The sequence below is a fragment of the Xanthobacter pollutisoli genome (assembly GCF_040044995.1).
Lineage (GTDB): Bacteria > Pseudomonadota > Alphaproteobacteria > Rhizobiales > Xanthobacteraceae > Xanthobacter.
This window is the reverse complement of record NZ_JBDZDP010000002.1, coordinates 278,562-333,327: the sequence shown is the minus strand read 5'-3', so window position 1 is coordinate 333,327 and position 54,766 is coordinate 278,562. Positions and strand designations below refer to the sequence as shown.

The 54,766-nt window shown below is 67.4% G+C and carries 55 protein-coding genes, 3 tRNA genes and 1 pseudogene (2 of these 59 only partly in view); 24 read left to right on the top strand and 35 right to left on the bottom strand.

All coding sequences use genetic code 11. From position 1 onward, the window contains the following. Both ABLE93_RS06955 and ABLE93_RS06950 read right to left on the bottom strand, forming a co-directional pair. Positions 1–1,665, bottom strand: the 5' portion of a protein-coding gene (locus tag ABLE93_RS06955; RefSeq protein WP_348838920.1) for a sodium-translocating pyrophosphatase. 477 nt of this gene lie to the left of the window's left edge; 1,665 of the gene's 2,142 nt are visible here — the first part of the coding sequence; it begins with the start codon at positions 1,663–1,665; its stop codon lies beyond the left edge, outside the window. A gap of 271 nt (positions 1,666–1,936) precedes the next feature. Continuing rightward, positions 1,937–5,482 (bottom strand): YhdP family protein, encoded by a 3,546-nt coding sequence (locus tag ABLE93_RS06950; protein WP_348838919.1) that lies wholly within the window; start codon positions 5,480–5,482, stop codon positions 1,937–1,939. A 237-nt stretch (positions 5,483–5,719) separates the two neighbouring features. On the opposite strand from ABLE93_RS06950, the gene ABLE93_RS06945 reads away from it, so the two are divergent. Beyond that, complete coding sequence (locus tag ABLE93_RS06945; RefSeq protein WP_348838918.1) at positions 5,720–6,193, top strand: peroxiredoxin; 474 nt, start codon at positions 5,720–5,722, stop codon at positions 6,191–6,193. Positions 6,194–6,195: 2 nt separating this feature from the next. On the opposite strand, the gene ABLE93_RS06940 is transcribed toward ABLE93_RS06945, so the two are convergent. From ABLE93_RS06940 to ABLE93_RS06930, 3 genes are read right to left on the bottom strand one after another with little or no spacing between them, the layout of a single operon-like run. Further along, positions 6,196–7,011, bottom strand: a complete 816-nt coding sequence (locus ABLE93_RS06940; RefSeq protein WP_348838917.1) for a heme ABC transporter ATP-binding protein — start codon at positions 7,009–7,011, stop codon at positions 6,196–6,198. A gap of 3 nt (positions 7,012–7,014) precedes the next feature. Further along, positions 7,015–8,094, bottom strand: coding sequence for a FecCD family ABC transporter permease (locus ABLE93_RS06935; protein ID WP_510182998.1), 1,080 nt, complete (start codon positions 8,092–8,094; stop codon positions 7,015–7,017). A 2-nt stretch (positions 8,095–8,096) separates the two neighbouring features. Next, on the bottom strand, positions 8,097–9,032 hold the full coding sequence (locus ABLE93_RS06930) for a heme/hemin ABC transporter substrate-binding protein (RefSeq protein WP_348838915.1): 936 nt from the start codon (positions 9,030–9,032) through the stop codon (positions 8,097–8,099). A 287-nt stretch (positions 9,033–9,319) separates the two neighbouring features. Between ABLE93_RS06930 and ABLE93_RS06925 the strand changes: the two genes are divergently transcribed. The 8 genes and pseudogenes from ABLE93_RS06925 (at position 9,320) to ABLE93_RS06890 (ending at position 16,935) form a co-directional block, all read left to right on the top strand. Next, entirely contained in the window at positions 9,320–11,530 is a 2,211-nt protein-coding gene (locus tag ABLE93_RS06925; RefSeq protein WP_348838913.1) for a TonB-dependent hemoglobin/transferrin/lactoferrin family receptor, read from the top strand. A 50-nt stretch (positions 11,531–11,580) separates the two neighbouring features. Further along, positions 11,581–11,916 (top strand): heme-degrading protein HmuQ, encoded by a 336-nt coding sequence (hmuQ, locus tag ABLE93_RS06920; protein ID WP_348838912.1) that lies wholly within the window; start codon positions 11,581–11,583, stop codon positions 11,914–11,916. A 227-nt stretch (positions 11,917–12,143) separates the two neighbouring features. Beyond that, positions 12,144–13,677: pseudogene (locus ABLE93_RS06915) on the top strand (carboxypeptidase M32). A gap of 128 nt (positions 13,678–13,805) precedes the next feature. Next, a complete protein-coding gene (locus ABLE93_RS06910) occupies positions 13,806–14,267 on the top strand; it encodes a MarR family winged helix-turn-helix transcriptional regulator (RefSeq protein WP_510182997.1) in 462 nt (153 codons plus the stop codon). A gap of 16 nt (positions 14,268–14,283) precedes the next feature. Beyond that, positions 14,284–14,685: a DUF1398 domain-containing protein gene (locus tag ABLE93_RS06905; protein ID WP_348838909.1), complete on the top strand. Its 402-nt coding sequence runs from the start codon at positions 14,284–14,286 to the stop codon at positions 14,683–14,685. An 83-nt stretch (positions 14,686–14,768) separates the two neighbouring features. Then, positions 14,769–15,158, top strand: coding sequence for a YciI family protein (locus ABLE93_RS06900; RefSeq protein WP_348838908.1), 390 nt, complete (start codon positions 14,769–14,771; stop codon positions 15,156–15,158). Then, a complete protein-coding gene (locus ABLE93_RS06895) occupies positions 15,155–16,408 on the top strand; it encodes an RNA polymerase sigma factor (RefSeq protein ID WP_348838907.1) in 1,254 nt (417 codons plus the stop codon). The genes ABLE93_RS06900 and ABLE93_RS06895 overlap by 4 nt, the downstream gene beginning before the upstream one ends. Positions 16,409–16,497: 89 nt before the next feature. After that, positions 16,498–16,935, top strand: a complete 438-nt coding sequence (locus tag ABLE93_RS06890; RefSeq protein WP_348838906.1) for a VOC family protein — start codon at positions 16,498–16,500, stop codon at positions 16,933–16,935. Here ABLE93_RS06890 and ABLE93_RS06885 read toward each other — a convergent pair. Both ABLE93_RS06885 and ABLE93_RS06880 read right to left on the bottom strand, forming a co-directional pair. After that, positions 16,919–18,889: an ABCB family ABC transporter ATP-binding protein/permease gene (locus tag ABLE93_RS06885; protein WP_348838904.1), complete on the bottom strand. Its 1,971-nt coding sequence runs from the start codon at positions 18,887–18,889 to the stop codon at positions 16,919–16,921. The genes ABLE93_RS06890 and ABLE93_RS06885 overlap by 17 nt on opposite strands. A gap of 6 nt (positions 18,890–18,895) precedes the next feature. Beyond that, the gene (locus ABLE93_RS06880) at positions 18,896–19,267 is read right to left on the bottom strand and encodes an ArsR/SmtB family transcription factor (RefSeq protein ID WP_348838903.1); all 372 of its coding nucleotides are present in this window, start codon (positions 19,265–19,267) and stop codon (positions 18,896–18,898) included. A 155-nt stretch (positions 19,268–19,422) separates the two neighbouring features. Here ABLE93_RS06880 and ABLE93_RS06875 point away from each other — a divergent pair, with 155 nt between their 5' ends. Next, a complete protein-coding gene (locus ABLE93_RS06875) occupies positions 19,423–20,031 on the top strand; it encodes an LOG family protein (RefSeq protein WP_348838901.1) in 609 nt (202 codons plus the stop codon). Positions 20,032–20,250: 219 nt separating this feature from the next. Here the strand turns inward: ABLE93_RS06875 and ABLE93_RS06870 are convergent. From ABLE93_RS06870 to ABLE93_RS06855, 4 genes are all read right to left on the bottom strand, one after another. Next, a tRNA-Arg gene (locus ABLE93_RS06870) sits at positions 20,251–20,327 on the bottom strand. Positions 20,328–20,396: 69 nt separating this feature from the next. Further along, a complete protein-coding gene (locus ABLE93_RS06865; RefSeq protein WP_348838899.1) occupies positions 20,397–20,702 on the bottom strand; it encodes an ETC complex I subunit in 306 nt (101 codons plus the stop codon). A gap of 116 nt (positions 20,703–20,818) precedes the next feature. Continuing rightward, positions 20,819–21,100 carry a hypothetical protein gene (locus ABLE93_RS06860; RefSeq protein WP_348838897.1) on the bottom strand — a complete coding sequence of 94 codons (282 nt, stop codon included), beginning with the start codon at positions 21,098–21,100 and terminating at the stop codon, positions 20,819–20,821. Between the two features lie 225 nt (positions 21,101–21,325). Continuing rightward, positions 21,326–21,402: transfer RNA gene (locus ABLE93_RS06855), tRNA-Pro, on the bottom strand. 172 nt (positions 21,403–21,574) lie between these two features. Here ABLE93_RS06855 and ABLE93_RS06850 point away from each other — a divergent pair. Beyond that, positions 21,575–21,859 carry a hypothetical protein gene (locus tag ABLE93_RS06850; RefSeq protein ID WP_348838895.1) on the top strand — a complete coding sequence of 95 codons (285 nt, stop codon included), beginning with the start codon at positions 21,575–21,577 and terminating at the stop codon, positions 21,857–21,859. A 59-nt stretch (positions 21,860–21,918) separates the two neighbouring features. On the opposite strand, the gene ABLE93_RS06845 is transcribed toward ABLE93_RS06850, so the two are convergent. After that, positions 21,919–22,767: a transporter gene (locus tag ABLE93_RS06845; protein WP_348838893.1), complete on the bottom strand. Its 849-nt coding sequence runs from the start codon at positions 22,765–22,767 to the stop codon at positions 21,919–21,921. 553 nt (positions 22,768–23,320) lie between these two features. Here ABLE93_RS06845 and ABLE93_RS06840 point away from each other — a divergent pair. The 3 genes from ABLE93_RS06840 (at position 23,321) to ABLE93_RS06830 (ending at position 25,368) form a co-directional block, all read left to right on the top strand. Beyond that, positions 23,321–24,157, top strand: a complete 837-nt coding sequence (locus ABLE93_RS06840) for a hypothetical protein (protein WP_348838891.1) — start codon at positions 23,321–23,323, stop codon at positions 24,155–24,157. A gap of 78 nt (positions 24,158–24,235) precedes the next feature. Further along, positions 24,236–24,838 (top strand): chromate transporter, encoded by a 603-nt coding sequence (locus ABLE93_RS06835; protein WP_348838889.1) that lies wholly within the window; start codon positions 24,236–24,238, stop codon positions 24,836–24,838. Beyond that, positions 24,835–25,368 carry a chromate transporter gene (locus ABLE93_RS06830; RefSeq protein ID WP_348838887.1) on the top strand — a complete coding sequence of 178 codons (534 nt, stop codon included), beginning with the start codon at positions 24,835–24,837 and terminating at the stop codon, positions 25,366–25,368. The genes ABLE93_RS06835 and ABLE93_RS06830 overlap by 4 nt, the downstream gene beginning before the upstream one ends. A 28-nt stretch (positions 25,369–25,396) precedes the next feature. Here ABLE93_RS06830 and ABLE93_RS06825 read toward each other — a convergent pair whose 3' ends face one another. From ABLE93_RS06825 to ABLE93_RS06815, 3 genes are all read right to left on the bottom strand, one after another. Further along, complete coding sequence (locus ABLE93_RS06825; protein WP_348838886.1) at positions 25,397–25,897, bottom strand: DUF192 domain-containing protein; 501 nt, start codon at positions 25,895–25,897, stop codon at positions 25,397–25,399. Between the two features lie 2 nt (positions 25,898–25,899). Then, positions 25,900–26,481 carry a cold-shock protein gene (locus tag ABLE93_RS06820; protein ID WP_348838884.1) on the bottom strand — a complete coding sequence of 194 codons (582 nt, stop codon included), beginning with the start codon at positions 26,479–26,481 and terminating at the stop codon, positions 25,900–25,902. A 99-nt stretch (positions 26,482–26,580) separates the two neighbouring features. Beyond that, on the bottom strand, positions 26,581–27,351 hold the full coding sequence (locus ABLE93_RS06815) for an SIR2 family NAD-dependent protein deacylase (RefSeq protein WP_348838882.1): 771 nt from the start codon (positions 27,349–27,351) through the stop codon (positions 26,581–26,583). 108 nt (positions 27,352–27,459) lie between these two features. Here ABLE93_RS06815 and ABLE93_RS06810 point away from each other — a divergent pair, with 108 nt between their 5' ends. The 3 genes from ABLE93_RS06810 to ABLE93_RS06800 all read left to right on the top strand — a co-directional run bounded on the left by ABLE93_RS06810 (position 27,460) and on the right by ABLE93_RS06800 (position 30,595). Next, positions 27,460–27,882, top strand: coding sequence for a VOC family protein (locus tag ABLE93_RS06810; protein ID WP_348838880.1), 423 nt, complete (start codon positions 27,460–27,462; stop codon positions 27,880–27,882). 243 nt (positions 27,883–28,125) lie between these two features. Continuing rightward, a tRNA-Glu gene (locus tag ABLE93_RS06805) sits at positions 28,126–28,200 on the top strand. Between the two features lie 478 nt (positions 28,201–28,678). After that, positions 28,679–30,595, top strand: coding sequence for an alkyl sulfatase dimerization domain-containing protein (locus ABLE93_RS06800; protein ID WP_348838878.1), 1,917 nt, complete (start codon positions 28,679–28,681; stop codon positions 30,593–30,595). A 117-nt stretch (positions 30,596–30,712) separates the two neighbouring features. Here the strand turns inward: ABLE93_RS06800 and ABLE93_RS06795 are convergent, their stop codons facing one another. Next, positions 30,713–31,636, bottom strand: a complete 924-nt coding sequence (locus ABLE93_RS06795) for an SDR family oxidoreductase (RefSeq protein WP_348838876.1) — start codon at positions 31,634–31,636, stop codon at positions 30,713–30,715. A gap of 75 nt (positions 31,637–31,711) precedes the next feature. Between ABLE93_RS06795 and ABLE93_RS06790 the strand changes: the two genes are divergently transcribed. Next, the gene (locus ABLE93_RS06790; RefSeq protein WP_348838873.1) at positions 31,712–32,314 is read left to right on the top strand and encodes a TetR/AcrR family transcriptional regulator; all 603 of its coding nucleotides are present in this window, start codon (positions 31,712–31,714) and stop codon (positions 32,312–32,314) included. Between the two features lie 27 nt (positions 32,315–32,341). Here ABLE93_RS06790 and ABLE93_RS06785 read toward each other — a convergent pair whose 3' ends face one another. The 5 genes from ABLE93_RS06785 to ABLE93_RS06765 form a co-directional block, all read right to left on the bottom strand. Next, the gene (locus ABLE93_RS06785; RefSeq protein ID WP_348838870.1) at positions 32,342–33,154 is read right to left on the bottom strand and encodes an SAM-dependent methyltransferase; all 813 of its coding nucleotides are present in this window, start codon (positions 33,152–33,154) and stop codon (positions 32,342–32,344) included. 43 nt (positions 33,155–33,197) lie between these two features. Continuing rightward, positions 33,198–33,716 (bottom strand): hypothetical protein, encoded by a 519-nt coding sequence (locus tag ABLE93_RS06780; RefSeq protein ID WP_348838869.1) that lies wholly within the window; start codon positions 33,714–33,716, stop codon positions 33,198–33,200. 79 nt (positions 33,717–33,795) lie between these two features. Continuing rightward, positions 33,796–34,572 (bottom strand): queuosine precursor transporter, encoded by a 777-nt coding sequence (locus ABLE93_RS06775; RefSeq protein ID WP_348838867.1) that lies wholly within the window; start codon positions 34,570–34,572, stop codon positions 33,796–33,798. 56 nt (positions 34,573–34,628) lie between these two features. Further along, positions 34,629–35,849 carry a class I SAM-dependent RNA methyltransferase gene (locus ABLE93_RS06770; RefSeq protein ID WP_348839342.1) on the bottom strand — a complete coding sequence of 407 codons (1,221 nt, stop codon included), beginning with the start codon at positions 35,847–35,849 and terminating at the stop codon, positions 34,629–34,631. A gap of 11 nt (positions 35,850–35,860) precedes the next feature. Next, positions 35,861–36,637, bottom strand: coding sequence for a TlyA family RNA methyltransferase (locus ABLE93_RS06765; RefSeq protein ID WP_348838864.1), 777 nt, complete (start codon positions 36,635–36,637; stop codon positions 35,861–35,863). Between the two features lie 170 nt (positions 36,638–36,807). Between ABLE93_RS06765 and ABLE93_RS06760 the strand changes: the two genes are divergently transcribed. Next, positions 36,808–37,386 (top strand): hypothetical protein, encoded by a 579-nt coding sequence (locus tag ABLE93_RS06760; protein WP_348838861.1) that lies wholly within the window; start codon positions 36,808–36,810, stop codon positions 37,384–37,386. An 85-nt stretch (positions 37,387–37,471) separates the two neighbouring features. Continuing rightward, on the top strand, positions 37,472–37,939 hold the full coding sequence (locus ABLE93_RS06755; RefSeq protein WP_348838858.1) for a hypothetical protein: 468 nt from the start codon (positions 37,472–37,474) through the stop codon (positions 37,937–37,939). Positions 37,940–37,987: 48 nt separating this feature from the next. On the opposite strand, the gene ureG is transcribed toward ABLE93_RS06755, so the two are convergent. From ureG to urtA, 13 genes are all read right to left on the bottom strand, one after another. After that, the gene (gene ureG, locus ABLE93_RS06750; RefSeq protein WP_348838855.1) at positions 37,988–38,611 is read right to left on the bottom strand and encodes an urease accessory protein UreG; all 624 of its coding nucleotides are present in this window, start codon (positions 38,609–38,611) and stop codon (positions 37,988–37,990) included. Beyond that, entirely contained in the window at positions 38,608–39,330 is a 723-nt protein-coding gene (locus tag ABLE93_RS06745; RefSeq protein ID WP_348838853.1) for an urease accessory protein UreF, read from the bottom strand. The genes ureG and ABLE93_RS06745 overlap by 4 nt, the downstream gene beginning before the upstream one ends. Beyond that, positions 39,323–39,922: an urease accessory protein UreE gene (ureE, locus tag ABLE93_RS06740; protein WP_348838850.1), complete on the bottom strand. Its 600-nt coding sequence runs from the start codon at positions 39,920–39,922 to the stop codon at positions 39,323–39,325. The genes ABLE93_RS06745 and ureE overlap by 8 nt, the downstream gene beginning before the upstream one ends. Positions 39,923–39,980: 58 nt before the next feature. Then, a complete protein-coding gene (locus tag ABLE93_RS06735) occupies positions 39,981–40,520 on the bottom strand; it encodes a Dps family protein (RefSeq protein ID WP_348838848.1) in 540 nt (179 codons plus the stop codon). An 87-nt stretch (positions 40,521–40,607) separates the two neighbouring features. Then, positions 40,608–42,320 carry an urease subunit alpha gene (ureC, locus tag ABLE93_RS06730; RefSeq protein ID WP_348838847.1) on the bottom strand — a complete coding sequence of 571 codons (1,713 nt, stop codon included), beginning with the start codon at positions 42,318–42,320 and terminating at the stop codon, positions 40,608–40,610. 39 nt (positions 42,321–42,359) lie between these two features. Then, the gene (locus tag ABLE93_RS06725) at positions 42,360–42,716 is read right to left on the bottom strand and encodes a GFA family protein (protein ID WP_348838844.1); all 357 of its coding nucleotides are present in this window, start codon (positions 42,714–42,716) and stop codon (positions 42,360–42,362) included. A 2-nt stretch (positions 42,717–42,718) separates the two neighbouring features. Then, positions 42,719–43,339, bottom strand: coding sequence for an urease subunit gamma (locus ABLE93_RS06720; protein ID WP_348838843.1), 621 nt, complete (start codon positions 43,337–43,339; stop codon positions 42,719–42,721). Positions 43,340–43,361: 22 nt separating this feature from the next. Next, the gene (locus ABLE93_RS06715; protein ID WP_348838842.1) at positions 43,362–44,252 is read right to left on the bottom strand and encodes an urease accessory protein UreD; all 891 of its coding nucleotides are present in this window, start codon (positions 44,250–44,252) and stop codon (positions 43,362–43,364) included. Continuing rightward, the gene (gene urtE / locus ABLE93_RS06710) at positions 44,218–44,913 is read right to left on the bottom strand and encodes an urea ABC transporter ATP-binding subunit UrtE (RefSeq protein WP_348838840.1); all 696 of its coding nucleotides are present in this window, start codon (positions 44,911–44,913) and stop codon (positions 44,218–44,220) included. The genes ABLE93_RS06715 and urtE overlap by 35 nt, the downstream gene beginning before the upstream one ends. Before the next feature lie 5 nt (positions 44,914–44,918). Then, a complete protein-coding gene (gene urtD, locus ABLE93_RS06705) occupies positions 44,919–45,659 on the bottom strand; it encodes an urea ABC transporter ATP-binding protein UrtD (RefSeq protein ID WP_348839340.1) in 741 nt (246 codons plus the stop codon). A 122-nt stretch (positions 45,660–45,781) separates the two neighbouring features. Beyond that, entirely contained in the window at positions 45,782–46,915 is a 1,134-nt protein-coding gene (gene urtC, locus ABLE93_RS06700) for an urea ABC transporter permease subunit UrtC (protein ID WP_348838839.1), read from the bottom strand. Continuing rightward, positions 46,912–48,549 (bottom strand): urea ABC transporter permease subunit UrtB, encoded by a 1,638-nt coding sequence (gene urtB, locus ABLE93_RS06695; protein ID WP_510182996.1) that lies wholly within the window; start codon positions 48,547–48,549, stop codon positions 46,912–46,914. Before urtB ends, urtC begins: the two co-directional genes overlap by 4 nt. A gap of 242 nt (positions 48,550–48,791) precedes the next feature. Further along, complete coding sequence (gene urtA / locus ABLE93_RS06690) at positions 48,792–50,027, bottom strand: urea ABC transporter substrate-binding protein (RefSeq protein WP_348839339.1); 1,236 nt, start codon at positions 50,025–50,027, stop codon at positions 48,792–48,794. 654 nt (positions 50,028–50,681) lie between these two features. Here urtA and ABLE93_RS06685 point away from each other — a divergent pair. Beyond that, complete coding sequence (locus tag ABLE93_RS06685; protein ID WP_348838835.1) at positions 50,682–51,293, top strand: carbonic anhydrase; 612 nt, start codon at positions 50,682–50,684, stop codon at positions 51,291–51,293. Between the two features lie 166 nt (positions 51,294–51,459). Beyond that, complete coding sequence (gene mgtE, locus ABLE93_RS06680; protein WP_348838834.1) at positions 51,460–52,830, top strand: magnesium transporter; 1,371 nt, start codon at positions 51,460–51,462, stop codon at positions 52,828–52,830. A 42-nt stretch (positions 52,831–52,872) separates the two neighbouring features. Here mgtE and ABLE93_RS06675 read toward each other — a convergent pair whose 3' ends face one another. Further along, positions 52,873–53,118, bottom strand: a complete 246-nt coding sequence (locus tag ABLE93_RS06675; RefSeq protein WP_348838833.1) for a hypothetical protein — start codon at positions 53,116–53,118, stop codon at positions 52,873–52,875. A gap of 198 nt (positions 53,119–53,316) precedes the next feature. Here ABLE93_RS06675 and ABLE93_RS06670 point away from each other — a divergent pair, with 198 nt between their 5' ends. Together ABLE93_RS06670 and ABLE93_RS06665 are read left to right on the top strand one after the other, a co-directional pair. Next, complete coding sequence (locus ABLE93_RS06670) at positions 53,317–54,672, top strand: HdeD family acid-resistance protein (RefSeq protein WP_348838832.1); 1,356 nt, start codon at positions 53,317–53,319, stop codon at positions 54,670–54,672. Continuing rightward, positions 54,669–54,766, top strand: partial view of an MFS transporter gene (locus tag ABLE93_RS06665; RefSeq protein WP_348838831.1) — the 5' portion only. The gene runs 1,072 nt beyond the window's last position; 98 of the gene's 1,170 nt are visible here — the first part of the coding sequence; it begins with the start codon at positions 54,669–54,671; the stop codon falls past the right edge of the window. The genes ABLE93_RS06670 and ABLE93_RS06665 overlap by 4 nt, the downstream gene beginning before the upstream one ends.

Below are 54,766 nucleotides of genomic sequence, written 5' to 3'. Positions count from 1 at the left end.
GAACTGCCGGCGCACCTCCTCCACGATGGCGCCGGCCGCGCGTCCCACCGCCGTCATGCCCATGGCGCCGAAGAGGTAGGGCAAGAGGCCGCCGAACAGCAGGCCCACGACCACGTAAGGATTCTCGAGCGAGAAGTTGGGCGACACGCCCGCGAAGTAGGACCCCGGCGCCGCCTGCGAGATGAAGAACTTCAGATCCTGGTTGTAGGCGGCGAACAACACCAGCGCGCCGAGGCCGGCGGAGCCAATGGCATAGCCCTTGGTGACGGCCTTGGTGGTGTTGCCCACCGCGTCGAGGGCGTCCGTGGACTGGCGCACCTCCTTGGGCAGGCCCGCCATCTCGGCGATGCCGCCGGCATTGTCCGTGACCGGTCCGAAGGCATCGAGCGCCACGATCATCCCGGCGACGCCCAGCATGGTGGTAGCGGCGATGGCGATGCCGAACAGGCCGGCGAGGCCATAGGCGCACAGGATGCCGGCGATGATGACGATGGTCGGCAGCGCGGTGGATTCCAGCGACACCGCAAGGCCCTGGATGATGTTGGTGCCGTGCCCCGTCACCGACGCCTGGGCGATGGACACCACGGGGCGATAGCCCGTGCCGGTGTAATATTCGGTGATGACCACGATGGCGCCGGTCACGGCGAGGCCGACGAGGCCCGCCAGGAACAGGCTGGTGCCCGAATAGTCCACGCCCTGGATGGGGCCGAAGCCGGGCAGCAGCCAGGTGACAAGGGCGAGGGCGATGACGGAGAAGCCTGCCGTCGCCATCAGGCCCTTGTAGAGCGCCCCCATGATGGAGGAGTTGGCCCCGAGCCGCACGAAGAAGGTGCCGGCTATGGAGGTGAGGATGCACGCCCCGCCGATGGCCAGCGGATAGACGATCATGGTGGCAAGGGTCGCCGGCGTCGCGGCGAAGAAGATGGCGGCGAGCACCATGGTGGCGACCACCGTCACCGCATAGGTCTCGAACAGGTCGGCCGCCATGCCGGCGCAGTCGCCGACATTGTCGCCGACGTTGTCCGCGATGGTGGCAGGGTTGCGAGGGTCGTCCTCGGGAATGCCGGCTTCCACCTTGCCCACCAGGTCACCGCCCACGTCGGCGCCCTTGGTGAAGATGCCGCCGCCGAGACGGGCGAAGATGGAGATGAGCGAGGCGCCGAAGCCGAGGGCCACCAGCGAATCCACCACGGTCCGGCTGTTGGGGGCAAATCCCAGCATCTTGTTGAGGATGAGGTAGTAAACGGTGACGCCGAGGAGCGCGAGGCCGGCCACCAGCAGGCCGGTCACGGCACCGGCCTTGAAGGCGAGGTCGAGGCCTCCGGCCAGCGACTTGGTCGCCGCCTGGGCCGTGCGCACGTTGGCGCGGACCGAGACATTCATGCCGATGAAGCCGGCGAGGCCGGAGAGGATAGCACCGAGGGCGAAGCCCACCGCCACCAGCCAGCCGAGGAAGATGCCCACGAGCACGAAGATGACGACGCCCACCAGCGCGATGGTGGTGTACTGGCGCCTGAGATAGGCCTGCGCCCCTTCGGCGATGGCGGATGCGATTTCCTGCATCCGGGCCGTTCCGGGATCCGCCGCCATCAGCGACTGGATCGTCCACACCCCATACGCCACGGCCAGCAGTCCGCAGGCGATGATCAGCACCAGAGCCAGCATCTATCCCACCCTTGTTGTTTCCAGCCTGTATTCTTTTATGGCGCGAGTGTGAGGGGTGCTGTGCGCCGCCGCAAGGGGCGTTTGGTCAATCGGTCGCAGCTTGGGACGGTTCCGGTGACCAGTGCTTTGGCGGCTGGACGGGACATCCGCCAACGTCTGGCCCGCTCCGGCCATGGGCACTCCGGTCAAGCCGGGGGGCGACAAGACGCGCCGCCATTTGCCCAGGCGGATGGTTCGCGCACCAGTTCAAGCCAGAGCGCAGCGATGGAGCTCACCGCGTCGGCGGAGCGCCGGAAGAGTCACGGAACTCGAAGATCTTGCGCAGAAAGCCGGGAGCGACAGCGGACATGGGGTTGATGCGCAGCGTTGGTCCCGAGGACAGCGGCCCGACGATCTCGAAGGTCACGCCCACCAGCCCCTCGTTCGGGCCGCCGCCGAGGAACAGGCCGATGACCGGGAGCTTGGAGAACAGGTTGTTGAGCGCGTAGGCCGGCACGAAGGTGCCGCGGATCGAGATCCTGTCGCCGGCGAAATCCAGCGTACCGTCGAAGGTCGCGCCCACCGACGGCCCCCAGATGGCGCCTTCCTTGAACACGATCTTGCCGGTGGTGCGGGCAAACTGAGCCTGAGCCTTCTCGAAGGCGGCCGTGCCGTTCTCGATCCGGCCGGAACTGTCGCGCGCCGCGCTGGAGAGTCGCTCGAGCCCGGGCTCGCCCTTGATGGAGAAATCGCGCAGGTGCAGCACGCCCTCCTGAGGCGTGTTGTCGCTGCGCGGCGGATCCACCACCAGCCACGCCTCGCCGCCCTGCACCTTGGCGTAGATGTCGAGGAAGCGGAACAGTGCGCCCGCGTCGGAGGTGGTGATCTGGAGGGCGCGCTCCTTGCCCTGCCAATTGCGCATCTCCCCCGCCACGGCGCCGTCGCGGCCAGCCTTGGCGGTGAGGGTGAAGTCCCGCGTCTCCACCCCGCGGCGGGCGACGGAGAGGTCGAACTGGCGCATCACCTCGCCATTGTTGCCGGTGAGCGCGCCGATGCGCGCCTCCACGTCCACGTCCGGCGTCTTCTGGTTGCGGCGGTTGCCGGTGGGCGCGCTGACGAGGCTCTTCATGATGCCGCGCGCGTCCATCACCTCTCCGGCGATGCGGATCTTGAGAACATCCCCCGCCTTCTCCGCCTTCAGCCCGGCCTTGTCGCCGTCGGACAGCTGGAAGGTGGGGAAGTTGGCGCCGAGCAGGTCGCCATTGTCCGAGAGCTCCATCGAGCCCTTCAGCAGGGTGCCCGAGCCGTCGATCACCATCTCGTCGAGGCGGACCGTGTTGCCTTTGTCGTTGACCACGAAGCGCGCCTTGAGCGGCTTTCCGGCCGGCTTGCTCAGGCCGGGGATGAGGTCGGCGATGCGCGCCTGGGTCAGGTCGGTCTCGATGCTGGCCCGCGTGTCCTTGTTGTTGGTGGTGCCGACGATGCGCACGCCCACCGGACCGCTGATGCCGGGGATGTCCACGCCGAGGCGCCCGCGCGCCGTATCGTCCAGCGTGGCGGAAACGCGGATGTCGGCGTCGGCCACGTCCTTGCGCTTCTCGTATTCGAACGCGAGGGGCGCACCAGCGAGCTTGCCGTCGCCGCGCAGCACGATGCCGGCGGGCGAGGCGAAGGCCTTCACCGTCGCCCCTTCCAGGCGCTGGCCCTTGAACACCTTGTCCACGCCGAAATCGGTGAGACTCGCCTCCAGCGAGTAGTCGAGGTCCTCCGGCAGGGGCACCTTGCGGAAGATGATGTTCACCTGCAGCAGGGCCGAGAGCCGTCCGCGCGTGGTGGAGGGATCGAAGGCGGTGCCCGTCGGCCCCTTCAGCGCCTCCATGCCCAGCACCTCAATGCCGGCGTCGGCCGGGCCGTTGAAGTTCACCCGGATCTGCGCCGTGGGTTCGCGCGGGAAATAGTCCGGCATGAACATGACACCATCGCTCACCGCGATCTTGCGGTTCTGCGGGGTCACGACGGTCCCGTCCGGCAGCGTGATGCGCACGGAGCGGCCGGTCACCAGGATGGCGAGGCTCGCGTTGGTGATGGGCGGCAGTCCCTTCACCGGCTTCAGCGTCACGCCCTTGCCGGAGATGGTGAAGCGCACGCCGTCTTCCGGCAGCGGCACCTGCTTCTGGCCGATGAGGTCGAGGGGCAGCTTGACCGCCACCGTGATTCCTTCTGCCGTTCCGCCCGAGACGTTCTCGATGGCGAACTGGCGTGCCGGCGGGGCGATGTTGACCGGCCAGAAGCGCTTGATGGTGGCGACCGGCATGGGCGAGGCGACGCCGTCGAACTTCAGGTAGGGCACCGCCACGCCAAGGTCGATCAGCGCCGTGAAGCTGAAGCTGGCGGTGGAGGCGCCGAGCAGCCCCTGCTCCACGATGATCTGGCGGCTCGGCGGATCGAACCGGCCCGAAATTTCGACCTTGGAGATGGGAAGGGCCGGCTCCGGCATCTCGGGACCCTGAAGAATCACCTCCTTTGGCCCCACCTGGAACGGCCACGGCTGCTGCGCCGTGGCCGGAACCCGGATCTCGCCGGCGAGGGTGATGACGTTCTGGCTCTTAACCGCCTCGATGGGTGCGACCACGATGACCCGGCGCGCCACGTCCAGGGTCAAGGCAATGCGGGCGCGGTCGATGACGAAGCGCTCGTCCGGGTCTTCGCCATTGCCCATGGCACCGGCACCGAGGTCGAGGCTCGCCTGCGCTGCGAGGAGATCACCGTCGAGGGACAGGCGGGCGTTCAGCGAGGCATTGAGCAGGGTGTCAATGTAGAAGCGCCGCTGGTCCTGCACGAAGGCGTGCAGGATGTCCCGCGTCGACACGTTCTTGATGGCGACCTCCACCGCGCGCTCGCCGTCCCGGGCGGGGCCGATGCGGGCGACGGCCGTCGCGACGCCCTGCGGCGACTGGATGGTGAAGGTCAGCTGGGCGCCGCCGGCGGCCGGCCGGGCGAGGCGCACGCTGATGTGCTGGAAGACGATGCGGCGACCGGCGCCCTCGTTCTCGACGATGACGGTTCCGTCCTTCAGCCCCACGTCGGCGAGGGCGCCGCCGTCGAAGCCGGCGGACTCCAGCTCGGCCATCCAGCGGGTGAGGAACACCGGCTTGAGGGGATCAATGTCCGCTGCCGTGCCGGTCGCGCTGCCATGAGCCGCGGGCGTGGCGGCGGGAGCGGGCGTCGTGGGCGCAGTGCCCGATGGGGAAGCCGGTGCAGCGGGCGACGGCTGGGCCGCGCCCGCCGAGGCGGCGGCTTCCGCGCGGCCGGCGGCGGTGGCGGGAATCGGCTTGGCGCCGCGCCCGGTGGTGACGGCCAGATGGCCCGAGGCGGCGATCCGTACCGTCATCTCGGCACCGACGAGGTCGATGCGCCGCGCCTTGGGCATCAGCGACAGGAGCGAACCCTCGAGCTCCACCTCGGCGCTGGGGGCGCTCGCCACCAACTGGCCGTCGGGGCCGGTGACGCGGATGTCGTGCACCACGACGGCTGTGGCGCCGCCGCTGACCGTCTCCACCGTGGTGGAGCCGATGGCGACGCGATGGCCGCCGCCGATGCGGTCCTCAAGGGCCCGCTCGATATAGGGCGTGGCGATGTTGGCGGTGATGGTGCCCGTGGCGATGAGCACGTAGAGGGCGACGGCGGCCACGCCCCCCAGCGCGATCAGGACGAGGCAGACCGCGGTGAACGCCCGGGCCACACGGCTGCGCGGGATGAGCGCGCCCATGATGCCCCGGAAGCGGGAGCGTCGCGGCTCGCGCCGTGCGGTCTCCGGCCTGTCCACCCACTGCTGCATTCCGTTCCGATCCTTCCCGCGCTTCGCCACCCTCTCGGTGGGAACGTCCTGGTGTCCGCGCCGGACGCGGCGATTCGCCCGCCGGCCCCGGATTGACCCTAACCTGCCGTTGCCTCGTAAAGATGAGGTGGATCAACTCCCCGCAGGTTACCATCTGCGCCCTGAAGGCGGCTATCTTGTGGGCTTGCGCCCCCTCCCCGCCCCGTATGGCGCCGAACACGTCGAAAGGAAGGCGGCATGTCCGAGTTTCCCGAGGTTGGTGCGCCCGCACCCGCATTCTCGCTCAGCCGTGACGGCGGGGGCAGCGTTTCCCTCAAGGATTTCAAGGGCCGCAAGCTGGTGGTCTATTTCTACCCCAAGGCCGACACCCCCGGCTGCACCAAGGAGGCCATCGCCTTTAACGGCCTCAAAGCCGCCTTCGCCGCCGCCGACACCGATATTCTTGGCGTGTCGGCAGATGCGGTGAAGGCCCAGGACAAGTTCAAGACCAAGTACGGCCTGGACTTCGCCCTCGGCTCCGACCCCGACAAGGCGATGCTGGAGGCCTATGGGGTGTGGGTGGAGAAGAGCATGTACGGCCGCAAATACATGGGCATCGAGCGGGCGACCGTGCTCATTGGCCGCGACGGTACCTTGGCGCGCACCTGGCCCAACGTAAAGGTGACCGGCCATGCGGAAGAGGTTCTGAAGGCGGCCCAGGAGCTGGGCTGAGCCTATGCCACCGGCCGGCCGGCCGCAGTGAGCCCGCCGAATCCTCCGCCATCGAGGACGCATTGGGGCAGCACGAACGGACCCGGAGGTGCCACGCCCACGGCGACGCGGATGCCGAAGGCGTCCGCCAGCACCTCCTCGGTCAGCACCTGCGCCACCGGCCCCGCGGCCCGGATGCAGCCGGCGGCCAATACCACCAGCTCGTCCGCTGCCATGGCCGCGAGATTGAGGTCGTGCAGCACCGCCAGCACCCCGCCGCCTGCCGCCGCATGTGCGCGGGCAAGCCGCAGCACCGTCAGCTGGTGGGCGAGGTCGAGGCTTGCTGTCGGCTCGTCGAGGAGCAGATAGGAGGGGGCGTCTGACGTCCCGAGCTCCAGCTGGGCCAGCACGCGGGCGAGCTGCACGCGCTGGCGCTCACCGCCGGACAGGCTGTCGTAGCGGCGCCCGGCGAACCCGGCGAGATCCACGCGGGCGAGCAGCCGCGCGATGCGGTCGGTGTCGCGACCCTCGCGTGCCATCAGTCCGGCCGAGATCACCTCGGCGGCGGTGAAGGGAAACGCCACTTCCGCAGCCTGGGGCAGCACCGCCCGGCGCCGGGCGAGGTCGAGGGGCGTGAAGCCGGCGATGGGCGACCCGTCCAGCGTGACGCGACCGCCCGAGAGGCGCTGCTCCCCCGACAGCGCCTTGAGCAATGTGGACTTGCCGGCGCCGTTGGGTCCCACCAGCACCGTGACTTGCCCCGGACGCACGGCGATGCTGGTGCGATCCAACAGGGTCCGGCGTCCGGCGGTGACGCTCACCTCCTCGGCGCAATACATGGCTCACCCCACGAAGGCGCGGCGCTGGAGCAGCAGCCACAGGAAGAAGGGCGCGCCCACCAGCGCGGTGACGACGCCGAGAGGCAATTCGGCTGGCGCGGCGATCATCCGCGCCAGGATGTCCGCCCCGAGCAGCACAGCCGCGCCGAGCAAAGCGGAGGCCGGCAGCAGGCCACGGTGGGATGGCCCGACCACCAGCCGTGCCAGATGGGGCACCATCAGCCCGACGAAGCCCACCACCCCGGCCGCCGCCACCGCGGCACCGACACCGGCGGCCACGGCCACGACGGCGACGCGCTTCAGCCGCTCCACCGCGACCCCGGCGTGGAAGGCCTCCGCCTCCCCCAGCGCCAGCGCGTCCAGGCCGCGGGCGAGGCGCGCCGCGACCATGAGCAGGCCCAGCACGAAGGGCGCCGCCAGCGCCGCCTTCATCCAGGTGGCGCCGCCAAGGCTGCCCAGGGTCCAGAACAGGAAGTCCCGCGTCTGCTGCTCCGAGGCGAGGAAGACCATTACCCCCGTTCCGGCGCTCGCCAGCGCGCCAAGGGCGAGGCCGGCGAACAGCAAGGTCGCCACCGACGTGCGGCCGTCCCGCTCGGCGAGGCGGGCGATGACGAGGGTGGTGACGAGCCCGCCAGCAAACGCGGCAAGGGGCAGGCCTACCGCCTGGAGCTGGGGCGGCAGCAGCGCCGCCACCGGGGCGCCGAAGACCACGAAGGCCACCGCCGCCAGCGCCGCGCCGGGCGCAACGCCGACGAGGCTCGGATCAGCCAAGGGATTGCGGAAGACGCCCTGCATCAGCGCGCCCGCCACCGCCATGCCGGCTCCTGCCAGCACGCCGAGCACGGCCCGGGGGAAGCGCACGTCCAGCACCACGATGCGCTCGCGCAAGGTGGACGCCGGCGCTGGTGCACCGACGACCCAGTCGGCGAGGATGGCGAGCACCCGGCCGGGGGCGATGGCGAAGGGTCCGATGGCCAGGGCGCCGAGAAAGGCCGCGACCGCCAGCACCGCGAACAACGCCAGACCCGCCGCCACCGGACGGCTCGCAATCCGCCCTTCCGCCTCGCGTAGCGTCGCAGGCAGTGTCACTGGTCGCTCTCCCGGCTCCACGACCGATCCGACAGGGCGGGCAGATCGGCGCCGGGGTGGAGCGCTGCGGCGAGATCGCGCGCGGCCCGCGGCGCCCGCGGTCCGAAGGCGAGGAGATAGGAGCCTGGCATGGTGACGAGCCGCCGGTCGCGGGCCGCCGGTGTGCCGACGAAGGCTGGGAGCGCGAAGACCGTCGCGGCGTCCAGCACCTGTCCGCCACCGCGCATCACCACTACCGCCTCCGGTTCCGCCGACATGGCGGCCTCGTCCAGCGCCGGCTTGAAGCCCTTGAGCGAGGCCATGGCGTTGGTGGCGCCGGCGAGGCGCAGGATGGCGTCGGCGCTGGTGTCCGATCCGCCCACCACGGCCGCGCCGCCGCTGGCGGAGAGCACGAAGATGGCGCGCGGCCGCTCGGGCAGACGCTGCACCATGGCATCCAGAGCATCGAAATCCGCCGCCACCTCGGCAGCGAGCGCCCTGCCCTTCGCTTCGGCGCCCACGGCCTCCGCCACCCGCGCGATCTTGCGCAGCACGCCCGCCTTGTCGTGGCCTTCCGGAATCATCACCACGGGAACCGAGGCTTGCTGGAGCACGTCGAGGGTCGATTTCGGCCCCGCGCCTTCAATCGCCAGAATAAGCGTCGGCCCCACCGACAGGACCCCTTCCGGCGAAAGGGCGCGGGAATATCCGACGTCCGGCCGGCTCCGGGCGGCGGCGGGATAGCGGCTCGTCTGATCCACCGCCACCACCTGATCGTCGAGGCCGAGGGCGAAGAGGATTTCCGTGATCGCCCCGCCGATGGAGACGATGCGCGCCGGTGCCGGAGGCGCCGCATGGGCGCGCGGGACGCCCAGCAGCGCGGCGAGCAGGGCAAGCGCCAGCATACCGTAGAGGACGGGGCTGGATGTGAGATGGAGGGTGCGACTCGTCATAGAATTAGAAGAAGTCCATCTTATATGTGAAACCTGATCGACTCTATCACGCGGCATCTGTTTTGAAATCGTACAATACTCGTCTGCCAAAGTGATCGTGTTGACCATGCAACACTGAGTGCCGTTCTTTACGACTGTTGGCAAGCCGGATGTAATGTTCTTGACGCACCTAGGGCTCAACGTTAGCCAGTTTATGTCAGGCAAATCGCCTGCCGCCCGCCACGTCTGCGCGCCGTCCCCGGCCGCGGGACGCAGCCAGCCCGAAAATTCAACGGCGGGAGAGAGCGATGGCGGGAGAACCGCGACGGGTGGCGGCTTCGGGGGCAAGGCGGCACGGGCTTTCAAAGGCTGTCCTGTGCTCGGGCGTGGCGGTGGCGGCGCTCTTGACCCTGGCGGCGCCGGTGCGGGCGCAGAGCGCGTCCACCAATGGTTCCGTGAACACCGACATGGTCTCGCTCGACACCATCACGGTGGCGGCCAGCTTCACCGAGGAGCGGGCCATCGATTCGCTCGCGGCCATCTCCGTTCTGCGCGCCGACGATCTTGAGCAGCTCATGCCGTCGCGCACGCAGGACGTGTTCTTCGGAATGCCGGGCACCAGCGTGATCCAGAACGGCAATTCCACGCAGGCGTCCATCAACATCCGCGGCTTGCAGGATTTCGGTCGGGTCGCGGTCTTTATCGACGGCGCGCGGCAGAACTTCACCCAGCTCGGGCACGGCACGGGCGCCGGTTCCTTCTTCCTGGAGCCGGGGTTGCTCGCAGACGTGGACGTGGTGCGTGGCCCGGTGTCCAACATCTATGGCTCCGGCGCCATCGGCGGCGTGGTGACGTTCCGCACCAAGGATACCGACGACATCATCAAGCCAGGGCAGACCTGGGGCGTCGAATCGTCCGGCGAGTTCGGCTCCAACGGCCCCATGGGCTACGGCTCCCTGTTTGCTGCCGCTAGGGTCGGCCAGAACGTGGACCTGTTCCTGGGCGGCACCTATCGCGCGCAGCAGAATTACGACGACGGCGACGGCAACGAGGTGCCCGGCACCGGCTACGACACCTGGACCGGCATCGCCAAGGCCACCTTCCGCCCGGCTGACAATCACGAAGTGAAGGTCACCGGCCTCAATTACGATGCCGACTACACCACCTACAACGCCGCTTTGGTGAACAACGAGATTCCCTCCGGCTCCACCCAGTACGGCACCACGGTGCTCAACCAGACGGTGACCACCAGCTGGAACTACTCGAACCCCGATGACAATCTCTTCGACTGGCGCAGCAGCATCTACTGGAACCGGGTGAAGCAGGACCAGACGAAGGTGGCCGGGACGCCCAGCACCGTCACCGGCGCCATCGGCGATCCGCGCACGTTCACCATCGACACTTTGGGCTTCGACGCCAACAACACGTCGCGCTTCACCTGGAACGACATTCGCAACGCCATCACCGTCGGCGGCGACTATTTCCACGACGACGTGGACAATGTGGACAATTACGGCTTCGGCGACGGCTACAATCCGTCGGGCGAGCGTGGCGTGGGCGGCGCCTTCATCCAGTGGAAGGCGAATTATTCAAGCTGGCTCGAAGCCGTCGCGGCGGTGCGCTACGACAGCTACACCCTGAATGGCGACGGGGTTTCCAACAGCGGCGATCATGTCTCGCCCAAGTTCACGCTCGGCCTCACGCCGTGGAACTGGGTCACCCTCTACGGCACCTTCGCCGAGGGCTACCGCGCCCCGGCCGTGACCGAGACGCTGGTGAACGGCGCCCATCCGCCAGCCATTCCCCTCGTCTTCTGCCCGGACGGCAGCTTCGGCGTGTTTTGCTTCGTGCCCAATCCCAACCTTCGGCCCGAAATCGGCAAGAACAAGGAAGTCGGCCTCAATCTGCGGTTCGACGACATCCTTACCAAGGGCGACAAGCTCCGCGCCAAGGCCAACATCTATCAAAACGACGTGGACGACTACATCGAGCTCGTCGGCTACAACATGACCGTTTACGGCACCTATGCCGACTACCAGTATCAGAACATCGCGAAGGCCAGGATCCGCGGCTTCGAACTGGAGAGCACCTATGACGCGGGCCTCTGGTTCGCCGGCCTCAACGTCACGCTGAACGAGGGCGAGGATACCGGCAGCGGCGAGCCGCTCGCCAACATCATGCCCAACAACGTGGCGGCAACGCTGGGCGCGCGGCTGCTCGACAACAAGCTTACCATGTCGGTGCGCTGGCAGTGGGTGGCGGCGAAGACGGCGGCAGATCTGCCGTCGGACACGCCCTATGAGCCGACACCGAGCTTCAACCTGGTCAACGTCTATCTCGGCTACCAGCCCGACCCCAATGTGCTGGCGCAGCTGTCGGTTGAGAACCTGCTCAACGAGCAGTACGTTCAATACCAGCAGTTCCTGCCGAGCGCGGGCATCACCGTGAAGGGTGGCCTGAGGTTCCGCTTCGGTGCCGATACCATCGCCGCGGCGACGCCGGCGCCGATCGTGAAATAGCAGCCTCGCGCGCACGCCCGCTCAGCGCATTGCCAAGATGGAGAGTGCTTATGTTCATTGCCACCAACCGGTTCAAGGTCAAGCTCGGCTCGGAGGCGGAGTTCGAGCGCGTCTGGCGCGAGCGCGACAGCTACCTTGCGAGCGTGCCGGGCTTCGCCGCTTTCGACCTGTGCCGCGGCCCGCAGAAGGAGGAGTACACCCTCTACATCTCCCACACCGTGTGGACGTCCAAGGCGGATTTCGAGGCCTGGACCAAGTCCGAGGCCTTCCGCCTCGCCCACCGCGACGCGGGTGCGGCATCCAACCGCGTGAACTATATCGGCGGTCCGGAGTTTGAAGGATTCGAGTCCGTTCTTTCGCTCACCCCCGGCGAAAAGGCGGCCTGAGGCCGATCCCCCCTCGGCCTTGCATTCTGTGACCCCAAGTTGGCGCATCAGCGCAATCTCGACCCCGAGATGACCTCCCCCCGGCCGGACCTCAGGTCCGCGCCGGGTTTTCTTTGCCTTGAGCTTCGGCCAGGCGGCAAAGAGACCGTGCCCTTTTCTCGGCGGCCGCCCTTGTCTACCGTTCCAGCCCCTATTGCTCCGGCCCTTCGGCCCCAGGACCATTGCCCATGACGGCTCACTCAGCCCAGACCAATTCGGCCTACACCAGCCTTTCCGCCCACTTCGCCCGCGCGTCCGCGCTCGGCAACGGCATCGGCATCCTCCAGTGGGACAACGATACCATGATGCCGAAGGGCGCAGCCGAGACACGGGCGGAAAGCCTCGCGCTCCTGCGGGTGCTGCACCACGGCATGGCCACCGACCCGCGCATCGGGGAGTGGCTCGCCGCCGCCGGCGACGAGGATCTCGGCCCGTGGGAACGCGCCAACCTGCGCGAGATCGAGCGGCACTACACCGTCGATACGGCGGTGCCGGCGGACCTCGTGGAAGCCTCCAGCCGCGCCGCCTCCCGCTGCGAGATGGCATGGCGCACCGCACGGGCGGAGAACAATTTCGCCGCTCTGCTCCCCGATCTGGAGGAGGTGCTGCGGCTCCAGCGCGAGCTGGGGCGGGTGAAGGGCGAGAAGCTCGGACTTTCACCTTATGACGCGCTGCTGAACGATTACGAGCCCGGCGGCCGCTCGGCGCGCATTGATGCGCTGTTCGACGACCTCGCGGCCTTCCTCCCCGGCTTCACCGAGGAGGTGCTGGAGATCCAGGCGCGCCGGGCGCACACCCCGCCGCTCGCCGGCCCGTTCGCGGTGGAGGCCCAGCGCGCTCTCGGCGTCGAGATGATGAAGGTGGTGGGCTTCGATTTCGATCGCGGCCGCCTCGATGTCTCCACCCACCCCTTCTGTGGCGGCGCCGACAACGACGTGCGCATCACCACGCGCTACGACGAGGCGGATTTCTCCCGCGCCCTCATGGGCGTCCTGCACGAGACCGGCCATGCCCTCTATGAGCAGGGGCGTCCGCAGGCGTTCATCCACCAGCCGGTGGGGCAGGCCCGCTCCATGAGCGTGCACGAGAGCCAGATCCCTGCTGATGGAGATGCAGGCCTGCCGCAGCCGCGAGTTCCTCACCTTCGCCGCGCCCCGCATGCGCGCCGCCTTTGGCACCGAAGGTCCCGCGTGGGAGACGGATGCCCTGTGGCGGCTCTACACGCGTGTCGAGCGCGGTTTCATTCGCGTGGACGCCGACGAAGTGACCTATCCCGCCCACGTCATCCTGCGCTACCGCCTCGAAAAGACGCTGATCGCCGACGACATGCGCCTCGCCGACCTGCCGGGCGCCTGGGCCGAGGGCATGCGGACGCTGCTCGGCGTCACCCCGCCCGACGACCGGCGCGGCTGCCTCCAGGACATCCATTGGCCGAGCGGAGGGTGGGGCTATTTCCCCACCTACACGCTGGGCGCCATGACCGCGGCACAGCTGTTCGATTCCGCCTGCCGGGCGGAGCCCGAGATCCTGCCGGGCATCGCCAGCGGCGATTTCGCCCCGCTGCTCGCCTGGCTGCGGGCCAACGTCCACAGCCAGGGCTCGCTCCTCCCCACCGACGAGCTGCTGACCCGCGCCACGGGAAGGCCCCTGGACGCCGCCGTCTTCAAGGCCCACCTGCGCCGGCGCTATGGCGGGGAGATGGAGCAGCATCAGGCCGCCTAGTTCCGGGGAGCGGGGATGGGGATGGGGATGGGGATGGGGGCGTCGGCCCCCGTCCTCCGGTGGGGTAGTTGACTTGGAAATTCTGATTGGTAGTTTCCTAATCAACTGATGGGGGTGCCTTGGATCAGATTGCGCGTTCCGACGACGTCCCTTTGCTGGAGGCCCACCTCGGCTATTGGCTGCGCTACGTCTCCAACCAGACGTCCCATGCTTTCGCCGCGAAACTGGCCGCGAGAGGCGTGACGGTGGCCGAATGGGTGGTTCTGCGGGAACTCTATGACTGCGCGAGCCTCGTCCCCAGCGCCCTCGCCGACCGGCTCGGGATGACGCGGGGCGCCATCTCCAAGCTTGCCGACCGTCTGGAGGCCAAGGCCCTCGCCGCGCGCGGTGCGGACCGGGACGACCGACGCTTCCAGACCCTTGCGCTCACGCCCGCCGGCCGCGCTCTCGTCCCCGAGCTGGCGCGCCTCGCCGACGCCAACGACACGGAATTCTTCGGCCATCTCGCCCCGGAGGATCGCGCCGGCCTGGAGGCGGTGCTGCGCGACATCGTGCGGCGCAAGGGGCTGAAGGCGATCCCCATCGACTGAAACCAGGAGAAGAGCCATGGACCCGGCATTGCAGAGCGTCATCCACGAATGTGTCGCGGCCTCCGATGCGGGGCGGATCACCTTCGGCGAGGTCGTCGGCAAGCTGATGGAGGCCGGGGTCGAGCGCTACGACACCGACCTCGTCCGCGCGGAGAAGACCTTCTATCTGCCCGACGGGGCAAGCGCCGTTCTGGCCGCGGCCCCCGTGGCGGGCGCTGCCCCGTCGGCGTTTTCCGCTCCCGGCGTCGAGGCGGCCGTTCGGGCCATCCAGGCCGGCCGCATCCCGTACAAGGAATTCTGCGCGCGCATCGTGGCCGCCGGCTGCGTGGGCTATCAGGTGAGCCTCGCCGGCCGCCGCGCCATCTATTACGGGCGGACCGGCGACGCGCATGTGGAGTGGTTTCCCGGCGCGCGGTGAGGCGACCTTCCAGATTTTTGCTCCGGACCGTCGGTCGTGGTCATACTCCCGCGTCCTTGCAGAAGACGAAGGGAGCCCTGCCCATGATGTACGCCATCCTCTGCTACCATGAAGAAGACGTGGTCTGCTCCTGGAGCAAGGAAGAGGATGCGGCCGTGATGGCCAAGATCGCGGCGGTGCAGGAGCGTCTCACCAAGGCCGGCAAGATGGGCGCCTCCCTGCGTCTCCTGCCCACCACGGCCGCCACCACGCTGCGCAAGACGCAGGACGGCCCCCTCGTGATCGACGGCCCCTTCACGGAAACCAAGGAGCAGTTGCTGGGCTTCTATCTCGTGGATGCCGACGACCTCGACGACATGCTGTCCATCGTCAGGGACCTCTCTGAGGTCAATCCCGGCGCCACCTATGAGGTCCGGCCGGTCCGCGCCTTCTTCCCCGACCGGCGCTCCGCGGACCAGAAGACCGGCACATGACCACGCCGGCCCTTACCGATCCGGACTGGATCAACGGCACCCTCACTGCCGCCCGGCCCCAGGCGGTGGCCGCGCTGCTGCGCTATTTCCGCGATCTCGAGACCGCCGAGGAGGCGTTTCAGGAGGCCTGCCTGCGCGCGCTGAAGAGCTGGCCGATGAACGGTCCACCCCGCGATCCGGCGGCCTGGCTCATCCTGGTCGGCCGCAACGCCACGCTGGACGGGGTGCGCCGGCGTGCGCGGCACGATCCTCTGCCGCCGGATGACCAGCTTTCCGATCTGGATGATGCGGAAGCCTCCATCGCCGAACGGCTCGACAATTCCCATTATCGCGACGATGTGCTGCGCCTGCTGTTCATCTGCTGCCACCCGGAACTGCCGGCGACGCAGCAGATCGCGCTGGCGCTGCGCATTGTCTCCGGGCTGAGCGTGAAGCAGATCGCCCGCGCCTTCCTCGTCAGCGAGGCGGCCATGGAGCAGCGCATCACCCGAGCCAAGGCGCGAATCGCCCGCGCCGACGTACCCTTCGAGGCGCCCGGCCCGGTTGAGCGCGCGGAACGCCTCGGCACCGTGGCCGCCATGGTCTATCTCGTCTTCAATGAGGGCTATTCCGCCGGCCAGGATCCCGACCGGACGGGCCTATGCGACGACGCCATCCGCCTCGCCCGGCTGCTGCTGCGCCTCTTCCCCACCGAGCCGGAAATCATGGGCCTCACCGCCCTGATGCTGCTGCAGCACGCGCGGGCCGACGCCCGCTTCGACGGGGACGGGCGCGTCATCCTGCTGGAGGCGCAGGACCGCACCCAATGGGACCGCCACCGCATCGCCGAGGGTCTCGCCCTCATCGACAAGGCCATGCGCCATCGCCGGCCCGGCGCCTATCAGATCCAGGCGGCCATCGCCGCACTGCACGCCCGCGCGATCCGCCCGGATGAGACGGACTGGGCGCAGATCGACGCGCTGTATGCCGCCCTCGAATATCTCCAGCCCTCCCCCGTTGTGACGCTCAACCGCGCTGTCGCGGTCAGCAAGGTGAAGGGCGCGGAGGCGGCCCTCGCCATGATCGAGCCTCTGGCGCCCCAGCTGTCTTCCTATTTCCATTTCTTCGGCGCGCGCGGCGCCTTCCTGCTTCAGCTCGGGCGGCGGGAGGAGGCGCGCGTCGCATTCGATCGTGCCATTGCCCTCGCCAACACGGCCGCAGAGGCGGACCATATCCGCACCCACCTCGACCAGCTCATGTCGACAAGCTGAGAAAATATCCGGGCACGATGTCGGAATGCCGAAGCGCGGCACGTCAATGATGAGGGACGCGCACGTCGCCCATCCAAGGAGAGACGACCATGTCTGATGCAGCCGAGATGACCTCGCCGCCCGGCAATTTCGCCGCGATGCCGCCGGTGAAGGGAGGCGTCACCGCCTACCTCACGGTGGAAGGCGCCGCGAAGGCCGCCGAATTCTACAAGGAGGCGCTCGGCGCCGAACTCGCCTTCGCCATCCCGCCGGACGAGAGCGGGCGCACCATGCATCTCCACCTCTACATCAACGGCTCGTCGGTGATGCTGGCCGATCCCTACCCGGAATATTGCGCCGGCCCGATGGAGAAGCTCGGCGGCTTCAACCTCACGCTCCATGTGGCCGACACCGACGGCGCGTTCGCCCGGGCCGTGGCGGCGGGCGCAACAGCGATGATGGCGCCGGAGGACATGTTCTGGGGCGCGCGCTATGCGCAGGTCCGCGATCCCTTCGGCGTGGTCTGGGCCTTCAACCAGCAGCGCTGACGCGCTCCTCGTCGAGCTGCTCCTTGCGCAGCTCGTCTGTGTCGGTCTGGGCGGACAAAGGCGAAAGCCCCTCCCCCGCCTGGGCGCGGGCGAGCGCCTCGGCCGCGTCGTCGGCCTCGCGCTGGCGGTTCCAGAGGGCGGCGTAGAGGCCGCCCTTCGCCAGCAGCTCCGCATGGCAGCCGCGCTCCGCGACGCGCCCCTCCGCCAAGACCAGGATCTCGTCGGCACTCACCACGGTCGAGAGCCGGTGCGCGATGACGAGCGTTGTGCGGCCTTCCGAGACGCGATCGAGCGCGTCCTGGATGTCCTTCTCCGTGTGGCTGTCCAGCGCGGAGGTGGCCTCGTCCAGCACCAGGATGGGCGGCCCCTTGAGCAGCGTGCGAGCGATGGCCACGCGCTGCTTCTCGCCGCCGGAAAGCTTCAGGCCGCGCTCGCCCACTTCCGTCTTGTAGCCCTTGGGGGTCGAGCGGATGAAGCCGTCGATCTGGGCGAGGCGCGCCGCCTCCTCCACCTCCGCGTCGCTGGCGTCCACCCGCCCATAGCGGATGTTGTAGGCCACGGTATCGTTGAACAGCACCGTATCCTGCGGGACCATGCCGATGGCGGCGCGCAGGCTCTCCTGCCGCACCTCCCGGATGTCCTGGCCATCGATGGTGATGCGGCCCGACGACACGTCGTAGAAGCGGAACAGCAGCCGCGACAAGGTGGACTTGCCGGCGCCCGACGGCCCCACGATGGCCACCGTGCGCCCAGCCGGGACCTCGAAGGTGATGCCTTTCAGGATTTCCCGGTCGGGATCGTAGGCGAAGCGCACGTCCTCGAACCGCACCGTTCCACCGGACACCACGAGCTCCGGCGCGCCGGGACGGTCGGTGATCTCCGGTGCGACGGAGAGCACGGCGAACATGGCTTCGATGTCGACGATCCCCTGCTTGATCTCGCGATAGATGAAGCCCAGGAAATTCAGCGGGATGTAGAACTGGATCATCATGGCATTGACCATGACGAAGGAGCCTACGGTCTGACGTCCGGCGCGGATGTCCAGCACGCACATCACCATCACCACGGCGAGGCCGATGGAGAAGATGAAGGCCTGCCCGGCGTTGAGCCACGCGAGAGAGGTGTAGGTGTTGACCGTCGCCTTCTCGTAGCGCGCCATGGAGCGGTCGTAGCGCGCGGTCTCCCAGCGTTCGGCCCCGAAATACTTCACCGTTTCGTAGTTGAGCAGGCTGTCGATGGCCTTGGTGTTGGCGTCGGTGTCGCTCTCGTTCATCTCCTTGCGGATGGCAAGGCGCCACTCGCTGGCGACATAAGTGAAGACGGAATAGAGCACCACCGTCAGCGCCACCACGGCGGCGTAGCGCCAGTCGAAGGCGAAGAAGAGGACGCCCAGCACCATCACCAGCTCGACGATGGTGGGGGCGAGCTGCAGCGCCAGCATGCGCACGATGGTCTCGATACCCGAGCGCGCCCGCTCCAGCACCCGCGTGAGGCCGCCGGTCTTGCGCTCCAGATGGAAGCGCAGGGACAAGGCGTGCATGTGCTCGAACGTCTCGAGCGCGAGCTTGCGCACGGCGTTGAGCGCCACCTTGGCGAAGAGGCCGTCGCGCAGCTGCGTCACGGCGGCCATCACGATGCGCCCGACGCCATAAGCGAGCGTCAGCGCCACCGGCGCGCCGATGACCAGCGCCCAGAAGGACGCGTCCGGATTTGCCACCTTGCCCTGCGCCACTTCGGCCGTGAGAGCGTCGGTCGCCCATTTGAACAGGAAGGGCACCGCCAGGGTCGCCCCCTTCGCCGCGAACAGCAGAAGGAAGGTGATGACGACACGCGCCCTCAGGTCCGTTCGTCCCGCCGGCCACAGATAGGGCCACAGGCCGCGGATGGTCGAGAAGATGGCGTCGGAGGAGACAACGGGGCGTCCGAGACCGGCGGCTTTGGGGACGTTGGACATGATGGGCTAGGCTTCCTCGGGCGCGGGCGGGGCGCAGCAACCCGACGGCCCCTTCAGCGCCGCGAACAGCGCTTCAATTTCAGTCTCGAGACGGGCGAGCGCATCACGATCGATGCAGTAACTGGAGCGCTGGCCCTCGGCCCGGCTGCGGATGAGGCCGGCATCCAGGAGAACCTTCAGATGTTGCGAGACGGTCGACTGCGCAAGAGGGAGCGCCCGGACGATCTCGCCGCAGACGCAGCGGTCCTGCCCGGCCAAGGTCGCAAGCATGGCGAGCCGCGCAGGGTGGGCGAGCGCCCGAAGCCGCGCCGCGAGGGCGGCCCGACCGGCCCCTTCGGGATCGGGCTGGGGGTCCGGGAGGGTGGAGGCGATGTTCATCGTTCATCGGCGATAGACGATATAGTTCGCTCGCGCAAGTCGGCCCTCCGGCACTTGCGATCCCGGCCGACACGCCGCAGCGTCATGTCGGCGTCGCGGCGCCCGGCTATGGCCGGCACCGACCCAAAGTGCCGCAAGTTTGGTAAAGTGAGCCCATGGCTAGAATCGAGAGTGTCTGCGTCTATTGCGGGTCCGCCTCCGGAGGCGAGGCCGTGTTTGCCGAGGAGTCGCGCCGCTTCGGACGGATATTGGCCGCCGAGGGTGTCCGCCTCGTCTATGGCGGCGGCGGCATCGGGCTGATGGGGGAGGTCGCCGGCGCGGTGGCGCTGGCCGGCGGCGCCGTGACCGGCATCATTCCCCGCTTCCTGATGACCCGCGAGCGCGCCTTCGCCCATAAAGCGGAAATTGTGGTGGTGGAGGACATGCACGAGCGCAAGCGCCTCATGTTCGACCGCGCCGACGCCTTCGTCGCCCTGCCGGGCGGGGTGGGCACGCTGGAAGAACTGGTGGAGCAACTGACCTGGGCGCAGCTTGGGCGGCACCGCAAGCCGGTGCTCCTCGCCAACATCGCCGGCTTCTGGGACCCTTTCGTCGCCCTGATCGATCACATGCGCGAGACCGGGTTCATCCGCACCGATACACCGGTGGAGATGCTGACGGCAGACCGGGTGGAAGACATCCTCCCGCGCCTGCGCGCCGCCGCGGCCAAGGTGGGCGAGCGCGCGCTGCATGCTGCGGACGGCGCCATCGCCGACCGCATGTAAGGGCGTCTAGCCCCCTCAGCTGTGCGGCTGATCCAGCGCTGCGATGGCCACCATGACCACGGAGCCGATCAGCATGATCGTGACGACGGTCTGCATGCCTCCGACCTTTGCTGCAATGCAACAAGATCGGCAGGGTAATCCCGTCGCAATCATGCTCCAATGCACCCAGAGCGGAGCATGGCTGCGCGAAACGCACGCCAGAGGTAGACGAAGAGCGGATGGCGACCCCGGCAGGGCTCGAACCTGCGACCTAGTGCTTAGAAGGCACTTGCTCTATCCAGCTGAGCTACGGGGCCGGCTGGTCGCCTTTTACGGCGTGCCGGCGCCCTACGGAAGGGCAAAGGCGCCCGCCTCCGGCCGGCGGCTCAGTGTGTCCACTGCCCCGCGCGGGTGAAGGCGAAATTGTCCGAATAGGCGATCCGCCGGCGCGTCGCCTCGTGCGGCTCGAAGACCTGGAAGGGGATGCCCCGCTTCTGCGCGTAGGCCACCGCCTCTTCCTTGGTCTCGAAGGTCAGGCGGATCTGGCTGCGCATGTCGGCCGAGGAGGTGTAGCCCATGAGCGGCTCCACCATGCGGGCATGCTCGGGCTCATATTCCAGCACCCAGTGCTTGGTCTTCGCGACGCCCGACTGCATGGCATTGCGCGACGGCTTGAAGATGCGTGCGACCATGGTGCTGAACCCGTGGATGCTGACCGAACCGAGGACCGCGCGACACCGCGCGAGCCCTTCCGTCTATAGTTAAGCCCCGGCGCACTGACAACCGAGCATCGCGCCGGCGGGTCGTCTCAGCGCATGATGAGGCAGTTGGCCGCCGCCTGAGCGGATTCGGCCGCGGTGAGATGGCTGACCTTGCCCGAGAGGACCAGGGTGCGCGTCTGCTCGGTCACCACGGCACGCCCGTCGGCGCCTGGCACCAGATGGGGCGCGCTCGCCACATAGATGGAGCGCGCCTCGGTGGGGAGCTTGGCCGCGCAGCGGTCGGCCGCAGCCTTGTCCGCCCATGCGGGGGAGGTGGCCAGAGCAGCGGCCATCGCGGCCGCAAGTCCCGCCACCAGCGTTGGTCGCATCCCGTTCCGCGGCTTCGCCGTCTTCGGCATTCCCATTCTTCATCCCCGCATTGCCTCGCCCTCGGCGTGGCGAAATCCAGCCGTCTTGTTGAGGAGATGCGGGGAGATTGCAAGCGCGGCCATGACGCCACTCAGCAGCGGACACGCCTGCCCCGGTGTGGGATCGAAAGCGCGGTCAGGTCGGCCGCGGCGCGGCTGAAAATTCGGCGAAAAGACTTGTGAGAATGGTCGGAGCAGCAGGATTTGAACCTGCGACCCTCTGCTCCCAAAGCAGATGCGCTACCAGGCTGCGCTATGCTCCGATGGCGCCTCCGCCAGCATCGTTCCTACTACAGTCTCGCGCAGGGTGGCGCAAGGTTTGCCTCCTTCCCGGCGGCCTGCGCCAGCGCGTCCGCTTGATTTCGCAACCGCCCCGGCGAATAGCTGGCGCGTGATCCTTTGTGCCGGTTTTTCAATTTTAAGGGATATTGCGACATGGCTTCGGACGCCGAGCTGGCAGAGTGGCTCAGCTCCATGCTCAAGGCGGTGGGCACCACCCAGGCCCACACCATGGTGCAGCACTACATCCTGCGCGACATCGTCACACAGCTCGCCGGGCGCGAAGAGCGGCCGGATGCGTTCATCGCCGCCATGTTCGAACGCGTCAGCGGGCTCGTCGACCAGTGCGAGCTCGCCGGCAAGCCGGACATCGAAGCGGAAATGCGCTGGTACAGCGAGACGTTCTTCACCTCCATCGGCAAGACGCTCGATCCGGGCTGAACGCGGCCCGGGCGAGAGTTGCCCGCCCCGTCGGGGGGTGCGGGGCGGGCAAGGCTGGCCTACTTGTGGACCAGCGGGGTCGGCGCAGCCGGCGGACTCCACAGCGGCACGATGATGCGTGCCCAGCCGCGCGTATCCTTGCCGCCGTAGTTCTGCTCGTAGACGTCGGTGGTGAGATAGGCCTGCACGATCACAGGCCCGAAGTCGTAGCCCACGAGGCCGCCGACTGCGAACTGGCTCTGCTTCTGGTAGAAGGGCACGGGATTGTTGAGGTCGGTGGAGTAATAGCCGACGGGACCGATCTCGAACTTGCCGATCTTCTTGGTGGCGGTGAGGTCCACGTTGAGAAAGTTCGGGTTGATGGTGTTGGTCGCGCCGTCCGCCTGGATGCCCCAGATGGCGTTGGCGGTAAGGTTCCAGCCGTCGGCCATGTAGCTCAGGGCGAAGCGCTGGTTGAACGAGGTGGAATCGAACGCCACCCCGGTATCCACCCCGAGATAGAAGCCGGCCATGTAGCTGAAGCCAAAGCCATTGCCGAGATTCCAGGCGAGCTGGGCGGCAAAGAAGGGGTTGTAGAAACCCGAGGTGTAATTGCCGTTTTCGACCCCCACCTCCACCACCGGCACCGCCGTGAGCAGTTGCAGCCGGCCACCCAGCAGGAAGACCGGGGTGGCCCAGGCCAGAACCGGGATATCGACGCCGACGCAGGTCGAATCGGGTGAGGTGTTGCGGCAGCCCCAATCCGCCGTGTTCACGAAGTAGACGCCTTCCGGCAGGGGAGCGCCCGCGGCAAGGCCTACGGTTTCGCCGGGCTGGGTGACCGAGCCGGCGAACGCCGGTGCCATGGCCGGCACGAGGGCAGCAGTCGACAATGCGGCGACGGCCGCCATTCTTGCGAATGTCGTCATTTTATTCCTCCGAAAGGCGTGAGCCCTGGTTTGCCGGGTTCCCACCGGCAGGCTCTTCGCTGGCGCTTCCTCAGGCGCGTTCGCGCCGCACTCTTTTCGGCCAAGGAGGTTCAAGCCTCCTTTGGCGTCTTCGACGTGCGCCCATGGGGGCGCGAGACGTAGAGCTCTCCGAACAGGTTCGGAAAGCAGAGGCTCCATCTGGGGAATGCTGCGGCAGCGTGTCACGACCTTGGCGGCGGGGGCTGTGTCACCCCAGGCCGCCCGAGACCTTCGAGGATGACCGGATATCCCTGGATCCGGGCCCTTGAAGCCGAAGCACCAATGAGGCTAGCTCAATTGTTGGGCATGGGCCACGGGTCTATCGCGGCTCGCTGCCGCCTGAGTGCGCAAAAGCCCGGCGCTGTTGCACGGATGTGACACATTCCACGCCTGCTCTTGCGTCAAAAGGGGCTGCAGCCTTTCGATATGGTGGACATCGGCGGAATCTGGACAGAAGGTGATGGCGCCGCTTCGGATTCGATCCCGGCCCTCGCCCTGCCCCGTGAGCAAGACAATGCTGGATATCCACTACCGGGAATACAAGATCCTCCTGCGGCCTCAGCAATTCTATTCGCCCAAGCGATTCGAGGATTACTGGAACGAGGTGAAAAGCGTCGCCAAGAAGCATGGCGTCGGCGTCGAGACGAACAAGGACGCGTTCCACCGGCAGGTGCGCGAGGTGTTGTTCTACGACACGCCGGATTTCGACCTCTACCGTAACTCCTTCATCCTGCGCAAACGCACTTTCTACGATGACGGTTGGCCGCGGCCCGAGCACGAACTGGCGCTCAAGTTCCGCAGCCCCGACCGTGAGCGCGCCACCGCGATGGAGATGGCGCCGCGCATCACCGGGGCCGTGCAGGTCAAGTTCAAGGAAGAGCTGCTGCCGCTGAAGGATCAGGTGGGTGGCATCCGCTCGCTCTACTCCCACAATTGCATCATCACCTCGCTGGGCGTGGTGCTGAACCCGGTGCTCAAGAACATCACCTCGGTGTTTCCCTCCATGGCCTGCGTCGATGCCGACGGCGACTCGCGGGTCGACCTCGTGAACGCCATGGCGGTGGAGGAGATTCAGGTGGATCCGGGTCATTTCGATTTCGGCCATGGCTATGAGGCGAAGGCCACCATCGCCATCTGGCGCAATCGCGCATCGGAGACGTCGCTGGTGGGCGAATTCGCCTTCCAGGCCAAGTTCGATCATTTCGATGCGGTGAGCCAGAAGGCGCTGCGCCTGTCGGAGGACTTCTTCCGGGACGTGCAGACGCTGGCGCCGGAATGGGTCCAGCTCGGCACCACCAAGACCGCCATGGTCTACGGCATCGGCACCAAGGAAGTCGCCCACGCCGAGTGAGGCCGGCGGCCCGATGGGGCCGCCGCCCAAGCCCCGTCAAACAGGCTGCTCCCGCGGCCAGGACCAGCCGGACCCCCCATGAGCGCGATCGAGCCGCCACCTGCCGCCTACGCCGGCCCCGCGGAGCGCGCGGCGCCGGTGCCGCTGCTGGAGATCTTCCTCACGTTTCTCGTCATCGGCGGCACCAGTTTCGGCGGCGGCGTCGTTGCCTATCTGCGCAACGCCCTCGTGGGCGCCAAAGGCTGGCTGGACGAGGAGGAGTTTCTCACCGCCCTCGAGATCTCCCAGGCGCTTCCCGGCCTCAACGCCACCAACATGAGCGTCATCGTGGGCGACCGCCTGCGCGGGCCGCCGGGCGCCATCGCCGGATTTCTGGGCATGACCCTGCCCGGCGGCCTCATGGTGTTCGCGCTCGGCATCTTCTATGCGTCCAACCACGGCAATCCGGCCATGCACAGCGTGCTTGCCGGCATCGGCGCAGCCGCGGTGGGACTCCTGACGGCGGTGACGCTGCAGATCGGCCACAAGCAGCTCAAGCATCTGCGGGATATCCTGCTCATCGTCATCACCGTGGTGATGGTGAGCTTCCTGCACGTCTCGCTCATTCTGGTGCTGGTGATCGTCCTGCCGCTCGCCCTCTTCATCTATCGCCCGCGGCCGGGCGGGGCGGGCGAGCCATGAATAACCCACACACCGACCTCAGCCTCCTCGGCGTCTTCTCGCTTCTGTCGCTGCTCGCCATCGGCGGCGGAACGGCGGTGCTGCCGGAGATGAAGGCGCTCACCGTGGGTGCGCACCACTGGCTCACCGACAGCCAGTTCCGCGACATCTACAGCCTCGGGCAGGTGGCGCCTGGCCCGAACATGCTGATGGTGATCGTCATCGGCTATCACGTGGCAGGCACGCCGGGGGCGCTCATCGCCTTCTGCGGCTTCTTCCTGCCCGCCTCCACCCTCGCCCTTGGCGCCTCGCGACTGTGGAATCATTTCGACGGCTCGCCCTGGCGTGGCGCCTTGCAGAGCGCCCTCGCCCCCATCGTGGTGGGACTGATGGCATCGGGAACCATCGCCGTGGCGCGCACCGCAATCACCGGCACCGAGACGACGGTGATCGCGGTGGCGGTGTTCGCCCTCGTCTACTTCGGACCGAGGATCAACCCGGCGCTCATCATCCTCGCGGGCGGCGCCGTGGGCTATTTCACGCTGCAATAGCGGAAGACGCGCCTATTTCGCTAGGAAGCTATTTGGCCGGGAACATGGGGTGGGCGACCTTGTCGCCTGCCTTGATGCCGAGCTTGCGCGCCGTGCCGCCGGCAATCTCCAGCACCGCGCGCACCGGCTCGCCGGAGGAGATGGTCTCGGTGGACAGGGGGGTGGTCATGGCGGCGACCCGGGCGATGCTGCCATCGGCGCGGATGAACAGCATGTCGAGGGGGATGAGGGTGTTCTTCATCCACATGTAGACCGGCTGGTCCACCTTGAAGTCGAACAGCATGCCCGCCTGCTCGCCCAGCGATTTGCGGTACATCAGGCCGGTGGAGCGCTGCTCTTCCGTGCGCGCCACCTCGACCTCGAAGGCGACGACGCCCTTGGCGGTGGCGATCTCCAGCGGTTCCCGCTGCGCCGCCTCGGTCGTCTGGGCCGCCGCCGCGGGCGGATGCCCGCTGGGCGCGAGCGGCGAAAGGGCGAGGACAGCGCCGAGGGCGGCGGCAGCCGCGCTCCGCTTCAGCACGAGGATCATGATCAGTTGTTCCCGCTGGGACCGGAATCGGCCTTCACTTCCGCCGCCATGAGGCCCTTGGAGCCGTCGCCGTAGCGCACGAGCACGGTCTGGCCCGGGCGCAGCTCCGTGAGGCCGTGGCGGCGCAGCGTCTCCATATGGACGAAGATGTCGGGCGTGCCGTCGCCCTGGGTGAGGAAGCCGAAGCCCCTCAGCCGGTTGAACCATTTCACCGTCGCCCGCTCGAACCCGCTGCGCGGCTCCACCACGGCGCGGGTGCGCGGCGGAGCGGCCGCGGCCGCATGGACGGCGGTGGTGAGATCGAGGGAGATTACGCGAAAGGCCTGCCGCCCCTTGGCGCGCTGCACCGCCTCGCACACCACCCGGGCGCCTTCCATGGCGGTCTGGAATCCGTCGCGGCGCAGGCATGTCACATGGACCAGCACGTCGGGCCCGCCGTCATCCGGAACGATGAAGCCATAGCCCTTCGAGGCGTCGAACCATTTGATGGAGCCGGTGACTTCGACGAGCCCCGCGGGCTCCTCGTTCGCGTCATCCGTCGAGCCGGCGGTCCCTGGCCCCAGCCCCAGTGCGTCAGACCCCATGACCACCCCGACCTTACGCGCGGCGGCGCACCCGTTACCGCGGAGCGGGCAGGATAGCAACTCGATGGCGCGGCGCACACCCTTGTTCGCAGGCAATCCTCACGCGTCGCTGGCGAAGGGTGCGAGGACGTCGCCGATCTCCGAACGCACCACCAGATCGGCCATGTCGTCAAACTCGGTGGGCTCGCGGTTGAGGATGACCAGCCGCGCCCCGCGCTGGCGCGCCTTCAGCGGGAAGCCGGCGGCGGGGAAGACCACCAGCGAGGAGCCGATGACGATGAAGAGGTCGCAGGCACTCGTGAGCGCATCGGCTCGCGCCATCTCGCGCTCGGGCATGGCCTGGCCGAAGGAGATGGTGGCCGCCTTCACCGGTCCGCCGCACGCGGCGCAGTCCGGCGCGATGCCGCCCGCCGCGTCGAAGCGTTCCTTCACCCAGGCGAGCTCGTAGCGCGCGCCGCAATCGAGGCAGGTGGCGTAGGTGCCGTTGCCGTGCAGCTCAACCAGCGCAGTGTCGGGCACGCCCGATGCCTGGTGCAGGCCGTCGATGTTCTGGGTGATGACGCCGGCGAGGCGGCCGCGCGCCAGCAAGCGCGACAGGGCCATGTGGCCGCGACCGGGACGGGCGGAGGCGAAGGCCTCCTCCATCGCGAACTTGCGCCGCCACGCCTCGTTGCGCGCCGCCTTGTGGGCCACGAACACGTCGAACGGGATGGGCTTGTTCTGGGTCCAAAGCCCGCCGGGGGAGCGGAAATCCGGGATGCCGCATTCGGTGGAGATGCCCGCCCCGGTGAAGGCCACGGCGCGCGCAGCCCCGTCGAGAAGTGCGGTGAGGCGCTGCTGCGCCCCCTTGAGATCGCTATCGAAGATCATACTTGAGCAGCGCCGGCTTGCCGGCTCCTCCACTTGCCCACAGGGTGGCGCGTCCGGCGCGGGATGCAATCCCTTCCGCCGCGCCCCCTCCCACGGACGAGAATGCCCATGCGTTTCCTGCACACCATGGTCCGCGTGACCGACATCGACCAGTCGCTGGACTTCTATTGCAACAAGCTGGGGCTGAAGGAGGTGCGCCGCAAGGAGGTGCCGCAGGGCCGCTATACCCTCGTCTTCCTCGCGCCTCCCGGGCAGGAGAACGTGGCCGAGATCGAGCTCACCTACAATTGGGACAAGGAGCCCTATGGCGAGGGCCGCAATTTCGGCCATCTCGCCTTCGAGGTTGAGGACATCTATAGCTTGTGCGAGCGGCTGATGGCCTCCGGCGTCACCATCAACCGGCCGCCGCGCGACGGCTACATGGCCTTCGTCCGCTCCCCGGACAACGTCTCCGTGGAGCTGCTGCAGAAGGGCGGGCCCAAGCCTCCGGCGGAACCCTGGGCCTCCATGCCGAACACCGGCAAGTGGTGAGCCCAGCGGGGCGGGCGATCTCAGCGTCCGTCCCGCCCGCGGGGTCGGCGCCGCAGCCCGCCGCGGCTGAACGTCCGCTTCCGCCGCACTCCCCTCCGGCCGTCCTCCCGTCCCACCGCACCCCTTCTCGCCGCCCGGCTGGAGTGCAGGCTCTGGATATCTCGGGCACGGCCGCTTGCAGCGGCGCCGCCCGCCCCCTATAAGGACGCCCTCTCCGGCGGCTCAAAACCCCGGATCGGCCGCGCGCCCTTCGTCTATCGGTTAGGACGCCACCCTTTCACGGTGGAGAGAGGGGTTCGACTCCCCTAGGGCGCGCCAGCTCCGCAAGACCAGGCCGCAAATCCCGGGACCGATCGAGGGGGCGGGTCGATGCCTCTGTTCGGATATTCGCGGCATCGGGCCGACATCTCTAAGCACAGATCCCGCCTCCTGCGACACTGCAGCGTAGCCGCAGCAATTTCCGCAAGTTGCGAGCGCCGCTGCGTCGTCGTTCGCCGCGTCGCCCAAGTTTTACCTTAAGCCAGTACCTACCGCCGAGGCTTTAAAATCCGTCAATCGCGAACTATTTCCGCGTGATTTCACTGCCGCCCTACCGCAGTTTCACTACGCCTTACGTAGCGACTGGCGGGACCAAATCTGCTGGGGTAAAATGACGCCAAGGCTGTTTCGCGAGCCCGCGATGGCGGTGAGGACACGATCGCAGACATGACGCCGACTGCGAGGCCAAGACTTTTCGGCCTGATTGCGATGGCTCCGGGGATCACAAGAAACGATCAGAACTACCCGGGAGGAAATCATGACGCCAAGAGCACATATCTTGACCGCATCATGCGTCTTCTTCGTTGCGGCGATCCATGGCGGACATGCGATCGCGCAGGATTCATCGGCGATCCGGCACAAGTATCCTTCACCTTACATGAACGCCAAGGATACGCCGCTGGTGGAGATTGCGAAGGGCGCCAAGGTCAGCGAGGGCACGGCCGCCTACTGGAACCTGCCGCCGGATTCCCCGCGGCGCACCTCCTACGACTCCGATATTGTCGTCAAGGTCGCGGACGGCATCTGGACGATGGGAACGGCCAGCCTCGTCAACTGCCATGCCGTACAAGGTCCCGATGGCCTGATCATCTACGATACAGGCGACAATATCGAGGACGGTGCGCGCTTCTACCGCCTCCTTCGCACCGCGACCCAGGCCCCGATCCGCGCGATCGTCTATTCCCATGAGCATTATGTCAACGGCGCCAAGGCCTTCGTCGAAGAAGAAGCCAAGCGCGGCAATACCGACATCAAGATCATCGGCCACCCCGGCACCAACAAGTCCGTCGCCCGCACCGGCGGCCTGTCGGCAGCTCATCCTGAGGTCTCGAGCGTTCTCTATGCGCGCTCGATCGAGCAGTTCAATTTCTATCTTCCGGAGGAGGGCCCTGACAGCGGCTTCAAGAATACGGTCTTGCCCGGCGCTGGTGGATTTGTGCCTGTCAACACGCCCGTCGAGGATGGGCAGAAGATGAAGCTCGCGGGCCTCGATGTGGTCTTTTACACGGAGGGTGTCGGAACGGACACCCTCAACCAGACCCTCGTCTGGTTTCCCGACCGTAAGATCGCCATGAACAATGTGGTGTGGGGGTGGTTCCCCAACATCTACAGCGCGCGCGGGGGGCGCTACCGCGATCCTAGTGGCTGGATGGCGGCCATCGAGGTGGTGAAGAAGCTCAAGCCGGAAATTCTGCTGAGCACGCACAGCACCTCCATAACCGGCAGCCAAGCCATCGAGCAGCGACTTCAGGACTATCACGACGGGCTCGCCTTCGTGCTGGACCAGTCCCTCAAGGGTATCCTTCAGGGCAAGGGGCCGGATGAGTTGCGCTATTCCGTCCAGCTGCCGGAGCGCCTGAAGAACGCTCCGATCCTGGTGCAGAACTACGGCGAACTCTCCATCATGCCACCGCGCATTTTCACTGCGGTGTTCGGCCAGTTTGATCGCGACTCGGCGCACCTCATCAAGCTGCACCCGACCGAGGAAGCCGAGAGGATGGTCTTGGCCATGGGCGGCCCGGAGGCGACGTTTGCCAAGGCGTCCAAGGCGTTCGACGATGGCGACTATCTCTGGGCGGCCCAGCTTTCCGATTACCTCGTGAAGGCGGACGGCAATCCGAAGTACCGCCAGTTGGCCGCCAACAGCCTGCGCCAGATGGGCTATCGGGCCGTCGCGACCAACACGCGCTCCTGGATGCTGTCGGAAGCGCTGGCGCTGGAAGGCAAGACCGCCATCATCACCGCTGTCCCTGCTGTTCCGGCCGCCGTGGACGGCTTTCTGGCCGACTATGTGGACTACTATCGGGTCCGCGTCAGCGCTGAACGCTCAGCCAACACGGATAAGCTCATGGGGCTCCAGTTCGGCGACAATCGATCCTTCGGCCTGCATGTGCGCCGCAGCCTGGTGGACTTCGTGCCGGACCTCTCCAAAGCCGGGCGGACGCCGGACGTCACTGTCGAAATGACGCCAGCCACATGGACGCTGGTCTTCAACAACCAGGCCGATCCTGCGGCCCTCATCGACAAGGGCGACATCAAGGTCACCCGGGGCAGTGGGGGCGACGCGAAAGCGCTCTTTGGAATGTTCGACCCGATCTATGACTGGCAGAACGATCCGGCGCTGGTCGCACTCGCCAAGAAACTGGAAGCGGGCGGCGGAGTGTCTGCCGATTGATGGTGCCGGCCGACCGCCGGCCGGTTCACGCGCTCGCCACAAGAGCAGGGCCTGCCGTCGACCATCCCCGAAGGGCCGAAGCCGTCTACCCGCTTCGGCCCCGTCCCGCTGTTGCCATCACGCGCCGGCGGAATAGCGTACGCCCGTCAGCGCCTGCGACACCTCCCACAGGCGCGCGGCGACGGCTTCGTCGGAGGCTTGGGGCGGTACCTTCGCCAAAGTGGGATGGCCGCGGGTTTCGCTGAGCCGGTCGGGGCCGTAATAGGCGCCGGCCTTGGCGAGGGGCGATGTCGCGGCAAAGAGGCTGGGCAACGCACCCTGCGCCGCGGGCTGAAACAGGAACCAGAGGGCGGAGCGCGCGATGCCGATGGCGCTTCGGCGCCCGGGCGCGTTGTGGAGAAGGTCGGTTCGCGCCACGCCGGGATGGGCGGCCATGCTCTCGAAGCCCCACCCCTCGGCCGCGCTGCGCCGTTGCAGTTCGAATGCGAAGATCAGGCAGGCGAGCTTCGATTGGTTGTAGGCGGGCATGGGCTTGTAGCTCTGCCGGGCATTGAGGTCGTCGAAGTCGATGGCGCCGCTGCGCGCGGCGATGCTGGAGAGTGTCACCACCCGCGCCGCGCTACCTTTGCGCAGAAGGGGAAGCAGCTGGCCGGTCAGCGCGAAATGCCCCAGGTAGTTGGTGCCGAGCTGGAGTTCGAATCCGTCCGCCGTTTCCGATCGCTGCGGCGGCACCATGACGCCGGCATTGTTCACGAGCAGGTCGAGGCGCTCGAGCCCTCCGCGCAGGCGCTCCGCCAGGTCCGCGATGGAGGCGAGGCTGGCGAGATCCACAGTCTCGAACCGGATGGCGGCCGAGGGGATCTCGGCGCGGATGCGCCCGACCGCCGCCGCGCCCTTCTCCGCGCTCCGCCCCGCGACGATCACCTCTCCACCGGCGCGCGCAAGCGCACGCGCGGTCTCAAACCCGAGACCCCCGGTGCCGGTGACGAGGGCCGTGCGGCCGTGCTGGGAAGGAATGTCGGATGCGGTCCACTTGGCCATGAGTTCGCCTTTTCGTAATTTCGCACTTGGTGTAGAATATTATTACACTGAGTGCGATTTTCAAGCGGCGCGTGGATGACCAGGAACGGGAATGGCGGAAGGCCAGGCGAGGGCGTTCGCGAGCGCAAGCGGCGCGAGACGCTGGCGCGCATCAGCGACGCGGCGATCCGCCTCTTCATCGCCAAGGGCTACGAGGCGACCACGCTCGACGAGATCGCCGCGGCGGCGGGCATCTCGCGCCGCACGTTCTTCTATTATTTCAAGTCGAAGGATGAGATCCTGCTGTCCCTGCAAAGTGGCATGGGGGACACGATCGCCGACGCGCTGCGCGCCGGCACGCCCGACCTGCGCCCCATCGACGCCGTGCACGAGGCGGTGATCACGGCCTGCGCCCCCTATGCCGCCGCCGACATGATCGCCCTCGATCGGCTCATGCGCTCCAGCGAAGCCGTCCAGGCGCGCAAGCAGGCGAGCTATATCCAGCACGAACGCACGTTGTTCGCGGCGCTCCGAGAACGTTGGCCGCAGCCGGAGCGGGAGACCGCCCTCAGGCTCGTCGCCATGATGTCCATCGGCGCCATCCGCCTCTCGCTGGAGACGCTGAGCCGGGAGGAGGGCCGGCGCTCCCTCGCCGACCTCTTGAACGAGGCCTTCACCGCCCTGAAGGCGGAGATCTGAAGCCCCTTCCCGGCCGCGCGGCGCCCCTCACGCCTCGCAGACGAAGCGCACCGTACGGATCCGCCGCTCCTTGAGGTTGGCCACCTGGTTGCGCGCCATGGCGGAAAAGTCGCCGCCGAGGAAGGCCTCGAAGGTCACGGGCGGAGGCGCCGCCTGCATGCGCGCCGCCATGGCCTCGAACCATTGCTGGCTCGTCTCGGTGGAATCCTCCACCTGAACCAGCGTGAAGCCGGCATCCTTCAGCAGCGCGACCATCTCGTCGGGCGTCGCGAGATGGCTGATGGACGGCTCGCGTGCCCAGGGCACCGGGAAGTGCACCTCACCGCCCTCCCCCTGGAGCACGTCGTAGATGCCGAAGCGGCCGCCCGGCTTCAGCACCCGCTTCGCCTCCGCATACATGCGGTCCTTGGCGGCAATGTTCATGGCCACGTGAATGGTCATGGCGGCATCGAACGCGGCGGCGTCGAACGGCAGGCGTGTGGCATCCCCCTGGCGGAAGTCCACGCGGTTCGAAAGGCCGACCCAGGCGCTGAGGGTGGTGGCGGCCTCGCAGAAGGCCGGCGTCAGGTCGATGCCGGTGACGTGACAGCCGAAGGTCTCGGCCAGCGTCCGCGCCGGCCCGCCGAGCCCGCTGCCCATGTCGAGCACGTGCGAGGCGGCGCTGAGCTTCAGCTCCTGCGCAAGCTCAAGCGTCGCCTTTCGACCGCGGATGTGGAACTCGTCGACCGTTGCGAGGTCGCCGGTGGTGAGCCGGTCCATGTCCTTGCCGGCCTTGCGCAGACCCTCGGCCAGCTTTTGGGCCAGGGAGTCTCCGCCATAATGGTCTGCCACCGCATCCATCGCCGCGTCCCCTTCCCTTCGTTGAATGCCTCAGCGCGCGCCGTCAGATCGCACCCGGCGCCGAAGCTGGCGTGTCGGGCGCGCGCTGGCGGAGAAGATCCTGCATGCGCCGGGCGCGCGCGATAGTGATCCGGCAGCGGTCGATCAGTTCGCAGCAAACGGCGTGGAACGGCTCCTTTTCATTGAGCTCAAGATAGAGCTTGGCCTGATCCACATAGGAATTGTTGTTGCGGATGGTGAGGGTGAGATACATCGCCTCTTCCGCCACGTCCTCGTCGAAGAGGCGCAGCGTGCTCATGTCGAACGTGCCAAGGCCGGCGCCGTAAAACCTGCACGTCTCAAGATAGACGGCGATGCGCCAGGGCACCTCGGTCTCGTGGGCGGCCACGCGCTCCTGCATCACCGAGTAATGACGCACCACGTTGGCCGCCTCGGTCCGAAGATGGCGGCGCGCGCGCTGGAATTCGCGCCGCTCCACGATCCAGTCATTGATGCGGGTGATGAGAAAGCCGATGACCGCGCCGACGACGCAGGTGATCACCGGAATCAAGATGCCATTCACCCTGCCCGCTCCCCCGGCATTGCCCACTACCTCACGATAGCACGGGCCGGCGCCCGCGGTGCGGGAGCGGGGGGACGTCTCAGACCTTCACCTTGAACGGGGTGAAATCGGTGCCCACGTCGAAAACGTCTACCCCTTCACGTCGCTTCATGAAGCCGACGATCTTGTAGGTGACGGGCGTCAGCAGCGCCTCCCAGCCCACTTTCAGCAGGTAGTTGGAAATCATCACGGAAATGACGAGGTGCGTTTCCCAGGTGCCGAGAAAGGCGAGCGGATAGAAGATGAGGCTGTCCACCGCCTGGCCCACCACCGTGGAGCCGATGGTGCGCGTCCAAAGCAGATGCCCGCGGGTGAGCACCTTCATCCAGGCCAGCACATAGGCGTTGGCGAACTCACCGCACCAGAAGGCGAGGATGGAGGCCGCGAAGATGCGGGGCGTCTGGCCGAACACGCTGGCGATGGCCTCCTGCCCCTGCCATCCCGGCGCCGGCGGAATGGCGACGATGACCGCCGTCATGCCGGCCGCATAGATGGAGGCGGCAAATCCCACCCACACCACACGCCGCGCGCGGGCATAGCCATAGACCTCGGTCAGAACGTCCCCCAGCACATAGGACAAAGGGAAGAACAGGACCGCCGAGCCGAACACGAACGGCCCGATCCATGGCAGTTCCACCACCGACACCTTCGCTGCCCCCACGAGATTGGAGCAGATGAGGATGACGGCGAAGGCCACCATGCAATAATCGTAATAGCGCAGGCGCCGGCCCTCGAGGGCGCCGGCTTCGACCGGAGTGACGCCGGAGCGCTGGGCGACGCCTTCGCCGGCGATGGTGAGCGTGTCGGGGAGTTTCACGGGGCAGCCTCGATGCTGCGCTGCATTTAACCGCAAACCGGAACCAAAGCCCAGCTTCAGCGCGAGAATCGCCCCACCAACTCCACGTGGGGCGAATAGCGGAACTGGTCCACGGGCGCGACCCGCTCGAGCCGAAATCCGCCTGCCACCAGAATGCGCGCATCGCGGGCGAACGTCGCGACATTGCACGAGACATAGGTGATCCGGCCGAGGCGTGCGGCGGCAAGCTCCCGCGCCTGCGCTTCCGCCCCCTGGCGGGGCGGATCGATCACCACCGCGTCGAGGCCGGCGAGCTCCGCCGCCATCAGGGGCCGGCGGAAGAGGTCGCGCGCTTCGCCGGTCACCCCCCGCAGGCCGGAGGTGGCCCGCGCCGCCTTCAAGAGCGCCGCCAGAGCGCCGGCGTGACTCTCGATCGCCACCACCTGCGCAGTATCCGCGAGGCGCAGAGCGAAGGTGCCGGCACCGGCGAACAGGTCCGCGACCTTGCGAGCCCCATCGGTGGATTCCCGCACTTCCTGCGCGAGCACCCGCTCGCCCTCGGCGGTCGCCTGGAGGAAGGCGGCGGGCGGCAGCTCGACGCGGGCCCGCCCCATCATCAGCGCCGGCGGCTCGCGCTGGATCACCAGTTCCCCGTGGCGGGTCAGACGCGCAAGGCGGAAGCGCTCGGACAAGACGCCAAGATCGGCGAGCAGCCCCGGTGGAAGCGGTCCCGAGCCGCGTACATCCATGTCGAGGCCGGTGTCGGTCGCGACCACCTGGAGATCCAGAGGCTTCTTCAGCGGCGCCAGCGCCTCCGCGACCGCGCGTGCGGCGGGCAGCGCGGCGTCGAGCGCCGGTGCCAATACCGGACAGACGTCGATGGCGACCATGGAATGGGACTTGCGCTCGGCAAAGCCGACAACGGTGCGGCTGCCATACTGGCGGGCGTGGAAAATGACCCGCCGCCGTCCATCCCCATGGGCGTCGATGGTGGGGAGGATTTCGGTCTCGATGCCCTCGCGGGTCAGCATCTCGGCGACGAGGCCGCGCTTCCACGCGAGATAGGGGGCGAAGTCCCAGTGCTGCAGGAGGCACCCGCCACAGCGGCCGAAATGCGGGCAGACCGGAGCGACCCGCTCGGGACTCGCCGCGAGGATGGTCTCCACCTGCAAGCGGTCCTTGTCCGCATGGCCGCGCACCCGTTCACCGGGCAGGGTCAGGGGCGCGAACAGCGGCCCGTCCGCGCCGCGGGCGATGCCGTCGCCCTGGGCACCCATGCGCTCGATCACCAGCTCCATTTCAGAGGCGCTCACGGGCGGACCGCCCCAAGCAGGAACTCGCGATTCCCGTCGCCCCCTGCGATAGGCGACGGGATGCGCCCGAGCAGCCGCCAGCCGAGGTCGCGCACCTCCTGCTCCACCCGCGCGCAGACCGCCTCATGCACCGCCGCGTCCTTCACCACGCCCTTGCGCACCAGCGCGCGGCCGGCCTCGAACTGCGGCTTCACCAGCGCCACCAGACGTGCCTGCGGCGCGGCGAAAGCGAGCGCGGCCGGCAGCACCAGCGCGAGGGAAATGAAGCTCACGTCCACCACCACGAGGTCCACCGGTTCGCCGATTTCGTCGGGTGCGAGCGCGCGGATGTCCTTGCCTTCCAACAGGTGCACCCGCGGATCGGCGCCAAGGCGGGGATGGAACTGGCCGTGCCCCACGTCCACGGCGTGCACGCGGCGCGCCCCGCGGCGCAGCAGCACCTCGGTGAAGCCGCCGGTCGATGAACCGACGTCCAGCGCAAGCGCGCCCGCAGGATCTATGGCGAAGCTTTCGAGCGCAGCCGTAAGCTTGAGCGCGCCTCGGGACACGAAATCGTGAATGTCCTCCGCCGCGATATCAGCGGCGGCGTCCACTTCCGTCGAAGCCTTTGAAACAACGGCGCCAGCAACCCGCACCAGGCCCGCTGCCACCGCCGCCTGGGCGCGCGCACGGCTGTCGAACAGCCCGCGCTCCACCAGCAGCCGGTCCAGCCGCACGCGGCGCGCCGGTCCAGCGTGCGGGGCATCGGGCGGATGCGGATGAGCTTTCAACATTTTTTGCCGTGCGGCTCCCTGCCCGGTGTCGCGGGCGGCCGGGGGCCGTGATATGCGAAGGGCGCGGGGGAAGCAAACAGCAGACAATTGCGGGTGTATCGGATACGGCGGCGCGTGCCGTCGCAGTCCGGTTCCGTGAAGGTGTGGCTCGGGGCAAGGATTCGGAACACATGGGCGCAGGGCTTCTTCGGCGGTTCGCGATCGTCCCGGTCGCGGCCATGCTCGCCGGCGCGGCCATGCTGGCTCCATCCGCCCACGCCGCACCCAAGTCGGAATCCGGGAGGGCCGCGGCCCGCGCCAAGGAGGCCGAGGCGAAGGCCGACCCGCGGGTGTGGATGATCGCCAAGGCCGAGGACACCTACGTGCTGCGCTTCGGCATGCCGCGGGTGGCAGATCCGCTCTTCGCCATGGCCTGCCAGCCGGGCGGCCAGCTTATCCAGTTCACGGTGGAGGTCGCCGCCGGCAAGGTGAGAGCGGGCGATGGCGTCGCGCTGTCGCTGGCCGCCGGCAAGCGGCGGCTGGAGCTCGCGGCCTCCGCCTTCCGCGGCGCGAACGATTCCCGCGTGGTGGTGGAGGCGGCCGTCGCCCTCGATGCGCGGGTGCTCGACCTTCTGGCCGAAGGCGACACCCTCGTGGTGCGGCTTCCGGGCGCGACGGAGAGCTATCCGCTCGCCGGTGCCAGGGCCAAGCTGCCGGATTTCCGGCGGGTCTGCCTGAGCGGCGTCGCGCCCGCGCCGGACCGGCGCTGAGCGCCCGGTTTCCGGACCGGCGCCAGCCCCTTCCCCTTTGCGGTCGAGACAGTATGATCCGCGCCCGCAAAGGGAGAATCCTGACATGCTCCGTTCCGCTTTCGCAGTCGCCGGCCTCCTCGCGCTCACGGCGCCGGCCCTCGCGCAGCAGAAGATGATCTGGCACCTGCAGGACAGCGACGACACCGCGGCCATCGTCTTCGGCGTGCCGGACAGCGACGAGGCGGCGATCTTCTTCCTCTGCAAGAAGGACGGCGCGGCCCTCACCGTCCAGTCCATGATCGGCTCCAAGGACCTGACGCGCGGAGCCGAGACGGCGCTGGTGCTTTCCGCCGGCAGCATCAAGAAGAGCCTGCCCGGCAAGGCCGTCGCCATGGAGGAAGGCGACGCGGTGGACGTGGAAGCCCCGGCCCAGATGGCCGACCTCAAGGCCTTCGCCAAGGCCAGCGGCAACCTCACCATCGAAGTGAAGGGCGCCAAGCGCGCGATCCCCCTCGCCGGCATGGGCGCTGTAGTCACCAAGTTCGAGGCGGCCTGCAAGCCCAAGAGCTGAGATCGAGGAACCTGGCGGGGTCGTCCGCGCCTCAGGGCATGCGCCGGCTCAGGCCGTGGCGCCGAGGCCCCCGGCCTGCTCGATGAAGCGGGCTACCACCTCGACCCCTGCACCGTGTCGGATCGAGGCGAAGACGTAGGGCCGCCCCGCCCGCATGCGGACGGTGTCCGCCTCCATCACCGCAAGGTCGGCGCCCACCAGCGGCGCCAGGTCGGTCTTATTGACCACCAGCAGGTCCGAGCGGGTGATGCCGGGCCCGCCCTTGCGCGGGATCTTCTCCCCGCCGGCCACATCGATCACATAGATGGTGATGTCGGCCAGCTCCGGCGAGAAGGTGGCGGCGAGATTGTCGCCACCCGATTCGATCAGCACCAGATCGAGGGCCGGGAAGCGGGCGTTCATGTCCGCCACCGCGCGCAGATTGATGGAGGCGTCCTCGCGGATCGCCGTGTGCGGGCAGCCGCCGGTCTCCACCCCGAGAATCCGCTCCGGCGGCAGGGCGCCGGCCACGGTGAGCAGGCGCGCATCCTCCTTGGTGTAGATGTCGTTGGTGATGGCGCAGATGTCGAAGCGGTCGCGGAACGACTTGCACAGCGCCTCCATGAGCGCCGTCTTGCCGGAGCCGACAGGACCGCCGATGCCGACTCTCAAGGGGGGACGGACGGTGCTCATGAGCGGAACAGCCTCGTATATTGGGTTTCGTGGCGAAAACTGCCGAGATCGGCGCGAAAGGTCGCGCTGCCGAGATCATCAAAGCTGAGCAAGGGCACTTCCTGAGCCAGCGCCAGCGCCCGGGGCGCGAGGGAAGCGACCACGCGGGTGCCCGCTGTCTGACCGATGGGCGCAAGGCGCACGGCGGCCGAAACGAGATTTTGCGCCACCGCGAGCAGGAACGCCTCCAGCGTCGCGACGAGAGGCATGCGGTGCCCGCCGGCCGCGAGGCCCACCGCGACGGGATAGGCAACCTCGCCTGTCAGCGCCCCTGCGAGTGCCTCCAGTCTCGGCGCCGGCCAGGCGGCGCGCACGGCACTCAGAAACGAGCGGCCCTGCTGACAGGTCTCCAGCCTCAGCTCGGCGGAGGGTGCAAGCGCGACGGCGAGCGCGTTAATCTCCAAGAGCCGGGCTGCATCGTTTGCTTCGGCGGCTCGCAAGGCGTGGGCGAGAAGAATGGCGTCCGAGCGGGCGAAGCCCAGCTGCATGAGATCGTCGAGCCACGCGGCAAGGCTCGCCTCGTCTCTCACATCCCCCGCCTCCACCGCCCATTCGAGGGCGTGGGAATAGGCATAGGCGCCCACGGGAAAAGCCGGCGACAGCCAGGCGAACAGGGGCAGGAGCCCAGCCGCGCCGGCCGCATTCGGCAGCGGGGCGGCCTCGGCGTCGGGCTCAGCCATGCTTGTGGTCGTGACCGCAGCCGGGACCATGCACGTGCCCCGGCTCGCCATGGTCGTGATGCTCATGGTCTTGATGCTCATGGCGCTCATGGCTGTGGGCATCGTGGTGGTGGGCTTCGTGGCTATGTTCGCCGTGAGCATGGCCCGCGTGGGCTTCCGACGCCTCGTAAGCGCCCTTCTCCGGGCGGAAGGGTCTATGGACCTTGGCAACCCCGGCACCAAGCCCGCGGACCATCTCGGTCAGCACATGGTCGTCGACGAAATAGACGGCGGTCTCGGTGATCTCCGCCGGGACGTGGCGATTGCCCAAGTGCCACGCCACTTTCATCAGCCGCAGCGGGTTGGCTGTGGTGACCTCCACCAGTTCCTCGGGGGCAGCCTTGATGCGAACGAGGCGGCCGTCCTCCAGCTTCACGGCGTCGCCATCGTCCATAACCGATGCCTTGTCGAGGTCGAGCAGAAACGACAAGCCGCCGTCCGCCGTGAAGGCGAAGCGGCGGCGATGGCGGGCATGATGGTCGAGGGTGATCTCGTCGACCACCTTCTCATCGCGGACGGCGGGACGGCGGACGACGGTGGTGGCGCGGATCATCTGATACTCCAGAGCCGCTTCCCGACCGTCGCCGTGCCATACCCCGGCCGGGCGCTGATCAGGAAGCGCTGTCCTGCCGATTCTGGTTGGTCTCGAACAGGAACCACAGGCGCTTTTCGGCCTCGTCCACATATTCTTCCAGCAGGCTGGCGGTGGCAATGTCGTCCGCCTCGTCGGCCACTTCGTGCGCGTCGCGCATGGTCTTGATGGCCGCCTTGTTGTCCGCGATCAGCTCGTCGAACATGGCCTCGGGGGAGACGAAGGCTTCCTCGTTCTCCTTCAGCGCTGAGAGGCGCAGGATCTCGCCGAAGGAATGCACGGTCTTCTTGCCGATCTTGCGCACCCGCTCCGCGAGGGGGTCGATGGTGGCGTAGATGGAGGCCGCCTGCTCGTCGAGCAGCAGGTGATAGTCGCGGAAATGCTTGCCGCTCACATGCCAGTGAAAGTTCTTCGTCTTCAGATACAGCACGAAGCTGTCGGCGAGCACCTTGTTGATGGCATCGGCGACCTTCTGGGCCTTGGCGGATTCGAGATCGGTGGGGGTGGCGAGAGCGGAAGTCTTCGCCGACTTCTTGGACAATGTGCGAACAACGGCCATGGGTGTGGCTCCTCAAACGAAAGGGTTGCAACACCCGCTGGAACGGGTCCCCAAGGCAAAGGTTCCGCCTTTGGCAGCGAATTTTGATCAGAACAGGAAGTAACGTTGCGCCATGGGGAGCACCTCCGCGGGCTCGCACACCAGCAGCTCGCCGTCCGCGCGCACGTCATAGGTTTCGGGGTCCACCTCGATGTGTGGCGTGGCGTCGTTGTTGATCATGCTCTTCTTGGAGATGCCCGAGCGGGTATTCTCCACCGCCACCAGCTCCTTGGAGATGCCGAGCCGCCCCGCCAGCCCGTCCTCGATGGCAGACTTCGAGACGAAGGTCAGCGAGGTATGGGTGCGCGCCCGGCCATAGGCGCCGAACATGGGGCGGTAGTGCACCGGCTGCGGCGTCGGGATGGAGGCGTTGGGATCGCCCATCTGCGCCATGGCGATGGCGCCGCCCTTGATGACGAGATCGGGCTTCACGCCAAAGAAGGCCGGCGTCCACAGCACGAGGTCGGCAAGCTTGCCGGCCTCCACCGAGCCGATGTGCCGCGACATGCCGTGGGCGATGGCGGGGTTGATCGTATATTTGGCGATGTAGCGGCGCGCGCGGATGTTGTCGGCGTCGGTCTCGCCCTTCAGCCGCCCGCGCTGGCGCTTCATCTTGTCCGCGGTCTGCCAGGTGCGCATGATGACCTCCCCCACCCGCCCCATGGCCTGGGAGTCCGAGCTCATCATGGAGAGCGCGCCGATGTCGTGGAGAATGTCCTCCGCCGCGATGGTCTCCTTGCGGATGCGGCTCTCGGCGAAGGCCAGATCCTCGGCGATCTCCGGATCGAGGTGATGGCACACCATGAGCATGTCCAGATGCTCGTCGATGGTGTTGCGCGTATAGGGCCGCGTCGGGTTGGTGGAGGAGGGCAGCACGTTCGCCAACCCCGCCACCTTGATGATGTCGGGCGCGTGTCCCCCGCCTGCCCCTTCCGTGTGGAAGGCATGGATGGTGCGGCCCTTGAAGGCGGCGATGGTGTCCTCCACGAAGCCGCTCTCATTGAGCGTGTCGGTGTGGATCATAACCTGCACGTCGAAGGCATCCGCCACCGAAAGGCAGCAGTCGATGGCCGCGGGCGTGGTGCCCCAGTCCTCGTGCAGCTTGAGGGCACAGGCACCGGCCAGTACCATCTCTTCCAGCGCGCCGGGCAGGGAGGCGTTGCCCTTGCCGGCGAAGGCGAGGTTCATGGGGAAGGCGTCGGCCGCCTCGATCATGCGGGCGATGTGCCAGGGTCCCGGCGTGCACGTGGTGGCGAAGGTGCCAGTGGCCGGTCCGGTGCCGCCGCCCAGCATGGTGGTGACGCCCGATGCCAGCGCCTCCTCGATCTGCTGCGGGCAGATGAAATGGATGTGGCTGTCGAAGCCGCCGGCGGTGAGGATCTTCCCCTCCCCCGCGATGATCTCCGTGCCGGGACCGATGATGATGTCCACACCGTCCTGCACGTCCGGATTGCCCGCCTTGCCGAGCTTGGCGATGCGCCCGTTCTTCAGCCCCACGTCGGCCTTCACCACCCCCCAGTGGTCGAGGATGACCGCATTGGTGATGACCGTATCCATGGCCCCGTCGGCATTCGCCACCTGGGACTGGCCCATGCCGTCGCGGATGACCTTGCCGCCGCCGAATTTCACCTCTTCGCCATGGACGGTGAAATCCTTCTCGATCTCGATGACCAGGGAGGTGTCGGCGAGGCGCACCCGGTCGCCCGTGGTGGGGCCGAACATATGGGCGTAGGCGGCGCGGGGCATGCGGCCGGTGGTCATCTTCAGGCTCCTTGATGGCTCGCGCCTGCTTGCGTGCGGCTACCTGCTGGCGCCGTCATGTTCCATGGGGTGGAGGCTCTTCGGATCGACACCGTCGAGGCAGCGCGCATTGACCGCGACCGTCTGCGTGCCGTCCGGCGCCGTGCCGAGGGCGTAGGATTCGATGCCGCAGGTGGTGCAGAAGAGGTGATGGATCTTGCCGGTATTGAAGAGATATTCCGTCGTCCTGCCGTCGCCGGACGAGAGGCTGAAAGCGCTCGCCGGGGCAAAGGCGAAGATGCTGCCGAGCTTGCCGCAGCGCGAGCAGTTGCAGACCGCGGTACGGTCGAGGTCCACGTCCACCTCATAGCGAACGGCACCGCACTGGCAGCCGCCGGAATAATGCTGCACCGCCATTCTCAAAGCCCTCCCTGGATCGCCCCGCGGAAGCCGTAGACCTCCCGCTTGCCACCGAACGGTACCAGCGTCACCTCCCGGCTGGCGCCGGGCTCGAAGCGCACCGCCGTGCCGGGCGCGATGTCGAGGCGCATGCCACGTGCCTTCTCGCGCTCGAAGTCCAGCGCCGGATTGGTCTCGAAGAAATGGTAGTGGCTGCCCACCTGGATGGGCCGGTCGCCGGTGTTGGAGACCGTGACCCGCACCCGCTCGGCACCCTCGTTGAAATGGATGTCGCCTTCCTGCGGCAGCAGTTCGCCAGGCACCGTCTCCGACGGCATACCGCGGATGGGGTGGTGCACGGTGACGAGCTTGGTGCCGTCCGGGAACGTCGCCTCAACCTGGATGTCGTGGATCATCTCGGCGATGCCTTCCATCACCTGCTCGGTGGTGAGGACCCGGGCGCCGGCCTCCATCAGCTCCGCCACGGTGCGGCCATCGCGGGCGCCTTCCACCACGAAATCGGTGATGAGCGCCACCGCCTCGGGATGGTTCAGCTTCACGCCGCGGGCAAGGCGCTTGCGCGCCACCTCGGCGGCCATGGCGATCAAGAGCTTGTCCTTCTCGCGCGGCGTCAGCAGCACGGCTTCTCTCCTCGATTGCGTGTCAGGTGGCCCACACGCGGGGTAGCGGAGCCTTTCGGAAGGCCATCAGAAACGAGGACGCCGCGCGGCGCAACGTTGCGATGTCGCCCGCGAGCCAGCGCACGGCCAGAAGGCCGTTCCAGGCGCTCGCCCCGGCCTCGCAGGGAATGTCGGCAAGAAGGCCCCGCGCCTCCTCCAGCCGCGATTCGGCCTCCGGTGCCACGAACAGCAGCGTCGCCATTGCGCGGTTGCCCGCCGCCACCGTTGGCCGGGCGAGCACCTGCGCCAACGGTCCGGACAGACGGAAAGCGTCGGCATAGACCAGCGCACCGCCACGGCTGATGCGCCAGTGGTCTTCCACATGCCCCTCCCCCATGGCGTCGCCATGGGCGAGGCGTCCGAGCATCAGCGCCTCGAACGACAGGAAAGACGCGGAGGGCGCCAGCTCCACCGCGTAGCGTCGCCGCAGGCGGGCGCGATCGAACAGGATGGTTTCCTGCGGCAACCATTCGAGGCGGGCGCCCTCGTCGGCCACCAGATCGACGTTGATCTCGGCCAGCGGCCCGTCGGAGCGATAGACCTTCTCCGCGGCCGGGGTGGAGATGGTGAGATGCGCGCCGGGGCCGGCGGACGCCGCGATGGCGAAGCGGTCGCCGCAGCACACGCCGCCGGCGGTGTTGACGATGACGGCCTCGAGCCCCGTTCCCCCGCGCGGCACCCGCACCCGGAGCGCGCCGCCTTCGGCCAGGTCGCTCACCCGGGTGACGGCGCCGAAGGCAGTGGCGGCGATGCGCACCCGCCCCTCGCTGCGTTGGCGGGCCGGAGCCGATGTGGCGGCTGGGGAGGCGCCTTCGGCACTGCGCGGGTCGGGCCCGCTGTCAGATCGCCATGAGGCGGCGAACGTCGTCGCCATCCAGCCCGCTCCTGTCGCCGCTTGCCACCACCTCGCCGCGGTCCATCAGGATGAAGCTGTCGGCCAGCTCACGGGCGAACTCGAAATACTGCTCCACCAATATGATGGCCATGTCGCCCTTGTCACGCAGATAGGAGATTGCCCGGCCGATGTCCTTGATGATGGACGGCTGGATGCCTTCCGTCGGTTCGTCCAGCACCAGGAGGCGCGGGCGGGTGACGAGCGCGCGGCCGATGGCGAGCTGCTGCTGCTGCCCGCCGGAAAGGTCGCCCCCGCGCCGTCGCAGCATGCTGTTGAGCACCGGGAAGAGGTCGAACACCTCCTGCGGCACGAACTTGTCCTTGCGGGCGAGGCGGGCGTAGCCGGTCTCCAGATTTTCCTTCACCGACAGCAGCGGAAACACTTCCCGCCCCTGCGGCACGAAGCCGATGCCGAGGCCCGCCCGGTCCGGCGTCGAGAGCCTGGAGATGTCCTTGCCATCCAGCGTGATAGAGCCGCCGGCGATGGGTCGCTGGCCGACTATGGCGCGCAGCAAGGAGGTCTTGCCCACACCGTTGCGGCCGAGCACGCACGTCACCTTGCCGGCCTCGGCGGCGACCGACACCTTCTTCAGGGTGTGGGCGGCGCCGTAATAGAGGTCGAGGTTCTCAACCTTCAGCATCCCCCTCACCTCCCCAGATAGACTTCGATGACGCGCTCGTCGGCGCTCACCTGGTCGAGCGGGCCTTCGGCCAGCACCGAGCCCTCGTGCAGCACCGTGACCTTCACGTCGAGGTCGCGCACGAAGAGCATGTCGTGCTCCACCACCACCACCGAGCGGGTCTTGGCGATCTCCTTCAGCAGCACGGCGGTGTCCGCAGTCTCCTGGTCCGTCATGCCGGCGGCGGGCTCGTCAACCAGCAGCAGGCGCGGCTCCTGGGCGAGTAGCATGCCGATCTCCAGCCACTGCTTCTGCCCGTGGGAAAGATCGCCGGCGCGGCGGAAGCGCTGGTCCTTGAGACGCACCCGTTCCAGCAGTTCCTCGACCCGCTCGCGCTCGTGGCGGCTCGGGTTCCACTCCATGTTGGCGAAGGGCCGCCGGTCGGCCTTCACCGCGAGGAGGACATTGTCCTCCACCGAATGCATGTCGAACACCGTGGGCGTCTGGAATTTCCGGCCGATGCCCAATTGGGCGATGGCCGCCTCGTCCATGCTCGTGAGGTCGTTGACGCCGGCGAACAGGGCCACACCCTGGTTGGGGCGGGTCTTGCCGGTGATGACATCCATCATCGTGGTCTTGCCGGCGCCATTGGGGCCGATGATGGCACGCATCTCGCTCTCGCCGATCACCAGCGACAGCGCGTTGAGGGCGCGGAAGCCGTCGAACGAGACGGTGATGTTGTCGAGGTAGAGCAGCGCCGAGGTCATGGCGAGCCGGTCGGGACGGGGCTGGTCCGCGCTCAGGAAGCCGAGTTCGGCCTCCAGGGAGAGCGCGCCCTGGGATTTCACCGCATAGGGATCGACGGAGGGGGTGTGCATGCTCATGGCGCTCACTCCGCGGGGGTCGCGCTGGGCGTGGGCGCCGTCGAGGGCGGCCGCGCGTTCCACCGTTGCGAGATGCTGGCGGCAAGCCCGAGGACGCCCTTGGGCAGGAACAGGGTCACCAGCACGAACAGCGCCCCGAGGGCGAACAGCCAGGCCTCCGGCAGCACGCCGGTGAACCACGTCTTGCCGGCATTGACGATGAGCGCGCCCAATGCCGCGCCCACCAGCGTGCCGCGCCCCCCCACCGCCACCCAGATCACCATCTCGATGGACTGGGCGGGAGCGAACTCGGACGGATTGATGATGCCCACCTGCGGCACGTAGAGCGCGCCGGCGACGCCCGCCAGCATGGCCGAGAGCACCCAGGCGACGAGCTTGTAGTTCTCCACCCGGTAGCCGAGGAACCGCGTGCGGCTCTCCGCATCGCGCACCGCCACAAGCACCTTGCCGTATTTGGAGGTGACCAGCGCCCGGCACAGAAGATAGCCCGCCGCCAGCGCGAGCGCCGAAAGCACGAACAGCGCGAGGCGTGTCGACGGCGCCGAGATGGGAAAGCCGAGGATGTCCTTGAAATCGGTGAGGCCGTTGTTGCCGCCGAACCCCATGTCGTTGCGGAAGAAGGCGAGCATCAGCGCGAAGGTCATCGCCTGGGTGATGATGGAGAGATAGACGCCGGTGACACGCGAGCGGAAGGCGAACCAGCCGAACACGAAGGCGAGGGCCCCCGGCACCAGCACCACCATGAGCATGGCGAAGGGGAACATGTCGAAGCCGTACCAGAACCAGGGCAGCTCCTTGTAATTCAGGAACACCATGAAATCCGGCAGCACCGGATTGCCATAGACCCCGCGCGGCCCGATCTGGCGCATCAGATACATGCCCATGGCATAGCCGCCGAGCGCGAAGAAGGCGCCGTGGCCGAGGGACAGAACCCCGCAATAGCCCCACACCAGATCCACCGAGACGGCGAGCAGGGCGTAGGTGAGATACTTGCCGAGCAGCGGGATCATGTAGTCCGGCACGTGCAGCGGATTGCCGGGCGGCAGCAGCAGGTTGGAGGCGGGGATCAGCACCGCCGCCGCCAGCACCACGATGAGGAAGATGCCGCCGGTGCGGTCGATGATGCGGGTGCGGTTCATGATTCCACCGCCCGGCCCTTGAGCGCGAACAGGCCGCGCGGGCGCTTCTGAATGAAGAGGATGATGAAGACGAGCAGCAGGATCTTGCCCAGCACGGCGCCGGCAAACGGCTCCAGCAGCTTGTTGGCGACGCCCAGGGTGAAGGCGCCCACCAGCGTGCCCCAGAGGTTCCCCACGCCGCCGAACACCACCACCATGAACGAGTCGATGATGTAGCCCTGCCCGAGGTTGGGGCTCACATTGTCGATCTGCGACAGCGCCACGCCGGCGATGCCGGCGATCCCCGAGCCGAGGCCGAAGGTGAGGGCATCAATCCGGCCAGTGCGGATGCCCATGGCCGCCGCCATGCGCCTGTTCTGCGTCACCGCCCGCACATAGAGGCCGAGCGGCGTTCGCCGCAGCACGAGCAGCAGGGTGAAGAACACCATCAGCGCGAAGACGATGATCCAGAGCCGGTTGTAGGTGATGGACATCTGTCCCACCTGGAAGGCGCCGGACATCCACGACGGGGCACCCACCTCCTGGTTGGTGGGACCGAAAACGCTGCGCACCGCCTGCTGCAGGATGAGCGAGACGCCCCAGGTGGCGAGCAGCGTCTCCAGCGGCCGGCCGTAAAGGAAGCGGATGACCGTGCGCTCGATGAGGATGCCAACCAGCCCCGTGAACAGGAAGGCCAGCGGCAGGGCGATGGTCAGCGACCAGTCGAAGAGATACGGCGCCTTCTGGCGGATCAGCTCCTGCACCACGAAGGTGGTGTAGGCGCCGAGCATCACCATCTCGCCATGGGCCATGTTGATGACGCCCATGACGCCGAAGGTGATGGCGAGGCCGATGGCGGCAAGAAGCAGCACAGAGCCGAGGGAGAGGCCGTACCAGACGTTCTGTGCCACCGCCCAGAATTTCAGATTCTGCTCCACCTTTGCGATCCCCGCCTCGGCAGCGGACTTTAGCGCCGGCGGGGAATCCGCCGGCAGGCTGCGCAGCAGGCTGATGGACTCCTGATCGCCCCGGGCGGCGATCTTCTGGATGGCGACGCGACGCTCGGCCTCCGGCGCATCCGCCTTGCCGATGAGGATCGCGGCGCGCGCCTGCTCCAGCGCTTCCTTGATGGCGGGCAGGCTCTCCTTGGCGATGGCGCTCTCCACCGTCGCAAGGGCGGCCGCATCGCGTGATTTGAACACCGCGTTGGCCGCGTCCATCCGGCGCCCGGGATCGGGATTGAGCAGCGAAAGCGCGCCCACGGCAGCCTCGATGGTCCGGCGCACGCGGTTGTTGGTCCGCACCGCCGGGAGGTTGGCCGGGACGCCGGCGACGATGGCGCCGGTGGCCGGATCCGCCATGCCGGCGGGCGTGCGGATGTAGACCGCCTTGGTGGCGGGATCGAAGACGAGGTTTCCAGCCGCGAGCGCATCGACGACGGCCGCCGCCCGCGGGCTGCCGGTGGCGGACAGCGCAACCAGGGCGTCCGAGGTGTCGCTGTAGCTGTCGTTGGCGAACTTCGCGACGATGGGCGAGATGTCCACCTGGCCCTGCGCCTTAACCGGCGCGGCCGCGAAGACGGCGAGCAGCATCGCGAGGAAAGGCAGAAGGAAGAGCCGCAGGGGAGACGACAGCGGGACGGGACGCAGGCGCATCATGGAGGTCAACCGCTCCGGCGCGACCGGTGATGCCGGCGGCCTCATCAGGAGAGCAGGATGGCTCCCCCTCCCGGCGACGGGGAGAGGGAGGAGCGCCCAGGGGACGGGAAACGCGAGGCCGGGAGTCACCGGTCCAAGTTCGCCGCCTCGAGCGAGGCGGCGTCATAGGCGGAGGCAGCGCCCGGCGGACGCCCTTGCTCAGGTGATGCGATCACATCCGCGATCGCTCACGCGATCCCTTACTTGGCGGCGGTGGCGAGGCAGGTGTTCTTGGTGGTGTCGTAGTTGCCGCAATTGTACTTCACCCAATCGGCCTCAAGGGTCTTGGAGCCGTCGAGGAAGTCGGACCACGCATCGCCGGGCACGAGGCCGTCGGTCTTCCACACCACGTCGAACTGGCCGTCGCCCTCGATCTCGCCGATGAAGACAGGCTTGGTGATGTGGTGGTTGGCGAGCATCTCGGAGGTGCCGCCCGTGAGGTTGGCCTGCTTGATGCCGGGCAGCGCCGCGATCACCTTGTCTGGATCGGTCGTGCCGGCCTTCTCCACCGCCTTCACCCACATGTTGAAGCCGATGTAGTGGGCTTCCATGGGATCGTTGGTGACGCGCTTGGGGTTCTTGGTGAAGGCATGCCACTTCTCGATGAACGCCTTGTTCTCGGGCGTGTCGATGGACATGAAGTAGTTCCACGCGGCGAGGTGGCCGACGAGGGGCTTGGTGTCGATGCCGGCGAGTTCTTCCTCACCCACCGAGAAGGCGACGACCGGGATATCGGTGGCCTTGATGCCCTGGTTCGCCAGCTCCTTGTAGAAGGGCACGTTGGCGTCACCGTTGATGGTTGACACCACCGCGGTCTTCTTGCCGGCGGAGCCGAACTTCTTGATGTCGGAGACGATCGTCTGCCAGTCGGAATGGCCGAACGGCGTGTAGTTAATCATGATGTCCTCGGCCTTCACGCCGCGGGACTTCAGATACGCCTCGAGGATCTTGTTGGTGGTGCGGGGATAGACGTAGTCGGTGCCAGCGAGCACCCAGCGCTCCACCTTCTCTTCCTTGGCGAGGTAGTCCACCGCCGGGATCGCCTGCTGGTTGGGCGCGGCACCGGTGTAGAAGACGTTGCGCTCGCTCTCCTCGCCCTCGTACTGGACCGGGTAGAACAAGATGCTGTTGAGCTCCTTGAACACCGGAAGTACGGACTTGCGGGACACCGAGGTCCAGCAGCCGAAGACCGCGGAAACCTTGTCCTTGGTGATGAGTTCGCGCGCCTTCTCGGCGAACAGCGGCCAGTTGGAGGCCGGATCGACCACGACCGCCTCGAGCTTCTTGCCGAGGATGCCGCCCTTCTTGTTCTGCTCGTCGATGAGCATGAGCATCACGTCCTTCAGCGTCGTCTCGCTGATGGCCATGGTGCCGGACAATGAATGCAGGATGCCGACCTTGATTGTTTCCTGCGCTTTCGCAGCGCCAATGCCCATCGTGCCCACGATGGCGGCGGCTGCGGCAAACGCGCCCAGACCTTTGGTCGCCTGTCCCAGCAAACCGAGCATTCGCTCTCTCCCCTGTTGTAACGGCCCGATGGGGCCGCCAGCGAACAGGTCAGCAAACGCCGTGCCAGCGAAGGTCGCGCGTCCGGGCGCATGCCGGAACTGCGTCGGTGAAGTAAGGGCGAGGGGATTTTGCCCAAAGGGGCATCACGATATTGCCCCAATGTACGCAATTCGTGCGTCTCAGAGTTTCGACGCAGATCCAAAGACAAGAAATGTAATTTGATACCGCCAATTTGCGGTTCCTGCCTTCGCGCGCCGTGCGTTCAGCACATGCAGCTCTGCTTAACAATTAAGCACAAGCGCGATGCGCAGGCGCGCGCCAATTCGATCGGCGCGAGCCTTAGCGCGACTGACCTATGTCAGAGGAAGTTGAACAGATAGAGCAGCACGATCACGGAAATCGGAACGCCCATGATCCAAAGCAAAATGCCGCGCATCATCCAGTCTCCCGTTGTGTGGTGTGCGTTGCACGATCAACGTGGCTGGATGAGCAGGGGTTCCGTTACGCTCCGCCCTCGCCTCCCTTGACTTGCTCGAAAAGCTGAGCCTTCCGTGGCGCGTACAACACGAGGGAGCGACGGCGTGGACGATCTCATCTCCGGCTACAGGCGGTTTCGTGAGGTTGCCTGGCCCGAGCGCAAGCAGCTGTTCGAGAAGCTCGCGGCGCGCGGACAGAGGCCGGAGACTTTGGCCATCGCCTGTTCGGACAGCCGCGTGGACCCGCAGATGATCTTCGATGCTGGCCCGGGCGAGATGTTCGTGGTGCGCAACGTCGCCAATCTGGTGCCGCCGTACATGCCGGACGCCAACTATCACGGCACCTCGGCAGCCATCGAGTTCGCGGTGCGGGTGCTCAGGGTAAAGCAGGTGATCGTCATGGGTCACGCCCAGTGCGGCGGCATCCACGCCCTGCTCGAAGGCGCACCTCCCGGGGCCGAGGACTTCGTCTCGAGCTGGATGACCATCGCCGAGCCGGCCCGGCTCATGGCCGAGGACGCCAACCTGCCGGCGGCGGAAAAGCAGCGCTTTTGTGAGCAGTGCTGCGTGAAGCTCTCGCTGGTCAATCTCGCCGGCTTCCCCTGGGTCGCGGAGCGCGTGGCGCAAGGTGATCTGACCCTGCATGGCGCCTATTTCGGAGTTGCGACCGGCCGTCTTGAGGTGCTCGGCGACGACGGCACCTTCTCCCCGGCCTGATCCTTCCTCCTGGGCTGCGCCAAACCCTGACGTGACACCGCGGCGGGGTCGCGCTTGCGAACGTCGTTAGCAAGCTTGGCGGTGTCATGGTGGTGCAGAAAATGTCAATTAGTCGGTGCGTCATCGCGCAGGAGCCCACCTGCGCACAGCGGGCTGGAACCATCGCATGAACATTCCCCCGATCCGGGACCCCAACCACACCGACGCCAACCTCGCCGCCCGGCTGGGACAGGAGCACGTGGCGGACATCGTGGAATTCCTGAACGGAAAATCCGCGACGGAGGCGACCGCCATCGTCGCCCACCTGCCCATTGAATGGGCCATCGAGGTCCTCGACCAGCCCCAGTTCCACGATGCGTGCGAGGTGATCGAGGCTCTTCCGCAGGAGAAGGCGGTCATGCTGCTCGAAGGCATGTCGGCTGACCGTGCCTCGGATGTGCTGCGCTGGATCGAGGAGCCCACCAAGGGCCGTCTGCGCGACGGCCTCGGGAGCGAGACCCGCGCCGCCATCGATAGACTGCTCTCCTACCCTGCCGGAACCGCCGGCGCCCTGATGACCACCGAGTTCGTCAGCGTGCCCTCCACATGGACGGTGCAGCAGACCCTTGACCACATCCGGGCGGTGGAGCAGAGCCGCGAGACGGTCTACGCCATCTATGTGCTGGCACCGGAATCCCGCCGCCTGGTGAAGGCGGTCTCCCTGCGCCGGCTGATCTCGGGCGAGCCCGGCGCCTCAATCCTCTCCGTCGCCAATCCCTACGCTCCCATCAGCGTGCCGGTGACCCTTCCCCGCGAGGACGTGGCCCGCACCATCACGAAATACGATCTGCTCGCCGTGCCCGTGGTGGACACCACCGGCCACGTCCTCGGCATCGTCACGGTCGATGATGTGATCGACGCCCTCATCGAGGAACAGACCGAGGACGTGCAGCGCATGGGCGGCATGGAGGCCATCGACGAGCCCTATCTCGACATCTCGTTCGGCCAGATGATCAAGAAGCGCGCCGGGTGGCTGTGCGTGCTGTTCCTGTCGGAAATGCTTACCACCAGCGCCATGCAGGTGTTCTCGGACGAACTGTCCAAAGCCATCGTGCTCGCCCTGTTCATTCCCCTGGTGATGAGCTCTGGCGGCAACTCCGGGTCGCAGGCAACCTCGCTGATCATCCGCGCTCTGGCGCTGCATCAGGTGAAGCTCGGGGACTGGTGGCGGGTGGCGGTCCGCGAGCTGCCCACGGGCATCGTGCTCGGAACCATCCTCGGCGTGATCGGCATCATCCGCATCGCCATTTGGCAGGAAGCGGGCATCTTCGACTACGGCGAGTATTGGAAGCTTTTGGCCGTGACCATCGGCGCGGCGCTCATCGGCATCGTGACTTTCGGCTCTCTCGCCGGATCCCTCCTGCCATTTGCCCTGAAGCGCGTGGGCTTCGATCCGGCCACCGCCTCCGCGCCCTTCATCGCCACGCTCGTCGATGTGACGGGCATCGTGATCTATTTCTCGGTGGCGTGGCTCTTCCTGCACGGCACCATTCTTTGAGGCGACAGCCGGCCGAAATGGGCCGGCCGCCGCATCGTGCGCTCAGTTGTGACGGACGAACTTCATGAGGGTGCCGTAGCCGTCGCCCTCCTCCGCCGCCTCGTCGTCCACCGGCTCGTTGGCCGCAGCGGCAAGATCCGACGCAGTGACGTCGAATCCGCGGGTGGCCAGGAAGCGCACCGCATCCTCGGTGGAGGAGAATCCTCCCACCGCTTCCGCCAGCACCTCGCTCAGGCCGGTGTTGCCGGAGGCGTCCGCCTTCAGGCGATGGATGTCGTCGGTTGCCATGGTGATGCCTCGTAATGTTGGATCTTCTGATCCGAACACGGGAACACCGGTGAAGTTCCCCATGAAGCTTGTCCGAGGGTTTCCCTGGGGAGACTGCTCGGCGTCCCGGGCGCAGCGTCCGCCACAGGTGTCTTGCCTTTGACACCGCAATACCTTCATGGTGCGGCACGTCGCGGTCGAAACGAACCTTCAGTCCTCATGGTAAAGCTTGCGTTCATCCTCGTGGGAGCCCGTGCCCTGCGCAAGCGGTGGTGGGTGCTCTCCGCCCTCGCCGGCGCGCTGTTCGGCATCGGAGTTCTCATCCTGCTCGATGCCATGGACGGCACCATGTCCGTGGCGACTCAGGTATTCGGCGGCGTTTTCGTGTTCGAGGGAATCCTCGGCCTCGTCACGGCCTTCGCCCTCCCCGGTGCACGCAGCCGCATCGTTGTGGTGGGGCGCTCGCTCGCCCTGATCTTTCTCGGCACCTTCATTCTCGACTATCCCTCGCGGAACGGCATGGCGCTGTCGCTGATGTTCGGCGCCGCCTTCCTCATCGATGGCGTCGCCCGCATTGCGACGGCGGTCGTGGTGCGGTTCCGCATGTGGCGCTCCACGGTGGCAGTTGGAATCGCCGAGCTCTTCCTCGCGCTGTTCATCGGCAGCCACTGGCCCCTCGCCCACCAATTGAAGGTACCCCTCGCCGTCGCTGTGCTGCTGCTCATGTCCGGCTGGATCATGCTGCGGGCTAGCCTGATGCTGAGGGCCCTGCAGGAGGAGGTCGGCATCCTTTCCCTGCCGCTGTACGGCGGGCGGAACTGGTATGACAACGCCCCGGTGATCGTCGACGAGAGCTTCCCCATGCCCGCCTCCGACGGCCCCCTCACCGTGCGGGTGTGGACCCCCACCGGGTCCGCCGACGTGGCCGGCCGCCGGCCGCTGATCGACCGCTACATCGCCGCGGTGGACCGCAACGGCGTCATCTCCACTGGCCATGCGGCGCTGGAGCTGAGGCCGGACGTCTACATCAGCCACTATCCGGCGGAAGAGATCGAGCACCCGCCCGAGGAATTCGCCCGCATCCTGCGCGCCACCTCTGAAAACGACGTGAAAGGCCGGTTCCAGCCGTCCTATGCCTATGAATCGACGAACTGGTGCGAGGCCGACCAGACCGTTGAATTCACCCATTTCGACGCGCGTCGCCTGCGCGCCTTCTGGGCGGGCTACCGGCAGGACGACACCTACAATCTCACCGACCGCAACTGTTCCGTCGCAGTAGCCGCAGCCCTCGATTCGAGCATGGAGGGCGTGCTCGCCAGCCGGATGCCGTGGATCCAGGTGGGACGCCTCATCTTCAACCCGGACGTGTGGGCCGCCGCCTACATCCGCTCCCGCGCCGAGGCCATGAGCTGGACGCCCGGCCTCGTGCTCGACTATGCCCGCACCCTGAAGCGCATCATCGAGCCTGCCCCGCCACCCTTCGCCGCCCGGCTGAAGGACTTCATCAACCGCCTGCGCCGCACGCCCGCCGCCGGCCCGCATCCGTCCCCGAGCCAGGAGCCCTCCCTGTCATGAGCGAGCACAGCGTCGGCGCAGCCATGGACGAGCCGCCCGGGTCCAGCGTCCTCGCCCGCGGCGCGGTGATCGCCACGGCCATGGTGTTCGGCCT

Bases quoted from the DNA above. Each gene is read 5' to 3' on its own strand.
- ABLE93_RS06950 (WP_348838919.1), bottom strand. From the start codon at position 5,482: ATGCAGCAGTGGGTGGACAGGCCGGAGACCGCACGGCGCGAGCCGCGA.
- ABLE93_RS06945 (WP_348838918.1), top strand. From the start codon at position 5,720: ATGTCCGAGTTTCCCGAGGTTGGTGCGCCCGCACCCGCATTCTCGCTC.
- ABLE93_RS06940 (WP_348838917.1), bottom strand. From the start codon at position 7,011: ATGTATTGCGCCGAGGAGGTGAGCGTCACCGCCGGACGCCGGACCCTG.
- ABLE93_RS06930 (WP_348838915.1), bottom strand. From the start codon at position 9,032: ATGACGAGTCGCACCCTCCATCTCACATCCAGCCCCGTCCTCTACGGT.
- ABLE93_RS06925 (WP_348838913.1), top strand. From the start codon at position 9,320: ATGGCGGGAGAACCGCGACGGGTGGCGGCTTCGGGGGCAAGGCGGCAC.
- hmuQ (WP_348838912.1), top strand. From the start codon at position 11,581: ATGTTCATTGCCACCAACCGGTTCAAGGTCAAGCTCGGCTCGGAGGCG.
- ABLE93_RS06905 (WP_348838909.1), top strand. From the start codon at position 14,284: ATGGACCCGGCATTGCAGAGCGTCATCCACGAATGTGTCGCGGCCTCC.
- ABLE93_RS06900 (WP_348838908.1), top strand. From the start codon at position 14,769: ATGATGTACGCCATCCTCTGCTACCATGAAGAAGACGTGGTCTGCTCC.
- ABLE93_RS06895 (WP_348838907.1), top strand. From the start codon at position 15,155: ATGACCACGCCGGCCCTTACCGATCCGGACTGGATCAACGGCACCCTC.
- ABLE93_RS06890 (WP_348838906.1), top strand. From the start codon at position 16,498: ATGTCTGATGCAGCCGAGATGACCTCGCCGCCCGGCAATTTCGCCGCG.
- ABLE93_RS06885 (WP_348838904.1), bottom strand. From the start codon at position 18,889: ATGTCCAACGTCCCCAAAGCCGCCGGTCTCGGACGCCCCGTTGTCTCC.
- ABLE93_RS06880 (WP_348838903.1), bottom strand. From the start codon at position 19,267: ATGAACATCGCCTCCACCCTCCCGGACCCCCAGCCCGATCCCGAAGGG.
- ABLE93_RS06875 (WP_348838901.1), top strand. From the start codon at position 19,423: ATGGCTAGAATCGAGAGTGTCTGCGTCTATTGCGGGTCCGCCTCCGGA.
- ABLE93_RS06865 (WP_348838899.1), bottom strand. From the start codon at position 20,702: ATGGTCGCACGCATCTTCAAGCCGTCGCGCAATGCCATGCAGTCGGGC.
- ABLE93_RS06860 (WP_348838897.1), bottom strand. From the start codon at position 21,100: ATGCGACCAACGCTGGTGGCGGGACTTGCGGCCGCGATGGCCGCTGCT.
- ABLE93_RS06850 (WP_348838895.1), top strand. From the start codon at position 21,575: ATGGCTTCGGACGCCGAGCTGGCAGAGTGGCTCAGCTCCATGCTCAAG.
- ABLE93_RS06845 (WP_348838893.1), bottom strand. From the start codon at position 22,767: ATGACGACATTCGCAAGAATGGCGGCCGTCGCCGCATTGTCGACTGCT.
- ABLE93_RS06840 (WP_348838891.1), top strand. From the start codon at position 23,321: ATGCTGGATATCCACTACCGGGAATACAAGATCCTCCTGCGGCCTCAG.
- ABLE93_RS06835 (WP_348838889.1), top strand. From the start codon at position 24,236: ATGAGCGCGATCGAGCCGCCACCTGCCGCCTACGCCGGCCCCGCGGAG.
- ABLE93_RS06830 (WP_348838887.1), top strand. From the start codon at position 24,835: ATGAATAACCCACACACCGACCTCAGCCTCCTCGGCGTCTTCTCGCTT.
- ABLE93_RS06825 (WP_348838886.1), bottom strand. From the start codon at position 25,897: ATGATCCTCGTGCTGAAGCGGAGCGCGGCTGCCGCCGCCCTCGGCGCT.
- ABLE93_RS06820 (WP_348838884.1), bottom strand. From the start codon at position 26,481: ATGGGGTCTGACGCACTGGGGCTGGGGCCAGGGACCGCCGGCTCGACG.
- ABLE93_RS06815 (WP_348838882.1), bottom strand. From the start codon at position 27,351: ATGATCTTCGATAGCGATCTCAAGGGGGCGCAGCAGCGCCTCACCGCA.
- ABLE93_RS06810 (WP_348838880.1), top strand. From the start codon at position 27,460: ATGCGTTTCCTGCACACCATGGTCCGCGTGACCGACATCGACCAGTCG.
- ABLE93_RS06800 (WP_348838878.1), top strand. From the start codon at position 28,679: ATGACGCCAAGAGCACATATCTTGACCGCATCATGCGTCTTCTTCGTT.
- ABLE93_RS06795 (WP_348838876.1), bottom strand. From the start codon at position 31,636: ATGGCCAAGTGGACCGCATCCGACATTCCTTCCCAGCACGGCCGCACG.
- ABLE93_RS06790 (WP_348838873.1), top strand. From the start codon at position 31,712: ATGACCAGGAACGGGAATGGCGGAAGGCCAGGCGAGGGCGTTCGCGAG.
- ABLE93_RS06785 (WP_348838870.1), bottom strand. From the start codon at position 33,154: ATGGATGCGGTGGCAGACCATTATGGCGGAGACTCCCTGGCCCAAAAG.
- ABLE93_RS06770 (WP_348839342.1), bottom strand. From the start codon at position 35,849: ATGGAGCTGGTGATCGAGCGCATGGGTGCCCAGGGCGACGGCATCGCC.
- ABLE93_RS06765 (WP_348838864.1), bottom strand. From the start codon at position 36,637: ATGTTGAAAGCTCATCCGCATCCGCCCGATGCCCCGCACGCTGGACCG.
- ABLE93_RS06760 (WP_348838861.1), top strand. From the start codon at position 36,808: ATGGGCGCAGGGCTTCTTCGGCGGTTCGCGATCGTCCCGGTCGCGGCC.
- ABLE93_RS06755 (WP_348838858.1), top strand. From the start codon at position 37,472: ATGCTCCGTTCCGCTTTCGCAGTCGCCGGCCTCCTCGCGCTCACGGCG.
- ureG (WP_348838855.1), bottom strand. From the start codon at position 38,611: ATGAGCACCGTCCGTCCCCCCTTGAGAGTCGGCATCGGCGGTCCTGTC.
- ABLE93_RS06745 (WP_348838853.1), bottom strand. From the start codon at position 39,330: ATGGCTGAGCCCGACGCCGAGGCCGCCCCGCTGCCGAATGCGGCCGGC.
- ureE (WP_348838850.1), bottom strand. From the start codon at position 39,922: ATGATCCGCGCCACCACCGTCGTCCGCCGTCCCGCCGTCCGCGATGAG.
- ABLE93_RS06735 (WP_348838848.1), bottom strand. From the start codon at position 40,520: ATGGCCGTTGTTCGCACATTGTCCAAGAAGTCGGCGAAGACTTCCGCT.
- ureC (WP_348838847.1), bottom strand. From the start codon at position 42,320: ATGACCACCGGCCGCATGCCCCGCGCCGCCTACGCCCATATGTTCGGC.
- ABLE93_RS06725 (WP_348838844.1), bottom strand. From the start codon at position 42,716: ATGGCGGTGCAGCATTATTCCGGCGGCTGCCAGTGCGGTGCCGTTCGC.
- ABLE93_RS06715 (WP_348838842.1), bottom strand. From the start codon at position 44,252: ATGGCGACGACGTTCGCCGCCTCATGGCGATCTGACAGCGGGCCCGAC.
- urtE (WP_348838840.1), bottom strand. From the start codon at position 44,913: ATGCTGAAGGTTGAGAACCTCGACCTCTATTACGGCGCCGCCCACACC.
- urtD (WP_348839340.1), bottom strand. From the start codon at position 45,659: ATGACCTCGGCGCTGCTCTACCTCGACAACATCACCGTCTCGTTCGAC.
- urtC (WP_348838839.1), bottom strand. From the start codon at position 46,915: ATGAACCGCACCCGCATCATCGACCGCACCGGCGGCATCTTCCTCATC.
- urtB (WP_510182996.1), bottom strand. From the start codon at position 48,549: ATGCGCCTGCGTCCCGTCCCGCTGTCGTCTCCCCTGCGGCTCTTCCTT.
- urtA (WP_348839339.1), bottom strand. From the start codon at position 50,027: ATGGGCATTGGCGCTGCGAAAGCGCAGGAAACAATCAAGGTCGGCATC.
- mgtE (WP_348838834.1), top strand. From the start codon at position 51,460: ATGAACATTCCCCCGATCCGGGACCCCAACCACACCGACGCCAACCTC.
- ABLE93_RS06675 (WP_348838833.1), bottom strand. From the start codon at position 53,118: ATGGCAACCGACGACATCCATCGCCTGAAGGCGGACGCCTCCGGCAAC.
- ABLE93_RS06670 (WP_348838832.1), top strand. From the start codon at position 53,317: ATGGTAAAGCTTGCGTTCATCCTCGTGGGAGCCCGTGCCCTGCGCAAG.